Below are 57671 nucleotides of genomic sequence, written 5' to 3'. Positions count from 1 at the left end.
AGACGTCCTCGACGGTCGCGGTGGCGGGCAGGACGTGCACCTCTATGCCGCGCTCGGCCATCCGGTGCGGGGTCATGCCCTTGATGCCGAGGTCGAGCGCGGCCACGGTGAACCGCTTGGCGCCGATGGCGGGGACGACGTACGCCTGCTCGGTGGCGACCTCGGCCGACAGGTCGGCGCCGGTCATCTCGGGTGCCTGGCGGACCCGGGCGAGCAGGGTGTCGTCGTCGGCGAGCGCGCCGCCGGAGAAGATGCCGACCCGCATCGCCCCGCGCTCGCGCAGGTGCCGGGTCAGGGCGCGGGTGTCGACGCCGCTGATGCCGACGACGCCCTGTGCGGTGAGTTCGTCGTCCAGGGAGCGGCGGGAGCGCCAGTTGGACGGGACGCGCGCGGGGTCGCGTACGACGTAGCCCGCGACCCAGATGCGGGAGGATTCGGGGTCCTCGTCGTTGATCCCGGTGTTGCCGATGTGCGGGGCGGTCATGACGACCACCTGGCGGTGGTAGGAGGGATCGGTCAGCGTCTCCTGGTAGCCGGTCATGCCGGTGGAGAAGACCGCCTCGCCGAAGGTCTCCCCCACCGCGCCGTAGGCGCGGCCGCGGAAGGAGCGGCCGTCCTCCAGGACGAGTACGGCGGGTACGGTGGCCGCCCGGGTGGAGGTCGTCATTGTGCGCCTTCCTTCTCGTGGTGCCTGGTGCCCGGCCTGGTGTCGGTGAAGACGACGACGCTGTCGCCACTGAGCCGGTTGATCTGCTCGACCCACGCGGGGTGCCCGGCCGCGTGGTCGGAGCGGAAGCCGGAGTCGATGAGGGTGCCGCCGTGCTCCCAGGTGACGACCAGCAGGCCGCCCTCGGTGAGCACCTTGCCCGCGATGCCCTTGTCGAGCCGGGCGCCGCGCAGGGCGGCGGCGGGCACGAAGAAGCCGGGGGCGCCGGCGCGGTCCACGTCGAGGCCCTGCTCGGTGAGGGTGAGCACGGCCCTGCTGCGTACGCCGAGGCCGTGGGCGACGATCCGGTCCAGCCACTGCCCGGCGGTGGTGCTGCCGTGGTAGCGGCCGTCCGTCTCCAGCAGGGGTTCGCCGGCGTCCTCGGGGGCCTGCGGGAGGGCGGGCAGGCCGCCCTGGAGGGTGCGGCGCCACTGCCAGCCCTGCCGCATCAGCCAGTAGACCAGGCCGATGACCAGGATCAGGCCGACGATCCAGCCGATCCTGTCGGTCCAGTCGGTGACCTTCGCCGAGTGCTTCTCGCCGCCCTGTGCGGTGGCGAGCGCGGCTGCGAGCTGCGTCAGAGGTGTCATGTGAGCTTCCCGTCCATGACCGTCGCGTGGCCCCGCAGGAAGGTGGCGACGACGCGGCCCGGCAGCTCGCGGCCCGCGTAGGGGGTGTTGCGGCTGCGGGAGGCGAAGCCCGCGGGATTGACGACCCCACGGTATGCGGGATCGACCAGCACCAGGTTCGCGGGCTCGCCGGCGGCGACCGGGCGGCCGTGTCCTGCGAGCCGGCCGATGGCTGCGGGGCGGGCCGACATGCGGTCGGCGACGCCCGCCCAGTCCAGCAGGCCGGTGTCGACCATGGTGTGCTGGACCACGGACAGCGCGGTCTCCAGGCCGACCATGCCCATGGCCGCGGCGGCCCACTCGCAGTCCTTGTCCTCGTGCGGGTGCGGGGCGTGGTCGGTGGCGACGCAGTCGATGGTGCCGTCGGCGAGCCCCTCGCGCAGCGCCATGACGTCGGCCTCGGTGCGCAGCGGCGGGTTGACCTTGTAGACCGGGTTGTACGAGCGGACCAGCTCGTCGGTCAGCAGCAGGTGGTGCGGGGTGACCTCGGCGGTGACGTCCCAGCCCTTGGACTTGGCCCAGCGGACGATCTCGACCGAGCCGGCGGTGGACAGGTGGCAGATGTGCACCCGGGAGCCGACGTGCGCGGCGAGCAGGACGTCGCGGGCGATGACCGACTCCTCGGCGACCGCGGGCCAGCCGGTCAGGCCCAGCTCGCCGGAGACGGTGCCCTCGTTCATCTGGGCGCCCTCGGTGAGCCGCGGCTCCTGGGCGTGCTGGGCGACGACGCCGCCGAAGGCCTTCACGTATTCCAGCGCCCTGCGCATGATGACGGCGTCGTCCACGCACTTGCCGTCGTCGGAGAAGACCCGCACCCGGGCGGCGGAGTCGGCCATCGCGCCGAGTTCGGCGAGCTGCTTGCCCTCCAGGCCGACGGTGACGGCGCCGACCGGCTGGACGTCGCAGTAGCCGGACTCCTTGCCGAGCCGCCAGACCTGCTCGACGACACCTGCGGTGTCGGCGACGGGGAACGTGTTGGCCATGGCGTGCACGGCGGTGTAGCCGCCGACCGCGGCGGCGCGGGTGCCGGTCAGTACGGTCTCGGAGTCCTCCCGGCCGGGCTCGCGCAGGTGGGTGTGCAGGTCGACCAGGCCGGGCAGCAGGATGTGGCCCGCGGCCTCCACGACGGTGGCGCCGTCCGCGTCGAGGCCGGTGCCCACCGCGGCGACGGTCCCGCCGCTGAGCAGTACGTCCTGGGGGGCGCCGCCGAGGATCTTGGCCCCGCGGATCAGGGTGTCGCTCATGGTTACTTGCTCTCCTCGGTGCGGGCGCTGTCGGAACGGTCGGTGCTGATGGCCGGCTCGGAGCCGCCGAGCAGCAGGTAGAGCACCGCCATCCGGGTGCTGACGCCGTTGGCGACCTGTTCGACCGCGGTGCAGCGCGGCGAGTCGGCGACCTCGGCGGTGATCTCCATGCCGCGGTTCATCGGCCCGGGATGCATGACGACGGCGTGCTCGGGCAGCGCCGCCATCCGCTGCCCGTCCAGGCCGTAGCGGCGGGCGTACTCGCGCTCGGTGGGGAAGTAGGCGGCGTTCATCCGCTCGCTCTGGACCCGCAGCATCATCACCGCGTCGGACTTGGCGAGCACCGCGTCGAGGTCGTACGACACCTCGCAGGGCCACTGCTCGACGCCGATCGGCAGCAGGGTGGGCGGGGCCACCAGGGTGACCCTGGCCCCCAGCGTGGTCAGCAGCAGGACGTTGGAGCGGGCGACCCGGCTGTGCAGGATGTCGCCGACGACGGTGACCCTGCGGCCCTCCAGGTCGCGGCCGACGCCGGACAGGTGGCGGCGCATGGTGAAGGCGTCCAGCAGTGCCTGGGTGGGGTGCTCGTGGGTGCCGTCGCCCGCGTTGACGACCGATGCGTTGATCCAGCCGGAGGTCGCCAGCCGGTGCGGGGCGCCGGAGGAGTGGTGCCGGATGACGACGGCGTCGGCGCCCATCGCCTCCAGGGTCAGCGCGGTGTCCTTGAGGGATTCGCCCTTGGACACCGAGGAGCCCTTGGCGGAGAAGTTGATCACATCGGCCGACAGCCGCTTGGCGGCGGCCTCGAAGGAGATGCGCGTCCGCGTCGAGTCCTCGAAGAACAGGTTGACGACGGTACGGCCGCGCAGGGTGGGCAGTTTCTTGATCGGCCGGTCGGCGACGCGGGCCATCTCCTCCGCGGTGTCGAGGATCAGCAGGGCGTCGTCGCGGGTGAGGTCGGCGGCCGAGATCAGGTGGCGCTTCATCGGGGTCTCCGGGGGTGCTGGGGCCTGGCCTGGCGGTGGGCGGCTACGGGGGCGGCGAGCGGGCGCGCGGCAGCGCAGGACCCCGTGACGGGTCCTGGTGCGGGGGCGCTACTCGTCCGCGGCCGCGCCGTGGCCGTTGCGCGCGCCGGGCTCCCGCTGGCCGAGCAGGACGCTGTCGCGCCCGTCGTGCTCGGTGAGCAGGACCCTGACGGTCTCGCGCTGCGAGGTCGGCAGGTTCTTGCCGACGTAGTCGGCCCTGATCGGCAGCTCGCGGTGCCCGCGGTCGACCAGGACGGCGAGCTGCACCGCGCGGGGGCGGCCGATGTCGTTGAGCGCGTCCAGGGCGGCGCGGATGGTGCGGCCCGAGAACAGCACGTCGTCCACCAGGATGACGAGCCGGCCGTCGACGCCGTCGCCGGGGATGTCGGTGGTCGCCAGCGCCCGCGGCGGGTGCAGCCGCAGGTCGTCGCGGTACATGGTGGTGTCGAGCGAGCCGACGGCGGCCTCGCGGCCGGTGATCTCGGCGAGTTTGGCGGCCAGCCTGCGGGCCAGGAACACCCCTCGGGTGGGGACGCCGAGCAGCACCACGTCGTCGGCGCCCTTGGCGCGCTCGACGATCTCGTGGGCGATACGGGTCAGGACGCGGGCCATGTCGGGCGCTTCGAGGACCGGGCGGTCCTGCGGTCCTGCGGTCGTGCGGTCTTCGACCATCGGTCGGGGACCTCCTTCCCCGCCTCACGGGACGGGCGTTAAAGGACGTCAGGGGTACGTCATCACGATATCAGGTGACGCAGACCTCCCAGGTCAGAGACCGGTCGGACCTGTTCGGCTTGACGAGCGTGGATTACGCTGCGTAACCTCACAGTGAGTCACCGAGTTTCCGTCCGGGGAGCCATATGTCCAGCGATTACGCCAAACAGCTCGGAGCCAAGCTCCGCGCCATCCGCACGCAGCAGGGCCTTTCTCTGCACGGTGTCGAGGAGAAGTCCCAGGGCCGCTGGAAGGCAGTGGTCGTGGGGTCGTACGAGCGCGGCGACCGTGCCGTGACCGTGCAGCGCCTCGCCGAGCTCGCCGATTTCTACGGCGTGCCCGTGCAGGAGCTGCTGCCGGGTACGACTCCCGGCGGGGCCGCAGAGCCGCCGCCGAAGCTCGTGCTCGACCTTGAGCGCCTCTCCCAGGTCCCGCCGGAGAAGGCCGGGCCGCTGCAGCGTTACGCGGCCACCATTCAGAGCCAGCGCGGCGACTACAACGGGAAGGTGCTGTCGATCCGGCAGGACGATCTCCGTACGCTCGCCGTGATCTACGACCAGTCGCCGTCGGTCCTCACCGAGCAGCTCATCGGGTGGGGCGTGCTCGACGCCGACGCCAGGCGGGCGGTTCAGCACGACGAGGGCTGACGCCCGGCTTTGACCCGCATACCTGCAGAAACGTCCCGCCGCCCGGGGCGGTGGCCCCGCTCACCCCGGGCCACCGCCCCGGGCAGTCCGTTTCCGCGGCCTCCCTCCGGGGGGTGTGGCGTGCGTGCCACTTGCGGTGGCGGTTCGCCTGACCCGCCGTCGCGGCTGGGCGCGCGGTCCCCCGCGCCCCTGGGTGACGGACCGCTTGCGATGCGTGCCGTCGTGGGCCTCACCGCGCTTGCGGGTGGCGCCGGTGAGGTAGGGGATCCGCTCGGTGACGGTGGTCTTGCCCGCGGCCACATGGGCGAGGACGCCGAGGTCGCGGACGGCGGCGAGCGGGTCGGCGGTCTGGCGGTCGTGGGTGCTGCGCACGGCCCTGGGCCTTTCGGGTGATCAGGGAAAAGGGCGGGCGCGATTCCACGGGAGCACCGGGCCCGCCGTACCGGCGGTGGGCCGGCGGATCAGAGCCTGGAGTGCGTCACGGGGTCCGGGGCCGGCGCGCAGCCGGCGCCGGAGGCGCGAAGACACCAGGATCACCTTGTGCCGTGACGGGGGGGGGACGACAACAGCGGTGCGCTCGCGCACGGCCGGCTCCCCTCACTCGTCAACGCGCGCGCCGCAGCAGGCTGGTGGCGCGCGATTCCACGGGCGACGGTAGCGGGCGCGAGGCAGCCGCGGCACCCGGCTTTCCGCGGGCTGCGCTCCACTCGACGTGGAGCCGGACCCGGGCGGACCCCAGCTCGACGCAGACCCGGACCCCGGCGGAGTATCAGCCGGCGTAGAGCCGGGAGATGACCTCGGGCAGCAGACGCTCCGTCAGGGGCGCGGGCAGCGCCTGGAGCACGGCGAGCACCGGCGCCATCCGCTGCGGGAGCGCGCCGTCGGCGCCGACGCCCGCGACCTCAAGCGCGAGCGCGACCTCGGCCGGGCCGAGAGTGGCGGGGTCGAGGGCGGCGGCGATCTCCACGATGCCGGGGTCGACGGTGACAGGCCCGAGGGCGCGGGCCCGGTCCGTGGCGGCGGCGAGTTCGGCCAGCAGTTCCGCGATACGGGCCGGGTCGGCGACGGCCGCGGTCACGGTCAGGTGCAGATTCGCCGGGGAGCCGGCGAACGCGGGCTGCGGCTGGAGGTACCAGCCGCGCAGCCGCATCTCGTCGGCGACGACGAAGGGATCGAGGTCCGGGTCGTCGGCGGCGACGGCGACCAGCGAGGCGTCCGGGTCGCCGAGCACCCGCAGCCCGTCGATCCCCCCGATGCCGTCTGCCAGCAGCCGGGTCGCCTCGTGCACCCGGCGGGCCAGCTCGACGTATCCGGCGGTGCCGACCTTGTGCAGTACCGCCCAGGCCGCGGCGAGCGGCCCGGCGGACTTGGTGCCCTGGAGCGTCGCGTTGACCACCGGGTAGCCGGGCCAGGAGGCGTGCGCGAACCAGCCGTGCCTGCGCAGGTCCGCGTCCCGGAAGAGCAGGACGGAGGCGCCCTTGGGCGTGTAGCCGTATTTGTGCAGGTCGACCGAGAGCGAGCTGACGCCGGGCACGCCCAGGTCGAAGGGCGGCGGCGGTGCGATGCCGCCGGCGAGCGCGCGGTGCCCGAGATACCAGCCGCCGATGCAGGCGTCGACATGGCACAGCACGCCCCGCTCGGCCGCCGCCGCGGCGACGTCCTGCACCGGGTCGACCACGCCGTGCGCGTACGAGGGCGCGGAGGCCACCACCAGGGCGGTGCGCGGGGTGAGGGCGGCGGCGACGTCCTGCGGCCGTACCCGGAAGGTGGCGGGGTCGACGGGGACGGTGACGGCGGTGAGGCCGAAGAGGGCGGCGGCCTTGTGGAAGGCGGCGTGCGCGGTCTGCGGCAGCACGATCTCGGGTGCGGTGACCCCGCGGGTCCTGGCCGCGTGCTCGCGGGCGGTCAGCACGGCGAGCAGGCAGCTCTCGGTGCCGCCGCTGGTGAAGGTGCCCGCGGTGCCGGGGCCGCCGCCGAGCAGCTGCGCGGTCCGCCGGACGATGTCGTTCTCCAGCGTGACGACGCTGGGGAAGGCGGTCATGTCCAGGCCGTTGACGCCGGCGAAGGCGGTGTGCGCGCGGGCCGCCAGATCATCGAGCCCGGCGAGCCCCGAGTCGTAGACGTACGCCATGGTCCGGCCGCCGCGCACCGGCAGGTCGGCTGCCCGCAGGCCCGCCAGGCGGGCCAGGATCGTGTCGTCGTCGCCGGGTCCGGCCGCTTCGTCCATGCGGCGGAATCTAGGCCACAGCCCGCCGCACACACCAGGCCCGAAGCAGAATATTGTTCAACTTCTGCTGTCGGGCCTGGTCGCAGGCGGTACGGCCGGCCGGCCCCTAGCGCGGCAGGGTCGGCTTCAGCTCCATCAGCCGGCCGAGCAGTCCGTTGACGAAGGACGGGGATTCGTCGGTGGAGAATTCCTTGGCCAGCTCCACCGCCTCGTCCAGCACCACCGGATCCGGGACGCCGTCCTCCCAGATCAGCTCGTACGCGCCGAGCCGCAGCACGTTGCGGTCCACGACCGGCATCCGGTCCAGCGTCCAGCCCACCGCGTGCGTGGAGAGCAGGTCGTCGATCGGCCCGGCGTGTGCCGTGTACCCCTCGACCAGCTGCATCGTGTACTCGGTGACCGGCGGCTGCCGGTCGTCGGTCCGGGCGAGCCGGATCCAGTCCGCCATGACGGTGACCGGGTCTGCACCCCGCTGGTCCGCCTCGAAGAGGATCTGGAAGGCACGCTTGCGGGCCTTGTTCCGGGCAGCCACGGTTAGCTGTTCACCCGGCCGAGGTAGTCGCCGGTGCGGGTGTCGACCTTCACCTTTTCACCTGTGGTGATGAACAGCGGGACGCCGATCTCGTAGCCGGTCTCCAGCCGCGCCGGCTTGGAGCCGCCGGTGGAGCGGTCGCCCTGCACACCGGGCTCGGTGTACTCGATGACCAGCTCGACGGAGGCGGGCAGCTCGATGTACAGCGGCGCGCCCTCGTACATCGCGACGACGGCCTCGAAGCCTTCGAGCAGGTAGTTGGCGGCGTCGCCGACGACCTCGGGGGTGACCGTGATCTGGTCGAAGGTCTCGGTGTCCATGAAGACGAAGTCGGTGCCGTCCTTGTAGGAGAACTGCATGCCGCGCTTGTCGACGTTGGCGGTCTCGACCTTCACACCCGCGTTGAAGGTCTTGTCGACGACCTTCCCGGAGAGCACGTGCTTCAGCTTGGTGCGCACGAAGGCGGGGCCCTTGCCGGGCTTGACGTGCTGGAACTCGACTACGGTCCAGAGCTGGCCGCTGTCGAGCTTGAGCACGAGGCCGTTCTTGAGGTCGTTCGTGGTGGCCACGGTTGCGGAATCTCCTGAAAGTGCTGCTTCGGGGACCGCGGAGACCCGCGCCCGTCACAGGGCGAGGAGTTCCTTGGTCGTGATGGTGAGTAGCTCGGGTCCGCCGTCCGCCAGGGGGCGTACGACGAGTGTGTCGTCGATGCGGACACCGCCGCGGCCCGGAAGGTGGACCCCCGGTTCGACGGTGACCGGCACGCAAGCGTCCAGTTTACCCATGGCCGCAGGGGACAACTGAGGGTCCTCGTCGATTTCCAGGCCGACACCGTGGCCCGACCACTGCGCCACCCCGTCCGCGTGCCCCGCCGCGACCAGCGGCTGGCGGGTCGCCCGGTCGACGTCCCGGCAGGCCACACCGGGTGCCAGCGCCTCACGGCCGGCCCGCTGGGCGTTGAAGACCAGGTCGTACAGGTCGATCTGCCAGCCGGCCGGAGCCGTACCGATCACGAAGGTACGGCCCACCTCGCAGCGGTAGCCGCGGTAGCACGCGCCGAGGCGGACGGTCAGGAAGTCGCCCTCCTCGACGCGGCGGTCGGTCGGCACATGGCGGGCGGTGCCGGAGTGCGGGCCGGTGCCCACGGAGGTCGGGAAGGCCGCGCTGTCGGCGCCGTGGTCGACGAGCCGCCGTTCCAGTTCGAGTGCCAGGTGCCGCTCGGTGCGGCCGACCAGGATCGACTCCAGCAGCTCGCCGAGCGCCTGGTCGGCGATCTCCGCGGCGATCCGCAGGGCGGCGATCTCGTGCTCGTCCTTGACCAGGCGCAACTGCTCGACGGCGCCGCCGAGGTCGGAGAGCGCGAGAGCGTCCGCCACCGAGCCTATGGCACGGTGCCGCGCCACGGTGAGGTGGTGCTCCTCGACGGCGAGGGACTCCGCGTGCTGCTCCCACGCGAGGGTGGCCGCGGCCACCGCGGCGTCGCCGTCGGGCGACGGGAGTACGGTCGAGCGCAGGTCGTCCGGCCGGCCGCCGCCCTCGTCGTCCGGGGGCGGTCGCAGGTGCACGAGGATGTCCTCGGACCCCGGGCCGACCAGCAGCGCGGAGCCGGGCGGCGCGCAGCCGGCCAGATACCGTACGTTCGCCGGTCGCGTCACCAGCGCGGCACCGAGCCCTTCCGCCGCACACCGCTCACGCAGCCGGTCCCTGCGGGTCGCATGCACCTCCGCCATGCCGCGAGCTTATGGCGCCCGCCTGTGGCCCGCCCCTTTTCGCCCGCCGAAGGGGTCGTTCCCCGGCCACCGGCGCGGCGGGCCGCCCGGTCACCAGACCGGGGGCCCCTGGAGGCTGCGGGCGACCACCCGGTCGAGGGCCGCGGCGGCGGCGGCGACGTCCAGCTGGGAGTTGTCGATGATGGGCAGCCCCGAGCCGTACCAGCCGGCCATCCGGCCGTGGATACGGGCGACCTCCTCGTCGGACAGCCGCCGGTTGCCGCTGCGCTCGGCGTTGCGGGTCAGGACGATGTCCAGGCCGGGCAGCAGGACCACCGGGAGCAGCCCGGGGCCGACGTGGCGCTTCCAGCCGCCGAGGCCGACCGCGGGGCGGTCGGGGAAGACGGCGTCGTCGATGATGCAGGACACTCCGTTGGCCAGGAAGTTGCGGGCGGCGAAGCCGCAGGTGCGGCGGGCCAGCCGGTACTGCGCCTCGGAGTGCTCGTTCCACCCGGCCTGCGGGTCGGCGAAGCCCGCGCGTACCCATTCGCGTACGTCATCGAGGCTGATGTGCGCGGTCGCGGCGCTGCGGCTGTCCGCCCAGTGCCGGGCGATGGTCGTCTTGCCCGCGCCCGCCGCGCCGATCAGCAGGACGGCGACCGGGCCGGGGGCGCCGCCGCCGGCGCCGTCCGGCGCCGGCAGATGGACCGGCGCCGCGGCGGGCAGCGGGAAGTGCCCGGTGACGCTTGTGACGGGCGGCGTCGGCCCCCCGCCGGGCTGCGGCGCCCCCACAGCGTGCTGCATGTCGGCGGACTCCATCTCGTGCGGGGTGCGCTGCCGCGCGGGTTGAGGGAACGGTACCGTTCCCGTGCGTTCTTTGGTGAACGCCCGGGAATCTCCCGGGTGCCCTTTCGCTCACCGTCGTGCGGTGAGTACGCCCACCGACCGGGGCGCGGGCCTCACCGGGCCGGCGGGGGGTTGCCGTCGCAGCCGGACCAGCGGGCGGTGGGTGGTCGCTCGTGCCGTTCCCCGCGCCCTTGTGGGGCACCCCCGTGCCGACGGGGTGCCGCGGAACCCCCGCGGCCGGGGAAGGGGCAGGTCCTCGGTGTGCGGACAGCGCGGCAGCGTCGTGGCTGGGCGCGCGGTTCCTCGCGCCGCGCGGGGGCACCGGGCAGTTCGCGGCTGCAGAGAGGGGGTGCTTCCTCAGGCAGTCGGGGGGTCTGCCAGGGATTGGAGGGCCAGGCGGTAGGAGGCGAGGCCGAAGCCGGCGATCGTGCCGGAGGCGACCGCCGCGATGACCGAGGTGTGGCGGAAGGCCTCCCTGGCGTAGGGGTTCGAGATGTGGACCTCGATCAGCGGCGCCGTGCGCTGCGCCGCCGCGTCCCGCAGACCGTAGGAGTAGTGGGTGAAGGCACCCGGGTTGAGGACGACGGGAACGCGGCCGTCGGCCGCTTCGTGGAGCCAGCCGATCAGCTCGCCCTCGTCGTTGGTCTCGCGGACCTCGACGTCGAAGCCGAGGTCCGCGCCGACCTTGCGGCACTCCTCGACGAGCCCCGCGTAGGACGTGGAGCCGTAGACGTCGGGCTCGCGCGAGCCGAGCCGGCCGAGGTTGGGGCCGTTGAGTACCAGCACCGGGCGGGTCACGCGGATACCTCCCCGTAGGCGGCGAGCAGGACGGCCGGGTCGGGGCCCTCCAGGACGGTGGGCTTGCCGAGGCCGTCGAGCACGATGAAGCGCAGCAGGTCGCCGCGGGACTTCTTGTCGACCTTCATGGTCTCCAGCAGCCGGGGCCACTGGTCGCCGCGGTAGGTGAGCGGCAGGCCGACCGCGCCGAGGACGGCGCGGTGCCGGTCGGCGGTGGCGTCGTCGAGGCGGCCCGCGAGCCGGCCCAGCTCCGCGGCGAAGACCATGCCGACGGAGACGGCGGCACCGTGCCGCCAGTTGTAGCGCTCGTTCTTCTCGATGGCGTGCGCCAGCGTGTGGCCGTAGTTGAGGATCTCGCGCAGCCCGGACTCCCTGAGGTCGGTGGAGACGACCTCGGCCTTGACGCGGACGGCGCGTTCGACGAGTTCGGCGGTGTGCGCGTACTGCGGGCTGCGGGCGGCCTGCGGGTCGGCCTCGATCAGGTCGAGGATCGCCGGGTCGGCGATGAAGCCGGCCTTGATGATCTCGGCGAGCCCGCTGACGTAGTCGTTGGTGGCGAGCGTGTCGAGTGCGGCGAGGTCGCAGAGCACTCCGGCGGGCGGGTGGAAGGCGCCGACCAGGTTCTTGCCCTCGGCGGTGTTGATGCCGGTCTTGCCGCCGACGGCCGCGTCGACCATGCCGAGCACGGTGGTGGGTACCGCGATCCAGCGCACTCCGCGCAGCCAGGTCGCGGCGACGAAGCCGGCCAGGTCGGTGGTGGCGCCGCCGCCGACGCCGACGATGACGTCGGTGCGGGTGAAGCCGGTCTGCCCGAGCGCCTTCCAGCAGTAGGCGGCGACCTCGGCGGTCTTGGCCTCTTCCGCGTTGGGCAGCTGGATGGCGATGGCCTCGTAGCCCTGCTCCGCGAGGTCCTCGCGTACCGCCTCGCCGGTGCCGGCCAGCGCCTCGGGGTGCAGGACGGCGACGCGCTTGGCCTTCGGGCCGATCAACCCGGGCAGTTCGCCGAGCAGTTGGTGGCCGATCAGTACGTCGTAGGCGGCCGTGCCCGCGCTGCCGGCGACGGTGATGCGGACGGGGGGCGCGGTCAGGGGACGGTTCTCGCTCATGCGTCCTTCAGCTGGAGTGCGTCGAGGACGGCTTCGGCCACGTCCTCGGGGGTGCTGTCGTCGGTGCCGACGACGGCCCTGGCGGCCTCGGTGTAGAGCGGGCGGCGCGTGTCCATCAGTTCGCGCCAGCTCTGCCGCGGGTTGACCGCGAGCAGCGGGCGGGGCGCGTCGAGGCCGACCCGGTGGACGGCGGCGTGCAGGCCGACGTCCAGGAAGATCACCGGCAGTCCGGCGAGCAGCGTCCTGGTGGCCTCGTCCATGATCGCGCCGCCGCCGAGCGACAGCACTCCGCTGTGGCCGGCCAGCGCGTCGCGCACGGCGGCGCGTTCCAGCTCGCGGAAGTGGGGTTCGCCCTGGTCGATGAAGATGTCCGGGATGGGCTTGCCCGCGGTGGCCTCGATGTCGGCGTCGGTGTCGCGGTAGCCGACGCCGAGCCGGTCGGCGAGGATCCGGCCGACGGTGCTCTTGCCCGCCCCGGGCGGCCCGACGAGGACGACCGCGGGGGGACCTGCCGGTGTGTCCGCCGGCGCGGTCACCGGACGGCCAGGTTGTCGAGGTAGCCGCGGACGCTGCGCCGGGTCTGCGCGACGGAGTCGCCGCCGAACTTCTCGGCGACCGCGTCGGCGAGCACCAGGGCGACCATGGCCTCGGCGACGATTCCGGCGGCGGGCACCGCGCAGACGTCGGAGCGCTGGTGGTGGGCCTGCGAGGGCTCGCCGGTGACGACGTCGATGGTGGCCAGCGCGCGCGGGACGGTGGCGATGGGCTTCATCGCGGCGCGGACCCTGAGCAGTTCGCCGGTGCTCATGCCGCCCTCGGTGCCGCCGGAGCGCCCCGTGGCGCGGCGGACGCCGCCGGGTCCCGGCAGGATCTCGTCGTGCGCCTGGGAGCCGGGGACCCGGGCGAGGCCGAAGCCGTCGCCGACCTCGACGCCCTTGATCGCCTGGATGCCCATCAGGGCGCCGGCGAGCCGGGAGTCGAGCCTGCGGTCCCAGTGGACGTGCGAGCCGAGGCCGACCGGCACCCCGTAGGCGAGCACTTCGACGACGCCGCCGAGGGTGTCGCCGTCCTTGTGGGCCTGGTCGATCTCGGCGACCATCGCCTCGCTGGCGGCGGCGTCGAGGCAGCGCACCGGGTCGGCGTCGAGCCTGGCCTCGTCGCCGGGCACCGGCACGACGCCGTAGGGGGCCTTGGCACCGGCCAGTTCCACCACGTGGGAGACGATCTCGATGCCCGCGGTCTCCTTGAGGTAGGAGCGGGCGACGGCGCCGAGCGCGACCCTGGCCGCGGTCTCGCGGGCGCTGGCGCGCTCCAGCACCGGGCGGGCCTCGTCGAGGTCGTACTTCTGCATGCCGGCCAGGTCGGCGTGGCCGGGCCGGGGCCGGGTCAGCGGCGCGTTGCGGGCGAGTCCCGCGAGGATCCCGGGGTCGACCGGGTCGGCGGCCATGACCTGTTCCCACTTGGGCCACTCGGTGTTGCCGACCATCACGGCCACCGGACTGCCCATGGTCAGGCCGTGGCGTACACCGCCGATGAAGGTCACCTCGTCGCGCTCGAACTTCATCCGCGCGCCGCGTCCGTAGCCGAGCCGGCGCCGGGCGAGCGCGTCGGCCACCAGCTCGGTGGTGACGGGCACCCCGGAGGGCAGGCCCTCCAGCGTCGCGACGAGTGCGGGGCCGTGCGATTCCCCCGCGGTCAGCCAGCGCAATCTGCTCAACGGTGCTCCCTCGACAACGGCCTGCCGTTTTTCCCGCCTCGATTCTCCCACGTTTCACCGTGCCGCCAGGACCCGCGTCCAGGGTGCGGGACGCGGCGGGAGACACGGCAGGGGAGGCGGTGCGGCGCCGGGCCGGGGTCAGTGCGCGCCGAGTACCGCCTCGCCCGCCGCGCGCATCGCGTCCAGCGGTACGCCGCCGTGCCCGGTGTGCTGTTCGACCTGGAGCACGGCCTGGTGGACCAGCAGGTCGAGGCCGCCGAGCACCGGCCCGCCGCGCGCGGCCCAGGCGGCGGCCAGCGCGGTGGGCCACGGGTGGTAGAGCACGTCGAAGAGCGCGCCGGGCCGCTCGGGTACGGCGCCGGCGAGGTGGTCGGCGGCGCCCGCCGGGGTGGTGGCGACGACCAGCGGTTCGGCCAGCGCCCGCTCCGCGTCGGCCCAGTCGGCGGTGCGTACGGTCACACCGAGGCGCGTCCCCCACTGCCGCATCTCGGCGGCGCGCGCCGGGCCGCGTACGTACGCCGTCACCTCGCCGGTGCAGATCCGGGCGAGCGCGGCCAGCGCCGAGGAGGCGGTGGCGCCCGCACCCAGGACGGCGGCGGACGGCACCGAGGTGATGCCGCGCTCGCGCAGCGCGGCGAGCAGGCCGGGGATGTCGGTGTTGTCGCCGCCGAGCCGGCCGTCCTTGCCCAGGACGACGGTGTTGACGGCCTCCACGGAGGCCGCGGTGTCGCTGATGGTGTCGAGCAGCGGGATCACGGCCCGCTTGAGCGGCATGGTCAGCGACAGGCCCGCCCACTCGGCCGGGTCGAGGCCCGCGACGAAGCCGGGCAGCGCGGCCTCGTCGACCTCGAAGCGGTCGTAGTGCCAGCCGTCCAGGCCCATCGCGGCGTACGCGGCCCGGTGCAGGACCGGGGACAGCGAATGCGCGATGGGCGAGCCGAGCACGGCGGCGCGGCGGGTGCCCGGGGTCGGTGCTGTGGTGTCCACTGACGTCTTTCCTGCCGCGGGGCCTACTGGGTCTTGATCTTGTTGAACTCGTCCAGAGTCTCGGTGAACTGGGTGGTCTTGCCGTCCAGCGAGATGAAGAAATACCACGGCCCGGAGTCGGGATCCATCGCGGCCTTGAGGGCGTTGATGCCGGGGTTGCCGATCGGTCCGGGGGTCAGGCCCTTGTTCCGGTACGTGTTGTAAGGGTCCCTGAGCGAGTAGACATCCTTGATGGCGATCTTCGTGTCGCTGGAGTTCTTGATGTAGTTGTACGTGGAGTCGAACTGCAGCAGCTGGTTGGTGCCCTGCTTGTTGCTGGGCAGCAGCCGGTCGTAGATGACCTTGGCCATCTTGCGGAAGTCGTCGTCGGTCTTGCCCTCGGCCTGCACCAGGCTGGCGACGGTGAGCAGTTGGTAGGGGCTGCTCAGTCCCTGCTTCCTGGCTTCGGCCGCGAGGTCGTACTGCGCGTACTGCTGCTTGGCCATGCCGACCATCTGCTTGAGCAGGTCCTCGGGCTTCATGCCCTTGGCCACGCTGTAGCGGGACGGGAAGAGGAAGCCCTCCAGCGGGTCCTTGACGTTCGCGCTGGTGTCGGCCCAGTCGGGCAGGCCGAGGTTCTTCGCCTGGGCGTGGGCGATGCCCTCTGTGGTGCCGGGCTTGATGTCGAGCCGTTTGTCGATGGCGGCGTAGATCTGCTTGTCGCGCATGCCCTCGGCGATGATCATGGCGTTCTGCGATGTCGGGTCGAGCATCATGGTCACGGCCGCGGCGGCCGACATGTTCTTGTTGAGCGCGTAGACACCGGCCTGGATGGACTGGCCCTTGGGGTTGTTGCGGGCCGCGGCGGTGAAGGCGTCGACGCTCTTGACCACTCCGGCGTTCTTGAGCAGATTGCCCATGGTGGTCAGGGTCGAGCCCTTGGGGACCTCGACCAGTACGCTGCCGCTGCCGTTGCCCGAGTAGTCGGGGGCCGGGCCGAAGTGGTCCTGGTAGACGCCGTAGCCGAAGTAGGCACCGCCGGCCAGGCCGCCGCCGAGCACCAGCAGCACCACCATGCAGGCGCAGCCGCTGCGGCGCTTCTTGCCGCCCTTGGGCTGGTTCCGGCCGGCCCGCCGGCCGCCGCTCTCGCCGGCCGGGGCCGGTGTGTCCTCGTCATCGTCGTCGCGGCCGGCGAAGAAGGCGTGCTCGCGCGGGTCGTCCTCGCCGTCCGGGTCCCACTCGCCGGTGTTGGCCGGGGCGGTGCGCAGCGGCCGGGCGCCGGGCTCCTGCGGGTGCCCGCCCGGTCCCGGCTGCTGGGGCCGCGCCTGGCCGGGCGCCGGCTGGCCCTGCTGCTGGCCGGGCTGGCCCGGCTGGCCGCTCTGCGGCTGCTGGAGGCCGGGGACCGGCTGCTGGGGCTGCTGGCCGTACTGCTGCGGCTGCTGGGGTTGCTGCGGGTAGCCGCCCTGGCCGTAGTAGCCGGGCTGCTGCTGGCCGCCGTAGGGGTCCTGGGGCTGCTGGCCGCCGTACGGATCGTGGTTGCCGTAGCCGCCGGCCGGATGCGACCCGGTGTCGTACGTCCCGTGCGAGCCGGTGTCGTAGCCGTCGTAGCCGCCCTGCTGCGGGTACTGCTGCTGCGACTGCTGCGGGTACTGGCCGGCGTCCTGCTGCATCGGGTACGGCTGCTGCTGATACTGCTGCGGCTGCTGGTGCGGGTACTGGCCGGTGCTGTGCTGCGGGTACTGCTGCTGATGCTGACCTGTGGCGTACGGGTCCTGCTGCCACTCGCCCCCCTGGTCCTGCTGCGGAGGCTGCTGCGGCTGCTGGTAGCCCTGGCCCCCGTCGTACGCATCGCCGAACAGCGGGTCGTCCGGGTGCCACGGTTCGGAGCCGGAGCCCCGGCCATAGTCAGTCATCGGTCCCCTTGGTACGCGGTCGGCAGCGGGACTGCCGACCTTGCGAAACGGGCGGCGCCAGAAGGCGCCGCCGTGTCGCGCGGAACGTTACCGTATCGCGATCAGATAAAGGATTGGACGCTCTCCCCCGGAGCTTTGCCTGACACTCGTTCGGTCTCCAGCGCGCTCTGCAGAATGATGACGGCCGCCGCCTGATCGACTACGGAGCGTCCCTTCTTCGCCTTCACGCCCGACGCCCGCAGCCCCTGAGCGGCCGTCACGGTGGTCATCCGCTCGTCCACCAGCCGCACCGGCACCGGAGTGATGATTTTCGCCACACTCAGCGCGAAGGCCCGCACCTTGGCGGCGGCCGGACCTTCGCCGCCGTTGAGCGAGCGCGGCAGTCCGACGACGACCTCGATCGGCTCGTACTCGGCGACGATCTCCGCGAGCCTGCGCAGGGCCGCGGGGACGTCCCGGCCGGGCACCGTCTCGACAGGCGTCGCGAGGATGCCGTCGGGGTCGCAGGAGGCGACCCCGATCCTGGCGTCCCCGACGTCGACGCCGAGCCGCCGGCCGCGCCGTATCGCGGGCCTCGCGGGCTCGGCGTCGCCGCCGGCGAAGGCTTCCGGCACCGTCACGCCTTCTCCGCGACGAGCCGCTGCACGGCCTCGACGGCATCCTGGACGGCGGCCGGGTTCTGCCCGCCGCCCTGGGCGACGTCGTCCTTGCCGCCACCGCCGCCGCCGAGCGCCTTGGCGGCGGTACGGACCAGCTCACCGGCCTTGACGCCGCGCTCGCGGGCGCCCTCGTTGGTGGCGACCACGGTCAGCGGGCGGCCGTTGGCCACCGTGAACAGCGCGACGACGGCCGGACGGCCGCCGGTGATGCGCTGCCGTACGTCGAGCACCAGCCGGCGCAGGTCGTCGGCACCGGTGCCCTCCGGCACCGAGCCGGTGACCAGGGCGAGGCCCTTGACGTCCTGGGCGGTGGCGGCCAGGCCCGCGGCGGCCTGGAGCACCTTCTCGGCGCGGAAGCGCTCGATCTCCTTCTCGGCGTCCTTGAGCTTGGCGAGCATGCCGGAGATCTTGTCGGGCAGTTCCTCGGGGCGGCCCTTGACCAGCTCGGTCAGCTGGGCCACGACGGTGTGCTCGCGGGCCAGGAAGTTGTAGGCGTCCACACCGACCAGGGCCTCGACCCGGCGCACGCCCGAGCCGATCGAGGACTCGCCGAGCAGCTTGACCAGGCCGAGCTGGGCGGTGTTGTGCACATGGGTGCCGCCGCACAGCTCCTTGGAGAAGTCGCCGATGGTGACCACCCGGACGTGCTCGCCGTACTTCTCGCCGAACTCGGCGATGGCGCCCTGCCGTTTGGCCTCGGCGATCGGCAGCACCTCGGCGGTGACGTCGAGTTCGCGGGCCAGCACCTCGTTGATCTTCTGCTCGACGTCGGTCAGCACGGTGCCGGGGACGGCGGCCGGCGAGCCGAAGTCGAAGCGGAAGCGGCCGGGAGAATTCTCCGAGCCGGCCTGGGCGGCGGTCGGGCCCAGGGCGTCGCGCAGCGCCTGGTGGGTGAGGTGGGTGGCGCTGTGGGCGCGGGCGATGGCGCGGCGGCGGACCAGGTCGATCTGGGCGAGGGCGGTGGCGCCCAGGGTGATCTCGCCGACCTGGACGACGCCCTTGTGCACGCTGACGCCGGGCACCGGCTGCTGGACGTCGCGGACCTCGACGACGGCGCCGCCCTCGACGCGGATGCGGCCGGTGTCGGCGAGCTGGCCGCCGCCCTCGGCGTAGAACGGGGTGCGGTCCAGGACGACCTCGACCTCGTCGCCCTCGGTGGCGGCCGGCGCGGGCAGGCCGTCGACGAGCAGGCCGACGACGGTGGCCTCGTTGTGGTTCTCGGTGTAGCCGGTGAACTGGGTGCTGCCCGAGCGGTCGGCGACCTCGCGGTAGGCCGACAGGTCGGCGTGCCCGGTCTTCTTGGCGCGGGCGTCGGCCTTGGCCCGGTCGCGCTGTTCCTTCATCAGCCGCCGGAAGCCGTCCTCGTCCACGGAAAGGCCCTGCTCGGAGGCCATTTCCAGGGTGAGGTCGATCGGGAAGCCCCAGGTGTCGTGCAGCAGGAAGGCCTGGTCGCCGGACAGCACCCGGCCGCCGGCGGCCTTGGTCTCGGTGACGGCGGTGTCGAGGATGTTGGTGCCGGACCTGAGCGTCTTGAGGAAGGCGGCCTCCTCGGCGAGGGCGACGGTCTCGATCCGCTTGCGGTCGGTGAGCAGTTCCGGGTACTGCTCGCCCATCGACTTGAGCACCACGTCGATCAGGTCGGCGGCCACCGGGTCGTGGGCGCCGAGCAGCCGCATGTTGCGGATGGCGCGGCGCATGATGCGGCGCAGCACATAGCCGCGGCCCTCGTTGCCGGGGGTGACACCGTCGCCGATCAGCATCATCGAGGTGCGCATGTGGTCGGCGACCACCCGCAGTGCCACATCGGTGTCCTGCGACTGCCCGTAGCGGACGCCGGTCAGCTCGGTGGCCTTGTCGATCACGACCTGCAAGGTGTCGGTCTCGTACATGTTCTGCACGCCTTGCAGGATCATCGCGAGGCGTTCGAGGCCGAGGCCGGTGTCGATGTTCTTGGCGGGCAGGTCGCCGAGGATCGGGAAGTCCTCCTTGCCCTCGCCGGCGCCGCGCTCGTACTGCATGAAGACCAGGTTCCAGATCTCCACGTAGCGCTCGTCGTTGACGGCGGGGCCGCCCTCGGCGCCGAACTCGGGGCCGCGGTCGTAGTTGATCTCGGAGCAGGGGCCGCAGGGGCCGGGGACGCCCATGGACCAGTAGTTGGGGCCCATGCCGAGCCGCTGGATGCGCTCGGCGGGCACGCCGATCACGTCGCGCCAGATCCGCTCGGCCTCGTCGTCCTGCTCGTAGACGGTGATCCAGAGCTTCTCCGGCTCCAGGCCGTAACCGCCCTGGTCCTGGGGCGTGGTGAGCAGCTCCCAGGCATAGCTGATGGCGCCTTCCTTGAAGTAGTCGCCGAAGGAGAAGTTGCCGCACATCTGGAAGAACGTGCCGTGCCTGGTGGTCTTGCCGACCTCTTCGATGTCCGGGGTGCGGACGCACTTCTGGACGCTGGTGGCACGGGCGAAGGGCGGCTTGACCTCGCCGAGGAAATACGGCTTGAAGGGGACCATGCCCGCCGGGACCAGCAGCAGCGTGGGGTCGTCGGCGATGAGGGACGCCGACGGCACAACGGTGTGTCCGCGCTCCTCGAAGAAGCGCAGCCAGCGGCGGCGGATTTCTGCCGACTCCATCAGTGATCGTCCTTCCGGTCGTACCTGTTGTACGCGATGCCCCGGCGCGGCGCCGGGAGGTCGGTGTCCAGTTCGAGCGGGCCGCGGCGGCGGGCGTCGTCCCCGCCGGTCAGCCCCAGGGCGTCGTGCAGTTCCACTTCACGCTGCGCCATGCCCGTCTTGACGTCGTGGGCGAACGTACGCAGCCGCGCGCCGGTCTCCAGCGCGCGGTCGGCCGCGACCGCCGCCAGGCTGTCCGGGCGGAGCCGGCGCAGCGCGCGGTTGACCTTGGTGGTGGCCCACACTCCGGTGGCGGCACCGGTCAGGAACCAGAACAGACGGCGGAACATGGGGCCTCAGTCCTTCGAGCGGTTGCGGCGGCGGCCGCGCCGGGTGCCGGGCAGCACCGTGCCGGCGCCGCCGGCCTGCAGGCCGACCGCGCGCCGCACCCCGTAGCCGAAGGCCGCGACCTTCACCAGGGGGCCGCCGAAGGTGCTGGCGACGGTCGAGGACAGCGCGGAGGCGTTGGCGGTCACCTCGGCCACGTCCGCGGTGATCGTGTCGACCCGGTCCAGCTGGGTGTGCGCGGAGCGCAGCGCGTCGGTGGCCTCGCCGAGCAGCGGTACGGCCTGCTCGGTGATGCCGGCGACCAGTTCCGTGGTGCGCCGCAGGGTGCTGGACAGCCGCGCGAGCGCGACGGCCAGGAACGACACGAGGATCGCCCAGAACACCGCCACCACGAGGCCGGCCACGCCGGCCACTTCTCCACCGGACACCTTGCCGCGCTCCCTCTCGTCACCAGGCCGATTGACTCCCGAGCCTATCGCGCCGCGGGCTTTCCCCCGTACCGCATTCCCCCGGGGCGCCGCGCGCCCCGCCCTCCTGGTCCGTCCCGCGCCTTCCCCTCCACGCAGGGGGCAACCCACCAGGGGCGCGGGGAACTGCGCGAGCACCCCCGCCGGGGGAAGGTCCGGGCACGGCCAGCGGGGGCGGGGCGGTACCGGCCCGGCGGGGGCGAGCGCGGCCGACCCGCTGTACGTAGCGCGAGCGTTCAAGTACGCTCCGTGCACCATGGAGACTGCGGGCAACCTCCCGTCCGAGCTGACCCGGTTTGTCGGCAGGGCGCCGGAACTCGACCGGTTGACGCGGATGGTGGCCGACGCACGGCTGACCACGGTCACCGGGCCGGGCGGGGTCGGCAAGACCCGGCTCGCGCTGCGTGCCGCCCGGCAGTTGCAGGACCGTTTCCGCGACGGCGTCTGGCTCGTGGAGCTGACCGGCCTGCCCGGCGCGGAATTGGTGGACCACACGGCCGCGGAGGCGCTGCGGCTGCCCGACCACACCGTCAGGGCGCCGCGCGACGCGCTGGCCGAGCATCTGGCCGACCGCGAACTGCTCCTGGTGCTCGACGGCTTCGACCGGCTGGCCGAGCCGTGCGCGGGCTTGGTCGCCGAACTGCTGCGCCGGGCGCCGGGGCTGCGGGTGCTGGCGGCGGGCCGGCGGGCGCTGGGCATCACCGGTGAGCGGCTGCTGCCGCTCGACCCGCTGCCCGCCGATTCCGAGGCGGTGCAGCTGTTCAGCGAGCGGGCCGCCGCTGTGCTGCCCGGCTTCGCCGTGACGGCGGCCAATTCCGCGGCGGTGACCGAGCTGTGCGCCCGGCTCGACGGTCTGCCGCTGGCCCTCGAACTGGCCGCGGTACGGCTGCGCGCGCTCTCGGTGGAGCAGGTGCTCGAACGCCTCGACGACCGTTTCCGGCTGCTGACCGGCGGTGACCCGAGCGCGCCGGCGCGGCACCGGGCGCTGCGCACCGCGATCGGCTGGAGCCATGAGCTGTGCAGCCCGGCCGAACGGCTGCTGTGGGCGCGGCTGTCGGTGTTCGCCGGGCGTTTCGACCTGGAGGCGGTCGAGTACGTGTGCGCGGGCGGCGGCATCGCCGGGGACGAGGTCGTGGAGGCGCTCGCCGCCCTGGTCGCCCAGTCGGTGCTGAGCCGGCAGGAGGACGGCGCGGGCGGCGACGGCGGTCCGGCCCGCTACCGGATGCTGGACAGCGTCCGCGAGTACGGCGCCGGGTGGCTGGCCGCGCTGGGCGACGAGGCGCGGGTCAGGCGCAGGCACCGCGACTGGTATCTGGGGCTCGCCACATGGTGCGAGCTGGACTGGTTCAGCCCGCGGCAGGCGGAGGTCGCCGCGCGGGTGGCGGCGGACCTGCCGAATCTGCGGCTGGCGCTGGAGTTCAGCCTGGACGGGCTGCCGGGCGAGCCGCCGGAGGAGCCGGCGGTCGGCCAGTACCTGGCGGCCGCCTTGTGGTTCTGCTGGGTGGGCTGCGGGCGGCTCGCGGAGGGCAGGTACTGGCTGGGCCGGGCGCTCGACCTGCCGGCTGAGCCGTCGGAGGCCCGCGCGAAGGTGATGTGGGTCTACGGCTACGTGGCGGTGCTCCAGGGCGATTCGGCGGCGGCGCTCGCGGTGCTCCAGGACTGCCGGGACGAGGCGCGCGCGACGGGCAACGCGGTGGCGGAGGCGTACGCGCTGCACCGGCTCGGCTGCCTGGCGCTGGTCTCCGACGACATGCCGCGGGCCGAGCGGTTCATCGACGACGCGCTGGCGCGCTACCGCGGGATCGGCGAGCTGAACAGCAATGTGCTGATGGCGCAGGTCGAGTTGGCGATGTCGGTGGCCTTCCAGGGCGATGTGGAGCAGGCGGTGCGGCTGGCCGAGGAGGTCACGGACATCTGCCGGGACCACGGTGAGCGCTGGACGCTGGCGTACGCGCTGTACGTACGGGGCTACGCGGCCTGGCTGGCCGGTGAGCCGGAGCGGGCCAGGCGGCTGACCGAGGAGTCGCTCGCCATCGACCACGCCTTCGACGACCTGGTGGGGGCGGTGCTGGCGCTCGAACTGCTGGCGCTGATCACCGAGGGCGAGGGCGCGCCGTACGAGGCGGCGGTCCTCCAGGGCGCGGCGGGGCGGCTGTGGGAGTCGGTGGGGCTGCGGCTGTTCGGCTCGCGGTATTTCAACGCGCCGCACACGGTGTGCGAGCAGCGGGTGCGTGCCGCGCTCGGCGAGGCGGCCTACGCGGCGGCGCTGGGCGAGGGCGGCCGGCTGGGCCTGGACGCGGCGGCGCGGCGGGCGCTGGACCGGCCGCGCGGCCCGGTGCGAGGGGAGCAGCGCGGCGGTTCGCGGGCGCCGGCGCCGCGGACGCACAAGCCCGCCGCCTCTCCTGAGGCGGCGGGCTGAGGTGCGGCGCGCGGGGGTCAGCGGGCGTAGTACTCCACGACCAGCTGCTCGTCGCAGATCACCGGGATCTCCTTGCGGTTCGGGTCGCGGTCCAGCCGGAAGGCCAGCGCCTGCAGGTTGACCTGGAGGTAGCGCGGGGACTCGCCGTCGCCGGCCCAGCCGCCCTCGCGGGCCACCAGGAACGGGGTCTTCTCGCGGGAGCGCTCGCGGACCTGGACGACGTCGTCGGGGCGGACCCGGAAGGACGGCTTGTCGACCTTGCGTCCGTTGACCTCGATGTGGCCGTGCACGACCATCTGCCGGGACTGGTAGATGGTGCGGGCCAGGCCCGAGCGCAGCACGAGGGCGTCGAGGCGGCGCTCCAGCTCGATGATCAGCGCTTCGCCCGTCCGCAGGCCGGAGGACTTCTTGGCCTGGTCGTAGGCGCGCCGCATCTGCCGCTCGCTGATGTCGTACTGCGCACGCAGCCGCTGCTTCTCCAGCAGGCGGGTCTTGTAGTCGCTGTTCTGCTTGCGACCACGGCCGTGCTCACCCGGCGGGTAGGGGCGTGCCTCGAAGTACTTGACCGCCTTCGGGGTGAGCGCGATGCCCAGCGCCCTGGACTTCTTGACCTTGGGACGCGACTGATTCACGTGCGTCGAACCTCCGTGTAAATTAGGTAAGGCTTACCTTAACTGAGGAGTGCGCATGATTCGACCCGGGAACCCCGTACCCGACGTGTCCGACCCGCAGAAGCAGTCGGAGCGGTCGCCGCACGGTCAGCCGCGTCCCGACGCGGAAGACGCGCCCCGGCAGCCCTCGGCCGCGGAACGCGCACGCACTCTGGTCGAGGGTAACTCGTCCCCCGCGCTGGTCATTCCCGGTCTCACCCCGGCGCCGGCCACCCCGCTGGTGCCGCTGCGGCACTCCGCGGGACCCACCGGCGACATCTTCCTGCTGTTCCCGCGGGATTCCCCCGCGGTCCGCGCGGTGCGCGCGGCGGCCGGTGACGAGGCGGCGGCTGTGCTGGAAATCACTGACGTGGCCCCGGTCGCGGTACGGCACCGGATCCGCGGCAGGGCGCGGGTCGCCGGCTGGCTGACCGCCGTTCCCGGCGCGTCCTTCGAGCCGGGGGCGGAACTGCTGCGCCTGGAGGTCGGCGAGATCTCACTCGACGACCTGTGGGGCGCCGGCCTGGTCGACCCCGACGAGTTCGCGGACGCCGCCGCCGATCCGCTGGCGGTCCACGAGGCGGACATCCTCCAGCACCTCGCCGCCGCGCACGCCGACGAGGTAGCCGCGCTGTGCACCCTGGTCTCCGGTGCGGGCCGCTGCACGACCGGCGCGGTGCCGGTGGCGCTGGACCGCTTCGGGCTGCGGGTGCGCTTCCACTCCGAGGACGGCGCCTTCGACGCGCGCTTCGACTTCCGCGCCCCGGTGCGGGGCCTCCAGGACGCGCAGCAGGCGATGCGCGAGCTGTTCGCGGCGGCCCGCGAGGACTGAGTCGGCGCCGCTATTCGCCCTTGCCGGCCAGCCGCTCGCGCACCCACTCCAGGACGTCGGCGTACCGCCCCTCGGCGCCGTAACGGGTCGGTTCGTAGTAGCGGCGGCCGGCCAGCTCCTGCGGAAGATACTGCTGGGCGGCGACCGCGCCGGGCACGTCGTGCGGATAGACGTACCCCTGGGCGTGGCCGAGCTTGGCCGCGCCCTTGTAGTGCCCGTCACGCAGATGCGCCGGCACCGGTCCCGCCTTGCCGGCGCGCACGTCGGCGAGCGCGGCGCCGATGGCGGTGGTCGCGGCATTGGACTTCGGGGCCAGCGCCAGGGCGATCGTGACGTGCGAGAGGGTCAGCGACGCCTCGGGGAAACCGATCATCGCCACCGCCTGGGCCGCGGCGACCGCGGTCGGCAGGGCGGTGGGGTCGGCGAGCCCGATGTCCTCGCTGGCCGAGATCATCAGCCGGCGGGCGATGAAGCGGGGGTCCTCGCCCGCGTCGATCATCCGGGCCAGATAGTGCAGCGCCGCGTCCACGTCGGAGCCGCGGATGGACTTGATCAGGGCGCTGGCCACGTCGTAGTGCTGGTCGCCGTCCCGGTCGTAGGTGACCGCGGCCCGGTCGACGGCCTCCTCCAGGGTGGCCAGCGTGATGATGTCCTCGTCCTTGGCCAGCGCCGAGCCCGCACCCGCCTCCAGCGCGGTCAGCGCGCGGCGGGCGTCGCCGCCGGCGATCCGCAGCAGATGCTCCTCGGCGTCCTGCGGCAGGCTCACCGCGCCCGCGAGGCCCTGCTCGGCACTCAGCGCGCGGTGCAGCACCCCGCGCAGGTCGTCGTCGGTGAGCGGTTCGAGGGTCAGCAGCAGGGAGCGGGACAGCAGCGGGGAGATCACCGAGAAGTACGGGTTCTCGGTGGTGGCCGCGATCAGGGTGACCCAGCGGTTCTCCACCGCGGGCAGCAGCGAGTCCTGCTGCGCCTTGCTGAAGCGGTGGATCTCGTCGAGGAAGAGCACGGTCTCGCGCTGGAAGCCGCCGGACTGGCGCTTGGCGCTCTCGATGACCGTACGGACCTCCTTGACGCCCGCGGTGATCGCGGACAGCTCCACGAAGCGCTTGTTGGTGGCCTTGCTGACCACGTACGCCAGTGTCGTCTTGCCGGTGCCGGGCGGGCCCCACAGAATCACCGACGAGGGACCGGCGGGGCCGCCGCCGCTCTCCGCCACCAGCCGCCGCAGCGGCGATCCGGGCCGCAGCAGGTGCTGCTGCCCGACGACCTCGTCCAGGACGCGCGGGCGCATGCGTACGGCGAGGGGGCTGGCCCCGGGGTCGCGCTCCCGGCGTTCCTCTGCGGCGGCGGTGAAAAGATCTGGCTCCACGCCTTGCAGCGTAGGTCACCGGTCGGACAGTCGCGCCTCCCGCCGGCGGGAGCGGTCACCGCGGGGCGTCAGATGACGGTCTTCCAGTAGTACCAGAAGTGCACCAGGATCAGCATCGCGATCACGCCGTACCAGAGCACCGGCACGACCCAGTGGAATTCCAGCACCAGGGCGCGGGCCTTGGCCGGGACCTTGATCAGGCCGTGTTTGATGTTGTGCACCGCCGTGTACCAGAACGTGGCGATGGTGACGATCCAGGCCAGGCAGCACCACAGGCAGATCGCGTTGATGTTGTAGATCGTCTGGTACTGGAGCCAGGAGATGAAGCACACACCGAACAGGCCGCCGGCCTGCAGGCCGTACCAGAACCACGGCTTGTAGCGGGCGCCGGCGAACATACCCATGGCCAGCGTCATCAGCACCGGGAAAGCCGCCAGGCCGATGATCGGGTTCTGGAAGCCGAAGACGTGTGCCTGCGAGCTCTCCATCACGCTGCCGCACGAGATGATCGGGTTCAGACTGCACCCCGGGGTGTACGTCCGGCCCTCGACTTTCGCCTGCAGCAGCTTGAACTTGTCATCGGTGATGACGAAGGAGGCGACAAGACCCAGAACGCCGCTGATCAGCAGGAGCCATGTGAAGGGCTTGCCCGCTGCGATGCCGTCGGCCGGGCGTGGTTCGCTCTCGCCGTCCGTTCGCGTCTCGTCCAGGGCGGAAGTCGTCATGATGGCCGATCTCTAGGTCCGTGGGGGCGGGCACCCCTCATTGTGCACCAGGGCGGTCAGGAGGGAATAAGCGTGCGCCGCCTGTGATACACGGACGAGCGGTTTACGCCGGCCTGTCCTTGACGGCCGCCGCTCTCCGGCCGTGCGCCGCCTCGGCTGCGGCCGACTGCCCGCGTGGCCGAGCACGCTGGGCCGCGCACGGCTCGTACAGACGATCGCCGACCGGGGGGCGTGGCGGCACGTTGACGCCGGGCCCGGGCCCGGCGGCCGGACGGTGTCGGTTACAGGCCTCGTCGTGGAGCCGCCGGGGGCGGGTCCGCCGGACCGCGGGCCGCTTCGCCCAGGTAGGGGTTGGTGGCGCGCTCGCGGCCGATGGTGGTCTGCGGGCCGTGGCCCGACAGCACCACGGTGGAGTCGTCGAGCGGCAGGCACACGCGGACCAGCGACGCGTACAGCTCGGTCAGGGAGCCGCCGGGCATGTCGGTGCGTCCGACGGAGCCGGCGAACAGCAGGTCGCCGGAGAACAGCACGGACGGGATGTCCGCGGCCTCGGGCAGCCGGAAGGTCACCGACCCCTTGGTGTGGCCGGGCGCGTGCGCGACGCCGAACTCCAGGCCGGCGAGCGTGAGGCTGCTGCCGTCGCTCAGTTCCCGCAGATCGTCGGGCTCGCCGATGGTCAGTTCGCCCAGCAGCGGCTGGCCGATGCTGCGGCCGAGCGCCTTCTCCGGGTCGCCGAACATGTAGCGGTCCGCCGGGTGGATCCAGGCGGGCACGTCATGCGCGCCGCACACCGGGACCACCGAGGCGACATGGTCGATGTGGCCGTGGCTGAGGATGACGGCGACCGGCTTGAGGCGGTACTTGGCGAGCGTGTCCTCGACACCCTGGGTCGCGAGGTGGCCCGGGTCGATGATCACGCACTCCTCGCCCGCGGCGGGGGCGACCACATAACAGTTGGTCCCCCAGGCCCCGGCGGGGAACCCGGCAATGAGCACGTTCGTCCTTCTGTCGTCCGTCGGCGGTCCCGGCAGTTCACGAGCCTACCGGCGGGCACATCGCGGTCGCGAACACGTATCGGGCGCGCATCGGCGTGTTTGCGGACTGGACTGGACCCGCTGCAGGACGCGAAGATCTGCGCACACACCCGTGTCCGCGGCACACGACCGCTGACACACAGTAAACGCACAGCTCACACGGCCTGCGGCACAATACGCCACGGGGCGAAGGACAACACCCCCGTACCAGACGCATCACACGGCAGACGACACGAGCGACCGGGAGACGGCGAAGTGGTCACCAAGGATCAGCGGCGGCGGCAGCTCGCCCGGGAGAAGTTCGAGCGGCAGCAGGCGCGCCGGGTGGATCACCACCGCAAGTCGCGCCGCCGCAACGCGGTGATCGCCGCGGTGATCGCGGTGGTGGTCGCCGCGGGCGGCACCGCGTGGGCGGCCGGCGCCTTCGACGGCAGCTCGAAGAAGAAGGACGACGCGGCGGGCGCCACCCCCAGCGCCACGCCCTCGGGGACGGCCGCGCCGACCAAGGTGCCCGACCCGTGCGCGAAGCCCGAGGCGGGCAACCCCGGTACGGCGACGTGGAAGAAAGCGCCCGCGATGGCGATCGACAAGAGCGCGAAGTACACCTTCACGCTCAAGACGACCTGCGGCGACATCCCGATCGCGCTGGACGCGGCGAAGGCGCCCGCGACGGTGAACTCGTTCAAGTTCCTCGCGGACAAAGGTTTCTTCGACCACACGCGCTGCCACCGGCTGACCACCAAAGGCATTTACGTGCTCCAGTGCGGCGACCCGACCGCGAAGGGCAGCGGCGGCCCCGGCTACACGATCCCGGACGAGAATCTGACGGCCTTCGGCAAGGCGGACGCCACCAGCGGCAGCGTCGTCTACCCGGCGGGCACCGTCGCGATGGCCAACAGCGGCCCGAACACCGGCGGCAGCCAGTTCTTCCTGGTCTACAAGGACAGTCCGCTGCAGCCCAACTACACTCCGTTCGGCACGATGAGCGCCGACGGCCTCAAGGCGCTGGACAAGATCGCCGGCGCGGGTGACAACAGCGGCGGCCAGGGCGACGGCGCACCGAACGCCACCGCCGTGATCAACAAGGCGACCGTCAGCAAATCCTGAATCCCCCCGCATCGGATGCGGACAGCCGGGGCGATGGTCGCCTATGTTGGCGTTGGACCGGTCAGTGCGCACAGCCCGGCCGGAGAGACACTGTGGAAGATGCCCGTCAGCCGCCAGCCGGCAGGGCGTCACGTGGAGGAGGCGCTGTGAGCAGCGACCCGTGGGGCCGCGTCGATGAGACGGGGACCGTGTACGTGCGTACGGCCGACGGGGAGAAGGAGGTCGGTTCGTGGCAGGCGGGCTCCCCCGCGGAGGCGCTCGCCTACTTCGAGCGCAAGTACGAGGGTCTCGTCGTGGAGATCGGCCTCCTGGAACGGCGGGTGCGGACCACCGACCTCGCGCCGAAGGACGCGCTGGCCGCGATCGAGCACCTGCGGACCTCGGTGACCGAGGCGCACGCGGTGGGCGACCTCGCGGCGCTCGGCGTCCGGCTGGACGCGCTGGTCGCCCTGGTGGACTCGCGGCGCGAGGAGCGCCGGGCGGCCAAGGCCAAGCAGGGCGAGGAGGCCAAGGCCGCCAAGGAGCAACTGGTCACCGAGGCCGAGCAGTTGGCCGAGAGCGAGCAGTGGCGCACCGCGGGTGAGCGGCTGCGGGCGCTGGTGGACACCTGGAAGGGCCTGCCGCGGCTCGACCGCAAGGCCGACGACGAGCTGTGGCACCGTTTCAGCCATGCCCGTTCGGTGTTCTCCAAGCGCCGCAAAGCGCACTTCGCCTCGCTCGACGCGCAGCGCGAGGAGGCCAGGCGGACCAAGGAGAAGCTGGTCACCGAGGCGCAGGCGCTGTCGGGCTCCACGGACTGGGGGCCGACCGCGGCCCGCTACCGGGAGCTGATGACGGACTGGAAGGCGGCGGGGCGCGCACAGCGCGAGGCCGAGGACGACCTGTGGAACCGGTTCCGCGGCGCCCAGGACGTCTTCTTCGCCGCCCGCGCCGAGGTGTTCGCCGAGCGGGACGGTGAGCAGCGGGACAATCTCGCGGCCAAGGAGCAGCTGGTCGTGGAGGCCGAGAAGCTGCTGCCGGTGACCGACCTGAAGGCGGCGCGGGCCGCCTTCCGCACCATCAACGAGCGCTGGGAGGCCATCGGCCATGTGCCGCGGGACTCCCGGCCGCGCATCGAGGGCCGGATGCACACGGTGGAGCGGGCGCTGGCGGACTCCGAGGAGGCCGAGTGGCGGCGCACCAACCCGGAGGTCCGGGCCAGGGCCGCGGGGCTGACCGGCCAGCTCCAGGCGGCCGTGGACAAGCTGCGCGACCAGGTCGACGCGGCGCGCTCCGCGGGCAACACCGCCAGGGCCGACAAGCTCGCGGCCGAGCTTGAGGGCCGCCAGGCGCTGCTGGACCAGGCGCTCAAGGGTCTGCAGGAATTCGGCGGCTAGACCCGCGTGAGCGAAAGGCCCCGGCACGCTGCTCGTGCCGGGGCCTTTCGCCGTGTACGGCCGGCGACCGCCGTTCGGCGTGCCGGTCGCGGCTGCCGTCCGCCGTCTGCGGGCGGCGGCTCAGCGCTGGCGGCCCGAGGTGACCCGGTAGACGTCGTAGACGCCCTCGACGCCGCGGACGGCCTTGAGGACATGGCCCAGGTGCTTGGGGTCGCCCATCTCGAAGGTGAAGCGGGAGGTGGCGACCCGGTCGCGGGAGGTCTGGACGGCCGCGGACAGGATGTTGACGTGCTGGTCGGACAGGACCCGGGTGACGTCCGACAGCAGCCGGGAGCGGTCCAGGGCCTCGACCTGGATGGCGACCAGGAAGACCGAGGACTGGGTGGGCGCCCACTCCACGTCGATGATCCGCTCGGGCTGCTGGGACAGCGAGTCCACGTTGACGCAGTCGGCCCGGTGCACCGACACGCCGTTGCCCCGGGTGACGAAGCCGATGATGGGGTCGCCGGGGACCGGGGTGCAGCAGCGGGAGAGCTTGACCCACACATCGCTGGCGCCCTTGACCACGACCCCAGGGTCGGCATTGGCCCGGCGCTTGCTGCGGCCCGGTGACGGGGCGGTGATCTCCTCGACGTCCTCGGTCGCGCCCTCCTCGCCGCCGAGCGCGTCCACCAGTTTCTGCACCACGGACTGCGCGGTGATGTGGCCCTCGCCGATCGCCGCGTACAGGGCGGAGATGTCGGGGTAGCGCATCTCGTGCGCCAGGGTGACCAGCGAGTCGCCGGTCAGCACCCGCTGGATCGGCAGGTTCTGCTTGCGCATGGCGCGCGCGATGGCGTCCTTGCCGTGCTCGACGGCCTCCTCGCGGCGCTCCTTGGAGAACCAGGCGCGGATCTTGTTGCGCGCCCGCGGCGACTTGACGAAGCCGAGCCAGTCGCGGGACGGCCCGGCGCCGGCCGCCTTGGAGGTGAAGACCTCGACCAGGTCGCCGTTGTCCAGGGTGGACTCCAGCGGTACGAGCCGGCCGTTGACCCGGGCGCCTATCGTGCGGTGGCCGACCTCGGTGTGCACAGCGTAGGCGAAGTCGACCGGGGTGGCGCCGGCCGGCAGCGCTATGACGTCGCCCTTGGGCGTGAAGACGAAGACCTCGCTCTGCGACAGGTCGAAGCGCAGCGACTCCAGGAATTCGCCCGGGTCCTCGGTCTCCTTCTGCCAGTCCAGCAGCTGGCGCAGCCACGCCATGTCGTTGACCGCGTCGTCCTTCTTGTCGGAGCGCGGGCTGTCGGTGCGCACCTTGGAGGCCCCGGCGACGGCCTCCTGCTTGTACTTCCAGTGCGCGGCGATGCCGTACTCGGCGCGCCGGTGCATGTCGAAGGTGCGGATCTGCAATTCCACGGGCTTGCCGCTGGGGCCGATGACCGTGGTGTGCAGCGACTGGTACATGTTGAACTTCGGCATCGCGATGTAGTCCTTGAACCGGCCGGGGACCGGATTCCATCGCGCGTGGATCGTGCCGAGTGCCGCGTAGCAGTCCCTTACCGTGTCGACCAGCACCCGGATGCCGACCAGGTCGTAGATCTCCGCGAAGTCCCGGCCGCGGACGATCATCTTCTGGTAGACGCTGTAGTAGTGCTTGGGGCGGCCGGTGACGGTGGCCTTGATCCTGGCGGCCCGCAGGTCCTGCTGGACCTGGTCGGTGACGACGGCCAGATACTCGTCCCGCTTGGGGGCGCGCTCGGCGACCAGCCGGACGATCTCGTCGTACATCTTGGGGTAGAGGATGGCGAAGGCCAGGTCCTCCAGCTCCCACTTGATGGTGTTCATGCCCAGCCGGTGGGCCAGCGGGGCGTAGATCTCCAGGGTCTCGCGGGCCTTCTTCTCCTGCTTGTCCCGCTTGAGGTAGCGCATCGTGCGCATGTTGTGCAGCCGGTCGGCGAGCTTGATGACCAGGACCCGCGGGTCCTTGGCCATGGCGACGACCATCTTGCGGACCGTCTCGGCCTGCGCGGCCTCGCCGAACTTGACCTTGTCGAGCTTGGTAACGCCGTCCACCAGCAGCGCGACCTGGTCGCCGAAGTCCCTGCGCAGCTGGTCGAGGCCGTACTCGGTGTCCTCGACGGTGTCGTGCAGCAGTCCGGCCATCAGGGTGGCAGGGTCCATGCCCAGCTCGGCCAGGATGGTGGTGACGGCCAGCGGGTGGGTGATGTACGGGTCGCCGCTCTTGCGCTTCTGGCCGCGGTGCCAGCGCTCGGCGACCTGGTAGGCGCTCTCGATCTGCCGCAGCTGTGCGCTGTCGCCCTTGGGGTCGTTGCCCCTGACGACCCGCAGCAGCGGTTCGAGCACCGGGTTGTACGGGCTGGAGCGCTGCACGCCGAGCCTGGCCAGCCGGGCGCGGACCCGGCTGGAGGACGCACCGGGCCGGGTCGGCGCGACGCTGCCCGGGGTCCGCACCGGCCGGACGCCGGGCGCGGCGCCCTGCGGCGCGTCCTGCTCAGCGGCGTCCTGCTCGGGCGCGTCCGTGCCGCGTGCGGCCGGTTCGGTACCGCTCGCTGCGTCGAGTGGCTGGGCCTGGTCTGGCAAGTGCACTCCTCACGCGGGGTAGAACACCCATGGTAACGACCTGGGCCGACACCCGGGCGGGCGGAGCCCCCGGCCGCCGCCGGACGCCCCCGGCAGCCCCTGCGCGGGGCCGCGGCGGCCCGTACGGCACTGTACGGGCGCGTGGCGGCCCCGCGGGGGCTCCGGGGCGTGCGTGTCAGATCGTGACCAGCGCGTCCAGCGGGGTGTCGCCCAGGGCCGGGAGCAGCCGCTGCCGGCCGCCGAGGAAGGCCAGCTCCAGCAGGACCGCCACGCCGACGACGGTGGCGCCGGTGCGGCGGACCAGATCCAGGCTGGCCTGCGCGGTGCCGCCGGTGGCCAGCACGTCGTCGATCAGCAGCACCCGGTCGCCGGGCGCGAAGGCGTCGGTGTGCACCTCGATCTCGGCGGTGCCGTACTCCAGCTGGTACGCCTGCCCGTGGGTCTCGCCCGGCAGCTTGCCGGCCTTGCGCACCGGGACGAAGCCCAGGCCCGCGCGGACGGCGGCCGGCGCGGCCAGGATGAAGCCGCGCGCTTCGAGACCGACGACCTTGGTGGCGCCGCGCTCGGTGCACAGCGCGGCCAGCGCGTCGACCAGGGCGCCGAAGGCCACCGGGTCGGCCAGCAGGGGCGTGATGTCCTTGAACATCACGCCGGGCTCCGGGTAGTCCGGTACGTCCCTGATGTGGGCGAGCAGCAGTTCGCGCAGCTCGGCGGACGCGGTCTCCGTGGTGGTCATCGCGCTTGTCTTCCTCGGCTTCCTGATGGATGTCTCCCCCGGCATTGTCACCCGCACGGCACGCGAAGGCCGCCCGGTCGTGCGGACCCGGGCGGCCTGTGCGTACCGTTCCTGCGTCTTTCCCGCGGATCAGCGCCGCTTGCCCGAGGGGCGGTTGCGGCCTCGGGTGCCACGGCTGCCCGACGGGGTGCGCGGGCTGCGCGTGGCGCCCTGCGAGCGGGGGGCGACCACGCCGGCCGCCGCGGACGCGGTGGCCTCCTCGTCGTCGTCCTCCGGGTGGTCGGCCTCGTCGTCGTACTCGTCGAGGTCGCGCGGGTCCTCGCCGCGGGCCTCGGCCTCTTTCGCCTTCTGCGCGTCGGACGCGCGCTTGGCCAGCACCCGCTTGTGCAGCGCGCGCATCTGCGGCTCGCGCTCCTTGAGGTCCGCCACGATCGGGGTCGCGATGAAGATCGAGGAGTACGCGCCGGCGGTGAGGCCGACGAACAGCGCGAGCGCGATGTCGTTGAGCACGCCGGCGCCGAGCAGGCCGCCGCCGATGAACAGCAGCGCGGCGACCGGCAGCAGCGCCACGACGGTGGTGTTGATCGACCGCACCAGGGTGCCGTTGAGGCTGCGGTTGGCGGCCTCGCTGTAGGTGCGCTGGTTCTGCTTGGTGATGCCCCTGGTGGCTTCCTTGAGACCGTCGAAGACGACGACGGTGTCGTACAGGGAGTAACCGAGGATGGTGAGCAGGCCGATCACCGTACCGGGGGTGACCTCGAAGCCGACGATCGCGTAGACCCCGGTGGTGATGGTGATGTCGTGCAGCAGCGCGACGAGCGCCGCCGCCGCCATCCGCCACTCGAAGGCGATGGCCAGGTAGACCACCACCAGGACCAGGAAGATGATCAGCCCCTGGAGGGCCTTGCGGGAGATCTCCTTGCCCCAGCTCGGGCCGACGATCTCCGCGTCGATCTTCGACGGGGTGATCTTGAGGTCCTCGCCGATCTTCTGCTGGACGTCCTTGGAGGTCGCCGTGGAGATGTCGCTGACCTGGATGCGCAGGCCGCCGTTGCCCAGCTTCTGGATCGTGGCGTGGTGGCCCGCGGTGTCGCCGGCGATCCTGTCCTGCGCCTGGGACGACGAGATCGACGTCTTGGGCGTGGTGAAGACCGCGCCGCCGGAGAACTCGATGCCCAGCTTGAGGCCGTTCACCACAAGCCCGACGACCGCGGCGACCGTGATCAGGATGGACACGCCGTACCAGAGCCGGCGCTTGCCCACGAAGTCGTAGCTGACCTCGCCCCTGTGCAGCCGGTGACCGAGAGTGCTGATCTTGGACATCAGGCTTCCTTCGTCTCGGAGCTGTGGGTGCGGCGGACACGGCGCAGCGGCGCTTTGACCCCGAGGCTCTTCGGGTCCAGGCCGGACCACCGGTGGCCGTCGGCGAAGAACGCGCGGCGGGCGAGGATCGTCATCAGCGGCTTGGTGAACAAGAACACCACGGCGACGTCGAGCAGCGTGGTCAGGCCGAGGGTGAAGGCGAAGCCTCGGACCTTGCCGACGGTCACGACGTAGAGGACGGCGGCGGCCAGGAAGGACACGAAGTCCGACACCAGGATGGTGCGCCGGGCCCGCGGCCAGCCGCGGGCGACGGCGGGCTGGAGAGACCGGCCCTCGCGCAACTCGTCCCTTATGCGTTCGAAGAACACGATGAAGGAGTCGGCGGTGATACCGATGGCCACGATCGCACCGGCGACCGCCGGCAGGTTCAGCGCGAAGCCGATGGCACGGCCGAGCAGGCACATGATCGTGTACGTGAGCGCGGCCGACGTCAGGAGGCTCAGGATCGCCACGAAGCTCAGGCCGCGGTAGTAGGCGAACATGTAGAGCACGACGAGCGCCAGGCCGACGGCGCCGGCGATCAGGCCGCCGCGCAGCTGCTCACCGCCGAGGGCGGCCGAGACCGTGGTGATGTCGGAGGGCTCGAAGGCCAGCGGCAGCGAGCCGTACTTGAGCACGTTGGCCAGGTCCTCGGCGTCGTTCTGCTTGAACGAGCCGGAGATCTGGGCGCTGCCGCCGGGCAGTGCCTGGGCGACCGAGGGGGCCGACTTGACCTCGCCGTCCAGGTCGATGGCGAAGCGGTTGTTCGGGTCGGTCTGCTTGGACAGGTCGCCCGTGACGGAGGTGAACTGGCTGGCCCCCTTGGAGTCGAAGGTCAGGTTCACCACCCAGCCGTTGCCCTGCTGGGTGTCGAAGGCGGCGTTGGCGCCGGAGATGCGCTTGCCGTCGATGAGGGACGCGCCGAGCACGTACTTCGACCACTGGCCGCCCTCCTCACCGCAGGCGACGACCTTCTGGGTCGGCTTGGCACCCTCGGTGACCGCCTGCCGCTGCTTGGCGTCGGAGCAGTCGAGGGCGGTGAACTTCGCCTGGAGGTCGGCCGGGACCGACAGGTCGCCGCTGCCGGTGGCGGTGCCCGGGTCGGTGGTCCCCGGGTCGGTGGCCGGCGGGCTGGTGGGCAGCGGGGTGGGCGCCTTGTTCACACCGGAGGTCAGCGCGCCGGTGACGGCGCGGCCCTGGGAGCCGGTGCTGGCCGAGGGGGAGCCGCTCGCCTTCGGGGTCGCGGTACTGCCGGCGGAGGACGACGGCGAGGGAGTGGCGCTGCCGGACGGGGCCGGGGTGGCCGGCGACGGGACACCGCTGGCGACCGCGAGCACCTGGCGGAAGTACAGCTGGGCCGTGGTGCCGACCTGGTCCTCGGCCTGCTTGGCGTCGGTGCCCTTCGGGATGTTGACGATGATGTTCTTCGATCCCTCGGTCTGCACCTCCGCCTCGGAGACGCCAAGACCGTTGACACGGTTGCCGATGATGCTCACCGCGGTGTTCATGTTGGCCTTGTTCACCGCACTGCCCTGGTTGGGCTTGGCGGTCAGCGTGATGCTGGTGCCGCCCGCCAGGTCGATGCCCAACCGGGGTGTGGTGTCGCCGGAGAGAAAGATGCCTCCGGTCATCGCCACCAGGGCGATGAGGATCACGGCCAGCGCGCGCTCGGGGTAGCCCTGACTCCCCGAGGACGACCTGCGGCCCTTCTTGGCTGCTGCCACCTTCTTGTTTCTCCCTGTCCTACGCACCGGAGCCTGCGCGCTCACGGGTGGTGACGAGTGTTGCGCGAACCGGACCCTTACTTGGTGGAGTCGGAGCCGCCCAGCCCCGACTCGTCCTCGGTCTTCTTCAGCTCCACACGGTCCTCACCCGAGTCCTGTGCGTGACCTTCGCCCGTCGCCGCGGTCTCCCCGGTAACCGCGTCGGCGTTCTCGTGCCCCTCGGCCGCGCCGTCCGCGGACCCGGCGTCCGTGCCGTCCTCGTGCTCGGGGTCCTCCGGCTCGATGCCGTGCACGATCCGGTTGAACTCGTCCTCGCTGAGCACGGCGGAGATGGCGCCCTTGGTGAAGTGCGCGTGCACGCCGTCCGTGAGCTCCAGCAGGACCGTCTCCTCGTTGACCTCCTTCACCACGGCGTACATGCCGCCGATGGTGCGGATGCCGGAGCCCGGCTCCATCTTGTTGCGCATCTCCAGGGCCTGGCGCTGCTTGTTCTTGGCCGACCTGGTCATGAGCAGCATGCCGCCGATGAGGATGATGAAGATGAAGATCAGGGGATTCACGGTCTGGACGTTCCTTCGCACGGCCAGCGGGACTGGCCTGGGTTTCGGGATATGAGTGCCGATCCGGAGGAAGGGCGTCGGCGGAGTCTAAGCGCTGCTTCGCCGCTGGAACAACGCCAAGCATGGCACTCAGGTTCCTGAACCGACGAGTACGCCGGTGTCACGAACCGAACAGCCCGGTCTGTCCCGGTCCCGCCCCCGCCCCCGCTCCCCCGGCGTGCTGCGGGGGTACGAGGCCCAGGTGCGTCCATGCCGCGCCGGTGGCCACCCTGCCCCGCGGGGTGCGGGCCAGCAGCCCCTCCCGTACCAGGAAGGGCTCGGCGACCTCTTCCACGGTCTCACGCTCCTCGCCGACCGCGACGGCGAGCGTGGACAGGCCGACCGGGCCGCCGCCGAAAAGCTTCAGCAGGGCGTGCAGCACCGCGCGGTCCAGCCGGTCCAGGCCGCGGGCGTCGACCTCGTAGACCTCAAGGGCCTTGGCCGCGGTCTCCCTGGTGACCAGCCCGTCCGCCCTGACCTGCGCGTAGTCCCGGACCCTGCGCAGCAGCCGGTTGGCGATCCGCGGGGTGCCGCGGGAGCGGCCGGCGATCTCGGCGGCGCCCGCTGTGTCGATCTGCACATCCAGCAGGCCGGCCGAGCGATGAATCACCCTTTCCAGTTCGGCCGGGGCGTAGAACTCCATGTGCCCGGTGAAGCCGAAGCGGTCCCGCAGCGGCGGCGGCAGCAGTCCCGCCCTGGTGGTGGCGCCGACCAGGGTGAAGGGCGGCAGCTCCAGCGGGATCGCGGTGGCGCCCGGGCCCTTGCCGACGATCACGTCGACCCGGAAGTCCTCCATGGCCATGTACAGCATTTCCTCGGCCGGGCGGGACATCCGGTGGATCTCGTCGAGGAAGAGCACCTCGCCCTCGGCGAGCGAGGAAAGGATCGCGGCCAGGTCGCCCGCGTGCTGGATGGCGGGGCCCGAGGTGATCCTTATGGGGGCGCCCATCTCGGCGGCGATGATCATCGACAGGGTCGTCTTGCCCAGGCCCGGTGCGCCGGAGAGCAGGACGTGGTCGGCGGTGCCGCCGCGCTTGCGGGCGGCCTCCAGGACGAGGCCGAGCTGCTCGCGGACCCTCTCCTGGCCGACGAATTCGCCGAGGTCCTTGGGCCGCAGCGCAGCCTCGACGGCCTGGTCCTCGCTGTCCGCCGCGCCGCCGACCAGGCGGTCGGGTGCGGCTTCTGCGGCGTCGTCCCAGTTCATGGATGGTCTCTCGGGTCAGAGCGGTGGCGGTCGGTGGCGGCTCGGGCCGTGGCGGCGGCCGGGGTCAGCGGGTGCGGTTGAGCGACTGCAGGGCGCTGCGCAGCAGGGCGCCGACATTCGGCTCGGCCGCCGCCTCGGCCTGCGGGGTGACGGCGGCGACGGCCTCGTCCGCCTCCCGGGTGGCATAGCCCAGGCCCAGCAGCGCCGCGTGCAGCTGTTCGCGCCAGGACGCGGCGGCCGGGGTGCCGGCCGCACCGCCGCCGGTGCCCAGCGGTGCGCCGAGCCGGTCCTTCAATTCCAGCAGCAGCCGCTGCGCGCCCTTCTTGCCGATACCGGGCACCGCGGTCAGCGCCTTCTCGTCGCCCGCGGCGACCGCGGTCCGCAGCGCGTCGGGCGCGTGCACGGCCAGCATCGTCTGGGCGAGCCGGGGGCCGACCCCGCTCACGGTCTGCAGCAGCTCGAAGACCTGCCGCTCGTCGTCGTCGGAGAAGCCGTAGAGGGTGAGCGAGTCCTCCCTGACCACCAGCGAGGTGGCCAGCCGGGCGGGCCGGCCGATCCGCAGCGCGGCCAGGGTGTTCGGCGCGCACTGCACGGCCATGCCGATGCCGCCGACCTCGATGACGGCGGTGTCGGGGGCGAGTGCGGCGACCTGGCCGCTGACGAAGGCGATCACGTGGCGGACTCCCGGTTGCTTGCGGCGGCGGTGCGGGCGGCCCGGGCGGCGGTGGCCCGGGCCGCGGTGGCGGCGGAAGGCGCGGTACGGGCCGCGGCCACGGCTGCGGCGGCGCGGCCCGCGGCGGACTGCGCGGCGACGGCCTGCCGCAGCCGGTCGGTGGCCGGGCCGCGCCAGATGTGGCAGATGGCCAGCGCCAGGGCGTCGGCGGCGTCCGCGGGCCTGGGCGGCGCGTCCAGCCGCAGCAGCCGGGTGACCATGGCGCCGACCTGCGCCTTGTCGGCCCGGCCGCTGCCGGTGACGGCGGCCTTGACCTCGCTGGGGGTGTGCAGGTGGACCGGCAGTCCGCGGCGGGCGGCGCACAGGATGGCGACGGCGCTGGCCTGTGCGGTGCCCATCACGGTGCGCACATTGTGCTGGCTGAAGACCCGCTCCACGGCGACCACCTCGGGCCGGTGCTCGTCGAGCCAGGCCTCGATGCCCTGCTCGATCAGCACCAGCCGGTCGCCGATCGGCGCGTCGGCCGGGGTCCGCACGACGCCGACGCCGGCCATCGTCAGCGGGCGGCCGGCGGTGCCGTCCACCACGCCGATACCGCACCGGGTCAGACCCGGGTCCACGCCGAGCACCCGCACCGCTCCCCCTCCGCTCGCACCGCTCCCGCACTGCCGTCCGGTCTCACCTGGAGATTAGCCGGTCGCACCGACAACGAGGGCGGGCGCGACGGGGGATGTCCCGCCGGCCCGCCCTCGTACGGCGAGTTGACCGACCGTCAGGCGTCGACCTTCTCCATGACCTCGTCGGAGACGTCGAAGTTGGCGAAGACGTTCTGCACGTCGTCGCTGTCCTCCAGCGCGTCGATCAGTTTGAAGATCTTGCGGGCGCCGTCCTCGTCGAGCTCCACCTGCATGGTGGGCAGGAAGTTGGCGTCCGCCGAGTCGTAGTCGATGCCGGCTTCCTGGAGGGCCTTGCGGACCGGCACCAGGTCGGTGGCCTCGCTGATCACCTCGAAGGACTCGCCGAGGTCGTTGACCTCCTCGGCGCCGGCGTCCAGGACCGCGCCGAGCACGTCGTCCTCGCCCAGCCCGCCCTTGGGGACGATCACCACACCCTTGCGGTTGAACAGGTACGACACCGAGCCGGGGTCGGCCATCGAGCCGCCGTTGCGGGTCATGGCGACGCGGACGTCGGAGGCGGCGCGGTTGCGGTTGTCGGTCAGACACTCGATGAGGACCGCGACCCCGTTGGGGCCGTAGCCCTCGTACATGATCGTCTGGTAGTCGGCGCCGCCCGCCTCAAGGCCGGCACCGCGCTTGACCGCGCTGTCGATGTTCTTGTTGGGGACCGAGCTCTTCTTCGCCTTCTGGATGGCGTCGAAGAGCGTCGGATTGCCGTCGGGGTCGGCGCCACCGGTCCTGGCCGCGACCTCGATGTTCTTGATCAGCTTCGCGAAGAGCTTGCCGCGCTTGGCATCGATCACGGCCTTCTTGTGCTTCGTCGTAGCCCATTTAGAGTGGCCGGACATCCGACAGTCTCCTTCGCGTCACCCATTGCTGTTCTTCGTCGCGCGGTCGATCCTACCGGGATCCGGTCAGGCAGCGGCGCGCACGGCGGCCACGAAGAGTTCATGCACCCGGTGGTCGCCGGTCAGCTCCGGGTGGAATGACGTGGCCATGGCGTTGCCCTGCCGGACCGCGACGATGTGGCCGCCGTACTCGGCGAGCACCTGCGCCTGCGCGCCGACCGACTCGACCCAGGGCGCTCTGATGAAGACGCCCTCGACCGGGCCGCCCTCGACGCCCGCCACCTCGACGCCCGCCTCGAAGGACTCGTTCTGCCGCCCGAAGGCGTTGCGGCGGACGATCATGTCGATACCGCCGAAGGTCTCCTGGCCCGACCTGGGGTCGAGGATCTTGTCGGCGAGCATGATCAGCCCGGCGCAGCTGCCGTAGACCGGCAGGCCTGCGCGGATCGCGGCCCGCAGCGGCTCCATCACCCCGAAGAGCACGGCCAGTTTGGAGATGGTGGTGGACTCGCCGCCCGGTATGACCAGGCCGTCGATCCCCGCCAGCTCCTCGGGGCGGCGGACCGGGCTGGCCGCGGCGTCCGCCGCGGCCAGCGCCGTGAGGTGTTCGCGTACGTCGCCCTGGAGGGCGAGCACGCCGATGGTGGGACGGGGCATCGGTGCTTACCAGCCGCGGTTGGCGTAGTGCTCGGACTCGGGGAGGGTGTCGATGTTGATGCCGACCATGGCCTCGCCGAGGTTGCGGGAGGCGTCCGCGATGACCTTGGGGTCGTCGAAGAAGGTGGTGGCGCGGACTATGGCCGCGGCGCGCTTGGCCGGGTCGCCGGACTTGAAGATGCCGGAGCCGACGAAGACGCCCTCGGCACCGAGCTGACGCATCAGGGCCGCGTCCGCGGGAGTGGCGACACCGCCGGCCGAGAACAGTACGACGGGCAGCTTGCCCAGCTCGGCGACCTCCCTGACCAGCTCGTAAGGGGCGCGCAGGTCCTTGGCCGCCGCGTACAGCTCGTTGTTGTCCAGGCCCTTGAGGCGGGCGATCTCGCCCTTGATCTGCCGCAGGTGGCGGACCGCCTCCACCACGTTGCCGGTGCCGGCCTCGCCCTTGGAGCGGATCATGGCCGCGCCCTCGGCGATCCGGCGCAGCGCCTCACCGAGGTTCGTGGCGCCGCAGACGAAGGGGGTGGTGAAGGCCCACTTGTCGGAGTGGTTGACCTCGTCGGCCGGGGTCAGCACCTCGGACTCGTCGATGTAGTCCACGCCCAGCGCCTGGAGCACCTGGGCCTCGACCACGTGGCCGATCCTGGACTTGGCCATCACCGGGATGGACACGGCGGCGATGATGCCGTCGATCATGTCGGGGTCGGACATCCGGGCCACGCCGCCGTCCTTGCGGATGTCGGCGGGCACCCGCTCCAGCGCCATGACCGCGACGGCTCCGGCGTCCTCGGCGATCCTGGCCTGCTCGGGTGTGACGACGTCCATGATCACACCGCCCTTGAGCTGCTCGGCCATGCCGCGCTTGACGCGCGCGGTGCCGGTCTCGGGGCTGCTTGCGGTGGACGGTGTGGTGGACACGGTGACCTCACTCGCTGGTGAACGGCGGTTGTCGCCCCGGCTTACCACCAGGGCCAATGCCATCTTCCGGCCACGGGGGGCGGCGGAAAAGGGCCAATTCGCCGCGGGTGGCTCCCGTCGGCACCCGTACCGTAGCCCCGGCCGCACCGTCGCGCGTACCGGTCGGCGTACTGCTCACCGGGCGCCCGCGCCCTCCGTGGTCAGCGGCGGAGGCGGCTCGTCGTCCATCTCGAAGGCCGGCGGGAAGGGCGCGTGCCCGGCGAGGCGCAGCCAGCGCACCAGCCGGTGCTCGCGGACGGCGCGGGCGGCGCGGACCGCGTCGTTGTGGAAGCGCCGCGCCATCGGCACCTTGCGCACCGCCTGGGTCAGCTCGCCGATCGCCGCGGTCCCGCCAGGCGCCCCGCGCACCTCGCCGACCGCCTCCAGGTCGGGGAAGACGGCGCGCAGCGCCTGGCTCAGTTCGCTCTCGGCCACTTCCCGCTGGTCGGGCTCGGCCTGCCTGGCGGCGTGCGCGGACTCGTACAGCACGATGGACGCCGCCGGGTCGAGCACCCCGGCGGTCGCCAGCTCCTGCGCGACCGAGGCCCGCCGCAGCAGCTGGGCGTCCAGGGCGGCGCGGGCCGCGTCGATACGGGCGTGCAGCCGGTCCAGGCGCCCCGCAGTCCAGCTCAGGTACAGGCCGACGGCGACGAGCGCCACCGCGATCCAGATGATGGTGGTGGTCACGGGCGGCAAGGCTACCTGCGTGCGGGGCCGAAGAAGCCGCGCAGCCTGGTGCGTTCGTCGGTGGCGACATGGGCGGCGCCGTCGGCGACGGTCTCGTAGACCGACAGGATGTCCGCGCCGACCGACGACCAGTCGAAGCGCCGTACGTGCGCGCGGCCCCGGCCGCTGAGCGCGGTGCGGCGCTCCGGGTCGGCGAGCAGCCGCAGGGCGGCGGTCGCCAGCGCGCCGGCGTCCTCGTTGGCGAACAGCTCCCCCGCCTCGCCCTGCGCGAGCACCTGCGCGAAGGCGTCGAGGTCGCTGGCCAGCACGGGCGCTCCGGCCGACATCGCCTCGACCAGGATGATGCCGAAGGACTCGCCGCCGGTGTTGGGCGCCACGTACAGGTCGACGCTGCGCAGCAGCCGCGCCTTGTCCTCGTCGCTGACCATGCCGAGGAATTCGACCCGGCCGCGCATCGGCTCGGGCAGCGGGGCGACGGCTTCCTCCGCGTCGCCGCGGCCGGCGACCAGCAGCCGGGTCTGCGGGCGCTCGGCGAGGATCGCCGGCAGCGCGCGCATCAGCACCGGCAGGCCCTTGCGGGGCTCGTCGATCCGGCCCATGAAGCCGATGGTGTCGCCCTGCCACTCCTTGCGCGGCTCGGCGCGGGCGAAGAAGCCGACGTCGACGCCGTTGGGGATGACGACCGCGTCGCCGCCCAGGTGCTCGACCAGGGTGCGCCTGGCGTACTCGCTGACCGCGATGCGCGCCCTGATCTTCTCCAGCGCGGGCTGCAGGATCGGGTACGCGGCGATCATCGCCCGCGAGCGCGGGTTGGAGGTGTGGAAGGTGGCCACGATCGGCCCCTGCGCGGCCCAGCAGGCGAGCAGCCCGAGCGAGGGGGAGGTCGGCTCGTGGATGTGGACGACGTCGAAGGCGCCGTCGTGCAGCCAGCGCCTGACCCGGGCGGCGGACAGGAAGCCGAAGTTCAGCCGGGCCACCGAGCCGTTGTAGGGCACCGGGACCGCGCGGCCGGCCGAGACGACGTAGGGCGGCAGCGGGGTCTCGTCGTCGGCGGGCGCCAGTACGGAGACGTGGTGGCCGAGCGCGACCAGGTGCTCGGCGAGGTCCCTGATGTGGAACTGGACCCCGCCGGGGACGTCCCAGGAGTACGGGCAGACGATCCCGATCCTCACGCTGTCCCCGTTCCGGTGCGGTCGGCCGCCGCGGGCGGCGGACTGTCGGCCGCCCGGGGAGCCAGGTCGGCCAGCCAGAGCCGCTGCAGCATGTGCCAGTCCTGCGGGTGCTCGGCGATCCCGGAGGCGTACGCGTCGGCGAGCGCCTGCGTCATCACGGCGGTGCGCTCGGCGCGGTTCCCGCTGTCGGGCACCGCGACCGGCGGGTGCACCCGGCCCTGCATCACGGGTGAGTCGTCGTACCACAGGGTGACCGGCAGCAGCAGTGCGCCGGTCTGCTGGGCGAGCAGCGCGGGTCCGGCCGGCATCCGGGTCTTCTCGCCGAAGAAGTCGACCTCGACGCCGGACGCGGACAGGTCGCGGTCGGCGACCAGGCAGACCAGGCCGCCGTCGCGCAGCCGGCGGGCCAGGGTGCCGAACGCGCTGCCCCCGGTGTGCGGCAGCACCTCCATGCCGAGGCCTTCGCGGTAGGCGACGAAGCGGTCGTAGAGCGACTCGGGCTTGAGGCGCTCGGCGACGGTGGCGAAGGGCGTCTCCAGCTTGGTGGTGACCCAGACGCCCGCCAGGTCCCAGTTGGCCATGTGCGGCAGCGCGAGGACGACCCCGTTGCCCGCCGCGAGGCCGCCGGTCAGGTAGTGCACGTCGGCGGGTTCGAAGCCGGCCCTGACCCGGTCCCTGCTCCAGGCCGGCAGCCGGAAGGACTCCATCCAGTACCGCAGGTAGGAGCGCATGCCGGCCCTGGACAGCTCGCGCAGCCGCGCCTGGTCGGCGTCCGGCACCACCCGGGCCAGATTGGACTCCAGCCGCTGCACCCCCTTGCCGCGCCGCCGCCAGGCCGCGTCGGCGACGGTGCGGCCCAGTGCGCGGGCCGCGGGTTCCGGCAGCGTCTTGACCGCGCCCCAGCCCGCTCCGTACAGGCTGTCGATCAGGCGCTCCTTCACACGCCGCTCCTCTGCTCGGCCAGTGCCGCGTCCGCCTCCGCGGACTCCCGGCGCACGGTCACCACCCGCTGGATCAGGGTGACCAGGCTGCCCGCGGCGACCGCCCACAGCGCGATCGGCAGCAGGTACTGGATGCCGGGCACGCCGAATTTGTGCAGCCCGGAGAAGCCGCACAGCACCAGCGTGACGACCAGCCGTTCGGCGCGCTCGACCAGGCCGTTGACGTTGACGGGCAGGCCGATGGCCTCGCCGCGGGCCTTGGTGTACGACACGACCTGGCCGCTGGCCAGGCAGAAGATGGCCACCGCGCACAGCGCGAGGTTGTCGCCCCTGCCCGCGTACCACATGGCCAGGCCGCCGAAGATGCCCGCGTCGGCGACCCGGTCGAGGGTGGAGTCCAGGAAGGCGCCCCAGCGGCTGGAGACGCCGGCCTGCCGGGCCATGTTGCCGTCGACGAGGTCGGAGAACACGAACAGGGTGATGACGACGGTGCCCCAGAAGAACTCGCCCCTGGGGTAGAAGACCAGCGCACCTGCCATCACTCCCGCGGTGCCGATCAGGGTCACCGTGTCGGGACTGACCCCCTTGCGCAGGAGAAATGAGGCGAACGGCGTGAGAACACGCGTGAAGAACGCACGCGCGTACTTGTTCAGCATGGCCTTCCCGACGGGTCGGAGGATGTGATCGCGGCGGCCCCGAGACCGCCGCCGGATGGCCCATCGTAGCCAGCCGCCGCGCGGCCGGAGCGCCAGGCACCGCCGGGGCCGCCGCCGCCGGTCGAACAGCGGGCCGCGCCGACCGGCCATGTCACCACGTATGGACGCGACCTGGCGGTCACGGGAGGGTCGGAAGACCGCGGGCGCCGTCGAGGCCGCCTCGCCTGTACGCGGTCTCCCGGGACGCCTTCGCGGGCCTTCCGCCGGGCCGGCGCGGGGGCCTCCGGCAAGGCCTGTGCGAAGGCTGGGCGGGACCTGGGGGGGGGGGGGCCCCCCCCCGGGGGCCCCCACATTTACCGACCAAAGGCGGCTCCACGCACCTTGCGNCCCCCCCCCCCCCCCCCCCCCCCCCCCCCCCCCCCCCCCCCCCCCCCCCCCACGGGGGTATGCACATTGACGGACGATCGGCGGCTCACGGCACCTGCGGGCCGCTGCGCCGCTAATCTGGTGACTGCTCCGAACGTGTGATGCGTGCTCCGGCGGGGAATGGGCCGGTCGGAGCCGCGTGGTGGCGGGCGTAACGGCGGACTGGGGGCTTCGGTGACGGACGGGTTCGATTTCAGCCCGGGGGCGCAGGTCCCGCTGACGGGCACCGACGGCGAGACCGGCGCCACGCAGGCGCTGGCGTCCGCGGCCTACCGCGACTCGCCGGTCGCCGCGCTGATAGCCATCAACGAGGCGGCCTCGGCCAAGCCGCCGAGGCTCTCGCTCTTCGAGCCCAACCTCGGCGAGGCCTTCGCCCGCGCCGTACAGGTCCGCATGCTCGGCGGTGCCCGCAATCAGCTCGTGCAGTCCTTCGGCGTGGAGCCGCAGACCGTCGTCGAGCACTGCCTGGCCGCCAACCGCATCCGGCAGGAGCGCGACACCAAGCTGACCGTGCTCATGGGCGCGTTCGGGGTGCTCTTCCTGCCCGGTGTGCTGCTCTGGCTCGGCGCCTTCCAGCTGCGCAGGTCGCTGGCCAGCCTCAAGGCGAGCGGCAACCGCTACGGCGCCCTGGGCGGCGCCGTCATCGCCGTCATGGTCGTACTGGCCGCGCTGTTCGCGATCAAGCCGCCTTTCTCCGGCTTCTGGCAGCAGTATTTCCGGGTGATGATGATCGCCCCGGTCATCGGCTGGTTCTGGGCCAAGCGGATCTGCGAGCACACCGCGAAGGACCTGCGCGACCGCTGGGGCGGCCTGGTCGCCGGGTCCGGGGTCGGCGCCAAGATCCCCGAGGCGGTCCCCCGCAACCCCAACCAGGTGCGTGCCGAGACCCTGCGGCAGTCGCTGGTGAAGCTCTCGGCGGAGCAGCGCAGCAATGTCGTCTTCTACGCGGGCCCCAAGGGCATATTGGGCATGGGCAGCCGCTGGGGCGCCTGGCACATGGCCGAGGAGCTGATCCCCGCGGAGGGTGTCACCGACATCAACCCCTTCCGCAGCTGGGACGTGATCCGGGCGATCCACGACCGGCTGCGCATGCTGGAGCGCACCCCGCTGCACACCGGCGGCTTCACCAAGCCGTCGATACGGCACTGGGTGGTGGTCCCCGTGGGTGAGGGCGCCGGCAGCATCTCCCGCCCGACAGGACCCGAGGTCGACGGCTTCACCGTCAAGGACTTCGAGGTCCAGCGGATCTGCAACACCCAGCAGTTCGGCAAGGGCAACCGGCACTACCTGGGCATCCAGTTCACCCTGTGGGAGGGCAACCTCGTCATCACGCTGATGGTGACCGTGACGGTGCTCGCCCACACCCTGCGGGTGGACGTCACCGCGCACGCGCTCGGCCCGGTGAACTCGCTGTTCACCTCGGGGCCGCCCGGCAAGTCCAAGACGGTCAGCAAGTCGGTCAAGTTCTGGGAGACCAGGACCGTCCAGCTGCCGCTGATCGACTCGGGCGAGGTGGTCAGGCTCGCCGCCCGGGCGCCGCTGACCTGGTTCCCCTCCGTCCTCGACCACCTCGGCGGCACCCTGTCGCTGCCCGAGCCGTTCGGGCTGCGCCACACCTGGGTGGACAAGCCGTGGCCGCACCGCTTCATGGCCGACGACGCGCTGCGTACGGCGACGCCGGTGCTGCGGGCGGTGCACGCCGCCGCGATCCAGGTCATGGCGGAGAACGGCGTGGACACCTCGCACTTCAGCAGCCGCTCGATGGCGCTCAGCGGCCAGGTCCAGAGCGCGGAGCCCAAGAAGGCCGACGCGTACGACGCCTAGACGCTGGCGGCTCCGCCGTCGCCGGCCGGGGGTTCCCGGCCGGCCGCGGCGCGGCGGTCAGTGCGGCCAGGCGTCCGCGAGCATCTTGCGGGTGTCGGCGAGCAGTTGCGGCAGCACTTTGGTGGCGCCGACGACCGGCATGAAGTTCACGTCGCCGCCCCAGCGCGGCACCACGTGCTGGTGCAGGTGGGCGGCGATCCCGGCGCCGGCCGCCCCGCCCTGGTTCATCCCGATGTTGAAGCCCTGCGCCCCCGAGGCGGCCCGCAGCGCGGTCATCGCCCGCTTGGTCAGCTCGGCCAGCTCCACGGTCTCCGCCGGGTCCAGCTCGGTGTAGTCCGCGACATGGCGGTACGGGACCACCATCAGATGCCCGCTGTTGTACGGGTAGAGGTTCAGCACCGCGTAGACGTGCGCGCCGCGGCTGATGACGAGCCCGTCCTCGTCCGACTCGGCCGGGATCTCGCAGAAGGGGCACCCGTCACCGGCGCCGGGACCTGTGGGCTTGTTCTCGCCCTGTATGTACGCCATGCGGTGCGGGGTCCACAGCCGCTGGAAGGCGTCCGGTACCCCCGCTCCCTGCCCGTGTTCCGGCTCACTCGTCATGCGGATCAGCATAGGACTTCGACCGCCCGGAGCGTGTCGCCGGGCCTGCCGCCGGGGGCGTACCGAGATCCTGGCCGGATGGACGACGACGGAGGCCGGCTGACCCGGTGGGAGAACCGCAGCGAGATCCCGCTGTTCCTGATGTCGCTGCTCTACCTCGGCGCCTACGCGGCGCATGTGCTGACCCCCGGGCTGCCCTCGGCCTGGCACGCGGTGCTGCTGGGCCTGCTGGGCTTCGCCTGGGCCGTCTTCCTGGTGGACTACCTGCACCGGCTGCGGCTGGCCGGCCGCCGTTTCGGCCCCCGCTATGTGCGCGACCACCTGCTCGACACCGTCGTCCTGCTGCTGCCGCTGCTGCGCCCGCTGCGCGTGGTGCACCTCTACGAGGTCCTCCAGCGCCGCCGCGAGGAACCGCGGCTGAGCCTGTACGCCCGGGTGATCGCGTACGCGGGCATGACGGCGGTGCTGATCGGCTTCTCCGGGGCGCTCGCGGTCTACCAGCAGGAGCGGTACGCCCCCGGGGCGACCATCCGCACCTTCGGCGACGCCACCTGGTGGACCTGCGAGACGCTCACCACGGTCGGCTACGGCGATGTCACCCCGGTCACCCCGCTCGGCCGGGTCATCGCGGCCTTCCTGATGGTGATGGGCCTGGCCCTGCTGGGCGCGGTGACCGGCTCCTTCTCCTCCTGGCTCTACCAGGTGTTCGCCCGCGAGGGCGAGCTGCCCCCGGGCCGCTGAGGCACGGGGGCAGCTGTCGGGCCGGCGGTCAGACCTGGACCCGGCGCTCCACGACGTCGACCAGCTTGGCCAGCGCCTGGTCGCGCGGGACGCCGTTCTCCTGCGAGCCGTCGCGGTAGCGGAAGGAGACCGTGCCGTTGGTCATGTCCTCGTCGCCGACGATGATCATGAACGGCACCTTCAGCTTCTGGTGCGTGCGGATCTTCTTCTGCATCCGGTCCGAGGACGCGTCCACCTCGACCCGCAGCCCGCGGCGCTTGGCCTCACCGGCGAATTCCCGCAGATACGGCACATGCGCGTCGCCGATGGGGATGCCGACCGCCTGCACCGGGGCGAGCCAGGCGGGGAAGGCGCCCGCGTAGTGCTCCAGCAGCACCGCGAAGAACCGCTCGATCGAGCCGAACAGCGCCCGGTGGATCATGACGGGGCGCTGCCGGGAGCCGTCCGGAGCGGTGTACTGCAGGTCGAAGCGCTCGGGCAGGTTGAAGTCGAGCTGCACGGTCGACATCTGCCAGCTGCGGCCGATCGCGTCCCGGGTCTGGACGGAGATCTTCGGCCCGTAGAAGGCGGCGCCGCCCGGGTCGGGGACCAGCGGCAGGCCCTGCTTCTCGGCCACCCGGCGCAGGGTCTCGGTGGCCTCCTCCCACGCCTCGTCCGAGCCGACGTACTTCTCCGGGTCCTTGGTGGACAGCTCCAGGTAGAAGTCGGTGAGCCCGTAGTCCCGCAGCAGGTTGAGCACGAAGGTCAGCGTCGAGTCCAGCTCGTCGGCCATCTGCTCCTTGGTGCAGTAGATGTGAGCGTCGTCCTGGGTGAAGCCGCGCGCGCGGGTCAGGCCGTGCACGACGCCGGACTTCTCGTAGCGGTAGACGGTGCCGAACTCGAAGAGCCGCAGCGGCAGTTCGCGGTAGGAACGGCCGCGCGCGTCGAAGATCAGGTTGTGCATCGGGCAGTTCATGGGCTTGAGGTAGTAGTCCGTGCCCTCGTCCAGCTGCATGGGCGGGTACATGCCGTCGGCGTACCAGTCCAGGTGCCCGGAGATCTCGAACAGCGTGCCCTTGGTGGCGTGCGGGGTGTAGACGAACTCGTACCCCTCCTCCTCGTGCCGGCGGCGCGAGTAGTCCTCCATGACCCGGCGGATGATGCCGCCCCTGGGGTGGAAGACGGCCAGGCCCGAGCCGATCTGCTCGGGGATGGAGAAGAGGTCCAGCTCGGAGCCGAGCTTGCGGTGGTCGCGCTTGGCGGCCTCCTCCAGGAAGTCCAGATGCGCCTTGAGCTCTTCCTTGGTGGGCCACGCGGTGCCGTAGATCCGCTGGAGCATCGGGTTCTTCTCGCTGCCCCGCCAGTAGGCGGCGGCATTGCGCATCAGCTTGAACGCCGGGATGTTGCGGGTGGTCGGCAGGTGCGGGCCGCGGCAGAGGTCCTTCCAGCACAGCTCGCCGGACTTCGCGTCCAGGTTGTCGTAGATGGTCAGCTCGCCTGCGCCCACCTCGACGTCGGCGCCGTCCTCGCTGGTGGCCGAGGAGCCCTTGAGGCCGATCAGCTCCAGTTTGTACGGCTCGGCGGCCAGTTCGTCGCGGGCCTGCTCGTCGGTGACGACCCGGCGCGAGAAGCGCTGGCCGCGCTTCTGGATCTCCTGCATCTTCCGCTCGATGGCCTTGAGGTCGTCGGGGTGGAAGGGCTTGTCGACGTCGAAGTCGTAGTAGAAGCCGTCCTTGACCGGCGGCCCGATGCCCAGCTTGGCCTCGGGGAACAGCTCCTGCACGGCCTGCGCCATGACGTGCGCGGTGGAGTGCCGCAGGATGTTCAGCCCGTCCTCGCTGGTGATGTCGACCGGCTCGATCTCGTCGCCGTCCGCCACCGCGGCGGCCAGGTCCCTGAGGTCGCCGCCGATCCGGGCGGCGACCACCGAGCGCTCCCCCTGGAACAGCTCGGCCGCGGTCGTGCCCGTCGTGACCGTCCGCTCTTCCGGTTCGGCGGAATCGCGTTTGATGATCACACGGAGGTCTGACACCGGTCTGCTCCTGACTGAGGCCGTACGGGGCTGTGCGGCGAGCGGTCGCCGCACGGTGAATCGTACCGAGCCGGGAGGTCCGCCCGCGAAGGCCGTGGCGGAGCCTGTGGACAACTCGGCGATTCCGGCGGCCCGGAGCCCCGGGCCGCCGCTGCGGCGCCCCCGGTCTCCTCAGGCAGGCACCGCGGGCGGCCGCCCCGCCGCGCTCCGCGTCACCGGCTCCTGGGCGCCGGGACGCGGTGGGCGAAGTCCCAGGTCAGCAGCAGTACGGCGATGTCGTCCAGGTGGCGGCCCGCGTCGAGGTCGCGGGTGACGCTGGTCAGATGGTCGATGAGGTCCTGGCCGTGCGCGGAGGGAGCCGCCCCGATGACCGAGATCAGTCCGTCCGTGCCGAGCCGGTCGGGACCGCTGCCCGCGTGCCCCTCGGTCAGGCCGTCGGTGTGCAGCAGCAGCGCGCCCGCCGCGGGGAGCTTGACCGGTGTGGTGTGCCAGTCCTCGGTGCCCGGCAGCAGGCCGAGCGCGATGCCGGGCCGGGAGTCCACCGGGGTCGCGGTCCCGGCCTCGACCAGCAGGGGCGTCTCGTGGCCCGCGAGGGTGATGTCGGCCCGGCCCGCGGCGGGATCGATGGAGAGCGTCGCGACGGTGGCGAACATCGCCGAGTAGGTGCGCTCGGCGACCAGGATCCGCTCCATGAGGGCGAGCAGCTCGCCGTTCCGGTGGCCGCCGAGGATCAGGGTGCGCCAGGCGATGCGCAGGCACACCCCGATCGCGGCCTCGTCCGGCCCGTGGCCGCTGACGTCCCCTATGACGGCGTGGACCGTGCCGTCCGCGGTCTCCACGACGTCGAGGAAGTCCCCGGCCAGCAGCGCCCCGGCGCGGCCGGGCAGATAGCAGGACGTCGGGACGACCGGTGAGCCCGCGGTGAGCATCGGCACCGGCAGCAGTCCCCGCTCCAGGCGCCGGTTCTCCTGCGCCCGCTGCTGGTTGACCCGCAGCTGCGCGGCGGTCTGCTCGGCCTGCTTGCGGTGGACGGCGTAGCGGACCGCGCGGTCCAGGAGTTCGCCGTTGACCGATCCCTTGACCAGGTAGTCCTGCGCGCCCGAGGCCACGGCCTCGGGTCCCGCGTGGTCCTCGGCAAGTCCGGTCAGCACGATGACGGCGGCCGGCGGGCACGCGGCCTGCATCCGGCGTACCGCGCCGAGGCCCATGGCGTCGGGCAGGTGCAGGTCGAGCAGGACGCAGTCGGGTGTCCTGCGGGCCGCTTCGGCCATGCCGTCGGCGAGATTCTGCACCCAGTGCAGATCGACCGCCAGCGTGGTGTCGGCGAGATACTCCTCGACCAGCAGCGCGTCCCCGGCGTCGTCCTCGATGAGCAGGATCCGGAGTCGGGTATCGCCCGGCGCGTACGCCGGATCGAATTCTGCCTGCTTCACCGCTGGGTCTCCTCGGCCACGGCGGCGACCGCGGCTGGCGCCGAACCTGGCAGTGTGAAGGTGATACGAGTTCCGGGGCTGTGTTCGGGATCGATCCCGATGGTCCCGCCGTGGAATTCGACGATCTTCTTACAGAGTGCCAGGCCGATGCCGTTGCCGGGGTAGCTCTCCCGGGTGTGCAGCCGCTGGAAGATGACGAAGACCTGCTCGGCGAACTCGGGCGAGATGCCGATGCCGTTGTCGACCACCGCGAAGTGCCACAGGCCGTCGTCCTCGTCGTAGCCGGCGGTCAGCCGGACCTGCGGCGTGCGGTCCGGGCTGCGGAATTTGATCGCGTTGGACAGCAGGTTCTGGAAGAGCATCCCCAGCTGGGTGGGGTCGCCGGTGACCTCGGGCAGCGGGTCGTGGCTCAGCTCTGTGCCGGAGTCCTCCGCCGCCATGCTCAGGACGTCGGCGGTGCGTTTGAACAGCGCCTCCAGGTCCACCGAGGACGACTCGGTGTGCAGCCGCCCGACCCGGGAGAAGGCCAGCAGGTCGTTGATGAGGGTCTGCATCCGGTTGGCGCCGTCGACCGCGAAGCCGATGTACTGCCCGGCGCGGTCGTCGAGCTGCTCGGCGTAGCGGCGCTGGAGCAGCTGGCAGAAGCTGGCGACCTTGCGCAGCGGTTCCTGGAGGTCGTGCGAGGCCACGTAGGCGAACTGCTCCAGCTCGGCGTTCGACCGGCGCAGATCGGTGGCCTGCTCGTCGAGCTGGAGCCGGGCCCTGTCGGTGAACTCCAGTTCGTGCACCAGCCGGCCGCGCATCGACTCCACGTCGGCGGCGAGCTGCCGCAGGTCGGCCGGGCCCATGGGGTCGACCGGGTGGTCGAACCGTCCGGCGGCGACCAGGCGCACGTCGCTCGACAGGTGTTCGAGGGGCCGGGTGACGCCCCGGCGCAGTCCGGCGAAGACCGCGGCGGTCAGCGCCAGGATCACGCCGGCGATCAGCACGAAGATCCAGTTGCGCAGGACCCCGGTGGAGCGCAGGTCGGCGCGGGAGTGGTCGCGGTGGCGCTGGAGGGTCTGCTGGAGGTGCGCGGAGGCCTCGCGGACGCTGTCGAAGTCGCGTTTGCCCTCGTCGGCGCGCTGCGCGGCCAGGGCGACCGGGGCGCCGGACGGTGCGGTGGCCACCGGGCGGCCCACCCGCTGCTGCCACTGCTCCATGCGCCGGTCGAGTTCGTCCAGGTCGGCGACGGCGGCACGGTTGCCGCCGATCAGGGCGCGCAGCTGTCCGGTGTACTTGCGCTGATTGTCGGCACCGGTGTGGTACGGGCTGAGGAAGATCGACTGGCCGGCCAGCCCGTAGCCCCGTACACCGGTCTCCTGATCGGTCAGCGCGCCTTCCAGCCGTACCGCGGCGACGAGCGCCGGGGTGTCGACATCGATCACCCGGCCGGACAGGGTCGAGGAGCGGGCCAGCACCCAGCCGCCCGCCGCGCCGAGCGCCAGCAGCACCACCAGGGCCGCGGCCACACCGGTCGACAGCCAGCGCCGCGTCGTCCAGCCCGCCATCGGCGTCCTCCCCTCATTTCCGGGGGTCTGCCCTCGTGTCCTGCCTGCCATCGCCATCACACCCCCTCACGCACGTGCCCCCTGCCAAACGGCGGGACGACCCCGGCGTTTCTCACCGCGGCCCGCTTCGGCCGCGCCATCGTACCCGCAGGACAACACTGGTTGTCAGGCGCACAGGCGACTGCATATAGTCCAGTGGTGTCCGGCAAGCCTCCCACTCTCCACAGCGGCCACGACCAGCTCAGTTCGCTCGCCGAGCAGGCGGTGGACGATCTTGCGCGGTGGCTTGCCACCGAGGCTCTGCACGACCGGCAGACCCCCCATCCAGGCTCAGGACAGGGTACGCCGCCCCGCGGCGGGAGCCCGTCGGACGAACGCGCCGCGGAGGCGCTCGCCCGGCTCCAGGCGCTGTCCTACATCCTGCGTGCGGTTGAGAGCCGCGCCACACACGCCGCCTCCGCCGCCGCCCTCGGCGGCGCCACCTATCCCGATCTCGGGCGGGCCTGGGGCATCACGCGCCAGGGCGCCCGCCGACGCTGGCCAGGACTGGTCTTCACCGCACGACCGCCCTCCCGTCCGATCCCCGCCCAGAGCAACAGGAGCACCACAGTGAACGCCCTTGTACCCCACCGCGCTTACCACGTGCTCCTCGTCGAGGACGACCCCGCCGACGCGCTGCTGATCGAGGAGGCCCTGACCGACCGCGGTATCGCCCGCGCCATCGGGCGGGCCGACGACGGCGTCGAGGCGCTGGAGTACCTGCGCTCCCCGGCCAACCCGCGGCCCGACCTGATCGTGCTCGACCTGAACATGCCGCGGATGAACGGCCGTGAGCTGCTCGCCGTCCTCAAGGAGGACGACGACCTGTGCACCATCCCCGTTGTGGTGCTCACCACCTCGGCCACCCCGGCCGACGTGAGCGCGGCCTACCAGCGGCACGCCAACGCGTACGTGACCAAGCCGGTCAATCTGGACGACTTCCTGCAGTCGGTCCGCAGCATCGACCAGTTCTTCCTGGAGACGGCGACCATTCCGCAGCAGGAGTAAGTCCTCGCCGCCGCCCCCGGCATGCCCGGCAGATCTCCGGGCAGGCCGCCAGGTGAAGGCAGCGCAGGCCGTCCGGCGGCCCGCGGCCTGCACGGCGGGAAGGGGGAACGCATGACGACGGTGTCAGGGCGTACGGAGGGGTCGGCGGGCGGGTCGCCGGAAGGCGCCCCCAGGCTGCGCCGGGACATGGGCAGGGTCAGCCTGCTCTTTGCCGGTGTCGGCTCGATCATCGGTTCCGGCTGGCTTTTCGGCGCCCTCAACGCGGCGAAGGTGGCCGGTCCCGCGTCGATCTTCTCCTGGGCGATCGCGGCGGTCATGATCCTGCTGATCGGCCTGTGCTTCGCCGAACTCGGCACGATGTTCCCGGTCTCGGGCGGTGTGGTGCGCTTCCCGCACCTGTCCTTCGGCTCCTTCGCCAGCTACACCATGGGGTGGATCACCTGGGTCGCCGCGGCCACCGTGGCACCCATCGAGGTGGAGGGCGCGCTCCAGTACGCGACCCGGTGGGCGCACTTCACCGACCACCACGCGTCGGGGGCGTACACGCTGACCGGCCTGGGGTACGCGGTCGCGGTCGTGGCCATGGCCTTCTTCGTGGCGCTGAACTACTTCGGCATCCGCTGGTTCGCGCGGGTCAACAATGTGCTGGTGTGGTGGAAGCTGGGGATCATCCTGCTGGTGATCGCGGCCTTCCTGATCACCGCCTTCCACGGCCACAACTTCACCGCGTCCCAGTACGGCGGATTCGCGCCCGGCGGCGCCAAGGGCGTCTTCACCGCCATCTCGACGGCCGGCATCACCTTCTCCTTCCTCGGCTTCCGGCAGGCGGTGGAGCTGGCGGGCGAGACGGACAACCCGCGGCGCAATGTGCCGTTCGCGATCATCGGCTCCGTGCTGCTGACCGCCGTGATCTACATCATGCTGGAGGTCGCCTTCCTGGGCTCGGTGCCCGGGCACGACCTGGCGTCCTCGGGCGGCTGGCTGAACCTGGAGTTCGCCGACGACTTCGGCCCGCTCGCGGCCATCGCCAGCGCCATCGGCCTCGGATGGCTGGCGTATCTGCTGTACGCCGACGCGGTGATCTCCCCGGCCGACACCGGCCTGATCTACACGACGGTCACAGCCCGTATCTCGTACGCCATGGCCCGCAACGGCAACGCGCCCCAGGTCCTGGCGAGCACCACCAGGCGGGGGGCGCCGCTGGTCAGCCTGGTGGTGACGTTCGTGCTCGGCCTGGTGGTCTTCCTGCCCTTCCCCAGCTGGCAGCAGCTTGTCGGCTTCATCACGTCCGCGACGGTGCTGTCCTTCGGCTCGGGGCCGCTGGTGCTGGCCGCGATGCGCCGCCAGATACCCGACCACGAGCGGCCCTTCAAGGTGCCCGGCGGCGACCTGATCCCCTTCCTGGGGCTGTACTCCGCGAACCTGATCGTCTACTGGGCCGGCTGGAACACCAACTGGAAGCTGTTCGCGACCATAGGCATCGGCTTCGTGCTGCTCGTGGTCCTGGAGCTGGCCGCCCGGGGCACGAGCCCGCAGCTGGACTGGAAGGCGGGCGCGACCTGGACGCTGCCCTGGCTCGGCGGCCTGGCCCTGACCAGCTGGGCCGGCGACTACGACGGCGGGCGCGGCTGGATCGGCCTCGGCTGGGGCTTCGTGGTCAATCTCGCGCTGGCCGCGGCCGTCTACCTGCTGGCCCTGCGGTGCCGGCTGCCGGAACACCGGGTGCGCGACCACATCGAGCAGGCCACGGCCGAGGCGAGCAACGAGGCGGTCTGACCCCGGTGCGGCGGTCGGCGGACGGGCGTTCACCGGTTGTCATTTCCCCGCCCATTGATAGGAGTTCGACCGGACGCCGTCCGCGACCACCCAATAGGCCCCGTGGGCGTCCATCGGGAAGGCGCCGAATTCGCAGGTCCCGTCGTCCTTGACGGAGACGGATTTCTGGCCCGCGGGACCGCCGGAGGCGCTGGTGTCGGTGTACACGGAGACCGTCACCTCCGCGCCCGGCGCGAAACCGGCCAGCTTGATGTTCAGCTCATTGCCGTGCCCCCGGTCGATGGCCACGCTCCTGGAATCCGGCCGCTCCGGGGCCGCCGGTGCGGGAACGGCCTGACGCGGCGGGGCAGGCGAAGGAGCGGGGGTCCGTGCCGGGGGCGGCGCAACGGAAGTCCGGTCCGGCGGCGGGGGCAGTACGACGC

Annotated in this window: 53 protein-coding genes and 1 pseudogene (1 of these 54 running past the window's edge); 9 read left to right on the top strand and 45 right to left on the bottom strand. The window is 72.2% G+C overall.

Annotation, left to right across the window (positions count from 1 at the left end):
• The 5 genes from carA to pyrR all read right to left on the bottom strand — a co-directional run.
• On the bottom strand, positions 1–667 hold the 5' portion of the coding sequence (carA, locus tag V7E46_RS04735; protein ID WP_333767221.1) for a glutamine-hydrolyzing carbamoyl-phosphate synthase small subunit. The gene continues 467 nt to the left of window position 1, outside the view; only the first 667 of its 1134 coding nucleotides appear in the window; it begins with the start codon at positions 665–667; the stop codon falls past the left edge of the window.
• The gene (locus tag V7E46_RS04730; protein ID WP_333767220.1) at positions 664–1296 is read right to left on the bottom strand and encodes a PH-like domain-containing protein; all 633 of its coding nucleotides are present in this window, start codon (positions 1294–1296) and stop codon (positions 664–666) included. Before V7E46_RS04730 ends, carA begins: the two co-directional genes overlap by 4 nt.
• Complete coding sequence (locus V7E46_RS04725) at positions 1293–2579, bottom strand: dihydroorotase (RefSeq protein WP_329180777.1); 1287 nt, start codon at positions 2577–2579, stop codon at positions 1293–1295. The genes V7E46_RS04730 and V7E46_RS04725 overlap by 4 nt, the downstream gene beginning before the upstream one ends.
• A gap of 2 nt (positions 2580–2581) precedes the next feature.
• On the bottom strand, positions 2582–3565 hold the full coding sequence (locus V7E46_RS04720; protein WP_333767219.1) for an aspartate carbamoyltransferase catalytic subunit: 984 nt from the start codon (positions 3563–3565) through the stop codon (positions 2582–2584).
• 108 nt (positions 3566–3673) lie between these two features.
• The gene (gene pyrR, locus V7E46_RS04715) at positions 3674–4276 is read right to left on the bottom strand and encodes a bifunctional pyr operon transcriptional regulator/uracil phosphoribosyltransferase PyrR (protein WP_333767218.1); all 603 of its coding nucleotides are present in this window, start codon (positions 4274–4276) and stop codon (positions 3674–3676) included.
• Between the two features lie 185 nt (positions 4277–4461).
• Here pyrR and bldD point away from each other — a divergent pair, with 185 nt between their 5' ends.
• On the top strand, positions 4462–4962 hold the full coding sequence (bldD, locus tag V7E46_RS04710; protein ID WP_329180771.1) for a transcriptional regulator BldD: 501 nt from the start codon (positions 4462–4464) through the stop codon (positions 4960–4962).
• A 213-nt stretch (positions 4963–5175) separates the two neighbouring features.
• On the opposite strand, the pseudogene V7E46_RS04705 reads toward bldD, so the two are convergent.
• From V7E46_RS04705 to V7E46_RS04630, 16 genes and pseudogenes are all read right to left on the bottom strand, one after another.
• Positions 5176–5334: pseudogene (locus V7E46_RS04705) on the bottom strand (GTP-binding protein); the annotation flags it as partial.
• Between the two features lie 397 nt (positions 5335–5731).
• Positions 5732–7189, bottom strand: coding sequence for a pyridoxal phosphate-dependent decarboxylase family protein (locus tag V7E46_RS04700; RefSeq protein ID WP_333767217.1), 1458 nt, complete (start codon positions 7187–7189; stop codon positions 5732–5734).
• A 106-nt stretch (positions 7190–7295) separates the two neighbouring features.
• Positions 7296–7721: a transcription antitermination factor NusB gene (gene nusB / locus V7E46_RS04695; RefSeq protein WP_329180763.1), complete on the bottom strand. Its 426-nt coding sequence runs from the start codon at positions 7719–7721 to the stop codon at positions 7296–7298.
• A 2-nt stretch (positions 7722–7723) separates the two neighbouring features.
• Positions 7724–8290, bottom strand: a complete 567-nt coding sequence (efp, locus tag V7E46_RS04690) for an elongation factor P (protein ID WP_329180761.1) — start codon at positions 8288–8290, stop codon at positions 7724–7726.
• A 54-nt stretch (positions 8291–8344) separates the two neighbouring features.
• Positions 8345–9451, bottom strand: a complete 1107-nt coding sequence (locus tag V7E46_RS04685; RefSeq protein WP_333767216.1) for an aminopeptidase P family protein — start codon at positions 9449–9451, stop codon at positions 8345–8347.
• Positions 9452–9541: 90 nt separating this feature from the next.
• Positions 9542–10234: an AAA family ATPase gene (locus tag V7E46_RS04680; protein WP_333767215.1), complete on the bottom strand. Its 693-nt coding sequence runs from the start codon at positions 10232–10234 to the stop codon at positions 9542–9544.
• A gap of 399 nt (positions 10235–10633) precedes the next feature.
• Positions 10634–11074 (bottom strand): type II 3-dehydroquinate dehydratase, encoded by a 441-nt coding sequence (gene aroQ, locus V7E46_RS04675; RefSeq protein WP_333767214.1) that lies wholly within the window; start codon positions 11072–11074, stop codon positions 10634–10636.
• A complete protein-coding gene (aroB, locus tag V7E46_RS04670) occupies positions 11071–12180 on the bottom strand; it encodes a 3-dehydroquinate synthase (RefSeq protein ID WP_329180751.1) in 1110 nt (369 codons plus the stop codon). Before aroB ends, aroQ begins: the two co-directional genes overlap by 4 nt.
• A complete protein-coding gene (locus V7E46_RS04665; protein WP_329180750.1) occupies positions 12177–12716 on the bottom strand; it encodes a shikimate kinase in 540 nt (179 codons plus the stop codon). Before V7E46_RS04665 ends, aroB begins: the two co-directional genes overlap by 4 nt.
• Positions 12713–13897 (bottom strand): chorismate synthase, encoded by a 1185-nt coding sequence (aroC, locus tag V7E46_RS04660; protein WP_333767213.1) that lies wholly within the window; start codon positions 13895–13897, stop codon positions 12713–12715. Before aroC ends, V7E46_RS04665 begins: the two co-directional genes overlap by 4 nt.
• A 138-nt stretch (positions 13898–14035) precedes the next feature.
• Positions 14036–14884 carry a shikimate dehydrogenase gene (locus tag V7E46_RS04655; RefSeq protein WP_333767212.1) on the bottom strand — a complete coding sequence of 283 codons (849 nt, stop codon included), beginning with the start codon at positions 14882–14884 and terminating at the stop codon, positions 14036–14038.
• A gap of 23 nt (positions 14885–14907) precedes the next feature.
• Positions 14908–16776 carry an endolytic transglycosylase MltG gene (gene mltG, locus V7E46_RS04650; protein WP_333767210.1) on the bottom strand — a complete coding sequence of 623 codons (1869 nt, stop codon included), beginning with the start codon at positions 16774–16776 and terminating at the stop codon, positions 14908–14910.
• 101 nt (positions 16777–16877) lie between these two features.
• Positions 16878–17396, bottom strand: a complete 519-nt coding sequence (gene ruvX / locus V7E46_RS04645; RefSeq protein WP_333767209.1) for a Holliday junction resolvase RuvX — start codon at positions 17394–17396, stop codon at positions 16878–16880.
• Positions 17393–20062: an alanine--tRNA ligase gene (gene alaS, locus V7E46_RS04640; RefSeq protein WP_333767208.1), complete on the bottom strand. Its 2670-nt coding sequence runs from the start codon at positions 20060–20062 to the stop codon at positions 17393–17395. Before alaS ends, ruvX begins: the two co-directional genes overlap by 4 nt.
• The gene (locus V7E46_RS04635; protein ID WP_333767207.1) at positions 20062–20391 is read right to left on the bottom strand and encodes a DUF6167 family protein; all 330 of its coding nucleotides are present in this window, start codon (positions 20389–20391) and stop codon (positions 20062–20064) included. The genes alaS and V7E46_RS04635 overlap by 1 nt, the downstream gene beginning before the upstream one ends.
• A gap of 6 nt (positions 20392–20397) precedes the next feature.
• On the bottom strand, positions 20398–20817 hold the full coding sequence (locus V7E46_RS04630; protein WP_329180736.1) for a DUF948 domain-containing protein: 420 nt from the start codon (positions 20815–20817) through the stop codon (positions 20398–20400).
• A gap of 295 nt (positions 20818–21112) precedes the next feature.
• Between V7E46_RS04630 and V7E46_RS04625 the strand changes: the two genes are divergently transcribed.
• Positions 21113–23275, top strand: coding sequence for an ATP-binding protein (locus V7E46_RS04625; protein WP_333767206.1), 2163 nt, complete (start codon positions 21113–21115; stop codon positions 23273–23275).
• Between the two features lie 17 nt (positions 23276–23292).
• Here V7E46_RS04625 and rpsD read toward each other — a convergent pair whose 3' ends face one another.
• A complete protein-coding gene (rpsD, locus tag V7E46_RS04620; protein ID WP_329180732.1) occupies positions 23293–23907 on the bottom strand; it encodes a 30S ribosomal protein S4 in 615 nt (204 codons plus the stop codon).
• A gap of 55 nt (positions 23908–23962) precedes the next feature.
• Between rpsD and V7E46_RS04615 the strand changes: the two genes are divergently transcribed.
• Positions 23963–24757, top strand: coding sequence for a DUF2470 domain-containing protein (locus V7E46_RS04615; RefSeq protein WP_333767205.1), 795 nt, complete (start codon positions 23963–23965; stop codon positions 24755–24757).
• A gap of 10 nt (positions 24758–24767) precedes the next feature.
• Here V7E46_RS04615 and V7E46_RS04610 read toward each other — a convergent pair whose 3' ends face one another.
• The 3 genes from V7E46_RS04610 to V7E46_RS04600 all read right to left on the bottom strand — a co-directional run bounded on the left by V7E46_RS04610 (position 24768) and on the right by V7E46_RS04600 (position 27843).
• On the bottom strand, positions 24768–26123 hold the full coding sequence (locus V7E46_RS04610) for a replication-associated recombination protein A (RefSeq protein WP_333767204.1): 1356 nt from the start codon (positions 26121–26123) through the stop codon (positions 24768–24770).
• A 68-nt stretch (positions 26124–26191) separates the two neighbouring features.
• A complete protein-coding gene (locus V7E46_RS04605) occupies positions 26192–26848 on the bottom strand; it encodes a vitamin K epoxide reductase family protein (protein ID WP_333767203.1) in 657 nt (218 codons plus the stop codon).
• 281 nt (positions 26849–27129) lie between these two features.
• Entirely contained in the window at positions 27130–27843 is a 714-nt protein-coding gene (locus V7E46_RS04600) for an MBL fold metallo-hydrolase (protein ID WP_333767202.1), read from the bottom strand.
• Positions 27844–28137: 294 nt separating this feature from the next.
• Between V7E46_RS04600 and V7E46_RS04595 the strand changes: the two genes are divergently transcribed.
• Positions 28138–28989, top strand: a complete 852-nt coding sequence (locus tag V7E46_RS04595; RefSeq protein WP_333767201.1) for a peptidylprolyl isomerase — start codon at positions 28138–28140, stop codon at positions 28987–28989.
• Between the two features lie 146 nt (positions 28990–29135).
• Complete coding sequence (locus tag V7E46_RS04590; protein WP_333767200.1) at positions 29136–30365, top strand: DUF349 domain-containing protein; 1230 nt, start codon at positions 29136–29138, stop codon at positions 30363–30365.
• A 120-nt stretch (positions 30366–30485) separates the two neighbouring features.
• On the opposite strand, the gene V7E46_RS04585 is transcribed toward V7E46_RS04590, so the two are convergent.
• The 15 genes from V7E46_RS04585 to pgsA form a co-directional block, all read right to left on the bottom strand.
• Entirely contained in the window at positions 30486–32816 is a 2331-nt protein-coding gene (locus V7E46_RS04585) for a RelA/SpoT family protein (protein ID WP_333767227.1), read from the bottom strand.
• A 304-nt stretch (positions 32817–33120) separates the two neighbouring features.
• A complete protein-coding gene (locus V7E46_RS04580; protein ID WP_333767199.1) occupies positions 33121–33681 on the bottom strand; it encodes an adenine phosphoribosyltransferase in 561 nt (186 codons plus the stop codon).
• Between the two features lie 129 nt (positions 33682–33810).
• Positions 33811–35004 carry a protein translocase subunit SecF gene (gene secF, locus V7E46_RS04575; RefSeq protein WP_333767198.1) on the bottom strand — a complete coding sequence of 398 codons (1194 nt, stop codon included), beginning with the start codon at positions 35002–35004 and terminating at the stop codon, positions 33811–33813.
• On the bottom strand, positions 35004–36767 hold the full coding sequence (secD, locus tag V7E46_RS04570; RefSeq protein WP_333767197.1) for a protein translocase subunit SecD: 1764 nt from the start codon (positions 36765–36767) through the stop codon (positions 35004–35006). Before secD ends, secF begins: the two co-directional genes overlap by 1 nt.
• Before the next feature lie 77 nt (positions 36768–36844).
• Positions 36845–37327 carry a preprotein translocase subunit YajC gene (gene yajC, locus V7E46_RS04565; protein WP_333767196.1) on the bottom strand — a complete coding sequence of 161 codons (483 nt, stop codon included), beginning with the start codon at positions 37325–37327 and terminating at the stop codon, positions 36845–36847.
• 160 nt (positions 37328–37487) lie between these two features.
• On the bottom strand, positions 37488–38570 hold the full coding sequence (gene ruvB, locus V7E46_RS04560; protein WP_329180713.1) for a Holliday junction branch migration DNA helicase RuvB: 1083 nt from the start codon (positions 38568–38570) through the stop codon (positions 37488–37490).
• A 64-nt stretch (positions 38571–38634) separates the two neighbouring features.
• Positions 38635–39243, bottom strand: a complete 609-nt coding sequence (gene ruvA / locus V7E46_RS04555) for a Holliday junction branch migration protein RuvA (protein WP_329180712.1) — start codon at positions 39241–39243, stop codon at positions 38635–38637.
• Positions 39240–39878, bottom strand: a complete 639-nt coding sequence (gene ruvC, locus V7E46_RS04550; RefSeq protein WP_333767195.1) for a crossover junction endodeoxyribonuclease RuvC — start codon at positions 39876–39878, stop codon at positions 39240–39242. The genes ruvA and ruvC overlap by 4 nt, the downstream gene beginning before the upstream one ends.
• A 137-nt stretch (positions 39879–40015) precedes the next feature.
• Positions 40016–40768 carry a YebC/PmpR family DNA-binding transcriptional regulator gene (locus tag V7E46_RS04545; RefSeq protein WP_259438807.1) on the bottom strand — a complete coding sequence of 251 codons (753 nt, stop codon included), beginning with the start codon at positions 40766–40768 and terminating at the stop codon, positions 40016–40018.
• Positions 40769–40834: 66 nt separating this feature from the next.
• Positions 40835–41425, bottom strand: a complete 591-nt coding sequence (gene pdxT, locus V7E46_RS04540) for a pyridoxal 5'-phosphate synthase glutaminase subunit PdxT (protein WP_333767194.1) — start codon at positions 41423–41425, stop codon at positions 40835–40837.
• Between the two features lie 6 nt (positions 41426–41431).
• Positions 41432–42343 (bottom strand): pyridoxal 5'-phosphate synthase lyase subunit PdxS, encoded by a 912-nt coding sequence (gene pdxS / locus V7E46_RS04535; protein WP_329180703.1) that lies wholly within the window; start codon positions 42341–42343, stop codon positions 41432–41434.
• A 174-nt stretch (positions 42344–42517) separates the two neighbouring features.
• The gene (locus V7E46_RS04530) at positions 42518–43078 is read right to left on the bottom strand and encodes a hypothetical protein (RefSeq protein WP_333767193.1); all 561 of its coding nucleotides are present in this window, start codon (positions 43076–43078) and stop codon (positions 42518–42520) included.
• Between the two features lie 2 nt (positions 43079–43080).
• Positions 43081–44241, bottom strand: coding sequence for a glycosyltransferase family 4 protein (locus V7E46_RS04525; protein WP_333767192.1), 1161 nt, complete (start codon positions 44239–44241; stop codon positions 43081–43083).
• Positions 44238–45182, bottom strand: coding sequence for a phosphatidylinositol mannoside acyltransferase (locus V7E46_RS04520; RefSeq protein ID WP_333767191.1), 945 nt, complete (start codon positions 45180–45182; stop codon positions 44238–44240). The genes V7E46_RS04525 and V7E46_RS04520 overlap by 4 nt, the downstream gene beginning before the upstream one ends.
• On the bottom strand, positions 45179–45838 hold the full coding sequence (gene pgsA, locus V7E46_RS04515; RefSeq protein ID WP_333767190.1) for a phosphatidylinositol phosphate synthase: 660 nt from the start codon (positions 45836–45838) through the stop codon (positions 45179–45181). The genes V7E46_RS04520 and pgsA overlap by 4 nt, the downstream gene beginning before the upstream one ends.
• A gap of 600 nt (positions 45839–46438) precedes the next feature.
• On the opposite strand from pgsA, the gene V7E46_RS04510 reads away from it, so the two are divergent.
• Positions 46439–48088, top strand: a complete 1650-nt coding sequence (locus tag V7E46_RS04510) for a hypothetical protein (RefSeq protein WP_333767189.1) — start codon at positions 46439–46441, stop codon at positions 48086–48088.
• 57 nt (positions 48089–48145) lie between these two features.
• Here V7E46_RS04510 and V7E46_RS04505 read toward each other — a convergent pair whose 3' ends face one another.
• On the bottom strand, positions 48146–48703 hold the full coding sequence (locus V7E46_RS04505) for an HIT family protein (protein ID WP_333767188.1): 558 nt from the start codon (positions 48701–48703) through the stop codon (positions 48146–48148).
• Positions 48704–48769: 66 nt separating this feature from the next.
• Between V7E46_RS04505 and V7E46_RS04500 the strand changes: the two genes are divergently transcribed.
• On the top strand, positions 48770–49432 hold the full coding sequence (locus tag V7E46_RS04500) for a potassium channel family protein (RefSeq protein ID WP_333767187.1): 663 nt from the start codon (positions 48770–48772) through the stop codon (positions 49430–49432).
• 28 nt (positions 49433–49460) lie between these two features.
• Here V7E46_RS04500 and thrS read toward each other — a convergent pair whose 3' ends face one another.
• The 3 genes from thrS to V7E46_RS04485 form a co-directional block, all read right to left on the bottom strand.
• Positions 49461–51443, bottom strand: coding sequence for a threonine--tRNA ligase (gene thrS / locus V7E46_RS04495; protein ID WP_333767186.1), 1983 nt, complete (start codon positions 51441–51443; stop codon positions 49461–49463).
• 212 nt (positions 51444–51655) lie between these two features.
• Positions 51656–52876, bottom strand: a complete 1221-nt coding sequence (locus V7E46_RS04490; protein ID WP_333767185.1) for a PP2C family protein-serine/threonine phosphatase — start codon at positions 52874–52876, stop codon at positions 51656–51658.
• Entirely contained in the window at positions 52873–54426 is a 1554-nt protein-coding gene (locus V7E46_RS04485; protein ID WP_333767184.1) for a sensor histidine kinase, read from the bottom strand. Before V7E46_RS04485 ends, V7E46_RS04490 begins: the two co-directional genes overlap by 4 nt.
• 198 nt (positions 54427–54624) lie before the next feature.
• Between V7E46_RS04485 and V7E46_RS04480 the strand changes: the two genes are divergently transcribed.
• Both V7E46_RS04480 and V7E46_RS04475 read left to right on the top strand, forming a co-directional pair.
• Positions 54625–55473, top strand: a complete 849-nt coding sequence (locus V7E46_RS04480) for a response regulator (RefSeq protein ID WP_333767183.1) — start codon at positions 54625–54627, stop codon at positions 55471–55473.
• 111 nt (positions 55474–55584) lie between these two features.
• Positions 55585–57249, top strand: coding sequence for an APC family permease (locus V7E46_RS04475; protein WP_333767182.1), 1665 nt, complete (start codon positions 55585–55587; stop codon positions 57247–57249).
• 39 nt (positions 57250–57288) lie between these two features.
• On the opposite strand, the gene V7E46_RS04470 is transcribed toward V7E46_RS04475, so the two are convergent.
• Positions 57289–57537: a hypothetical protein gene (locus V7E46_RS04470; RefSeq protein WP_333767181.1), complete on the bottom strand. Its 249-nt coding sequence runs from the start codon at positions 57535–57537 to the stop codon at positions 57289–57291.
• Positions 57538–57671 lie beyond the last annotated feature (134 nt).

This window comes from Streptomyces sp. IBSBF 2435 (genome assembly GCF_036815005.1).
Taxonomy (GTDB): Bacteria; Actinomycetota; Actinomycetes; order Streptomycetales; family Streptomycetaceae; genus Actinacidiphila.
Note: the sequence above shows the minus strand (reverse complement) of the source record. Positions and strands in the feature narration are given on the sequence as shown.

Excerpts from the sequence above, each read along its gene's own strand:
- V7E46_RS04700 (WP_333767217.1), bottom strand. The coding sequence starts at position 7,189 with ATGGACGAAGCGGCCGGACCCGGCGACGACGACACGATCCTGGCCCGC.
- alaS (WP_333767208.1), bottom strand. The coding sequence starts at position 20,062 with ATGGAGTCGGCAGAAATCCGCCGCCGCTGGCTGCGCTTCTTCGAGGAG.
- V7E46_RS04680 (WP_333767215.1), bottom strand. The coding sequence starts at position 10,234 with ATGCAGCACGCTGTGGGGGCGCCGCAGCCCGGCGGGGGGCCGACGCCG.
- V7E46_RS04580 (WP_333767199.1), bottom strand. The coding sequence starts at position 33,681 with ATGACCACCACGGAGACCGCGTCCGCCGAGCTGCGCGAACTGCTGCTC.
- V7E46_RS04605 (WP_333767203.1), bottom strand. The coding sequence starts at position 26,848 with ATGACGACTTCCGCCCTGGACGAGACGCGAACGGACGGCGAGAGCGAA.
- mltG (WP_333767210.1), bottom strand. The coding sequence starts at position 16,776 with ATGACTGACTATGGCCGGGGCTCCGGCTCCGAACCGTGGCACCCGGAC.
- V7E46_RS04625 (WP_333767206.1), top strand. The coding sequence starts at position 21,113 with ATGGAGACTGCGGGCAACCTCCCGTCCGAGCTGACCCGGTTTGTCGGC.
- V7E46_RS04485 (WP_333767184.1), bottom strand. The coding sequence starts at position 54,426 with ATGGCGGGCTGGACGACGCGGCGCTGGCTGTCGACCGGTGTGGCCGCG.
- pyrR (WP_333767218.1), bottom strand. The coding sequence starts at position 4,276 with ATGGTCGAAGACCGCACGACCGCAGGACCGCAGGACCGCCCGGTCCTC.
- V7E46_RS04545 (WP_259438807.1), bottom strand. The coding sequence starts at position 40,768 with ATGTCCGGCCACTCTAAATGGGCTACGACGAAGCACAAGAAGGCCGTG.
- pgsA (WP_333767190.1), bottom strand. The coding sequence starts at position 45,838 with ATGCTGAACAAGTACGCGCGTGCGTTCTTCACGCGTGTTCTCACGCCG.
- V7E46_RS04500 (WP_333767187.1), top strand. The coding sequence starts at position 48,770 with ATGGACGACGACGGAGGCCGGCTGACCCGGTGGGAGAACCGCAGCGAG.
- pdxT (WP_333767194.1), bottom strand. The coding sequence starts at position 41,425 with ATGCCCCGTCCCACCATCGGCGTGCTCGCCCTCCAGGGCGACGTACGC.
- V7E46_RS04725 (WP_329180777.1), bottom strand. The coding sequence starts at position 2,579 with ATGAGCGACACCCTGATCCGCGGGGCCAAGATCCTCGGCGGCGCCCCC.
- secF (WP_333767198.1), bottom strand. The coding sequence starts at position 35,004 with ATGTCCAAGATCAGCACTCTCGGTCACCGGCTGCACAGGGGCGAGGTC.
- V7E46_RS04635 (WP_333767207.1), bottom strand. The coding sequence starts at position 20,391 with ATGTTCCGCCGTCTGTTCTGGTTCCTGACCGGTGCCGCCACCGGAGTG.
- V7E46_RS04475 (WP_333767182.1), top strand. The coding sequence starts at position 55,585 with ATGACGACGGTGTCAGGGCGTACGGAGGGGTCGGCGGGCGGGTCGCCG.
- V7E46_RS04615 (WP_333767205.1), top strand. The coding sequence starts at position 23,963 with ATGATTCGACCCGGGAACCCCGTACCCGACGTGTCCGACCCGCAGAAG.
- aroB (WP_329180751.1), bottom strand. The coding sequence starts at position 12,180 with ATGAGCGAGAACCGTCCCCTGACCGCGCCCCCCGTCCGCATCACCGTC.
- bldD (WP_329180771.1), top strand. The coding sequence starts at position 4,462 with ATGTCCAGCGATTACGCCAAACAGCTCGGAGCCAAGCTCCGCGCCATC.
- ruvB (WP_329180713.1), bottom strand. The coding sequence starts at position 38,570 with ATGAACTGGGACGACGCCGCAGAAGCCGCACCCGACCGCCTGGTCGGC.
- V7E46_RS04720 (WP_333767219.1), bottom strand. The coding sequence starts at position 3,565 with ATGAAGCGCCACCTGATCTCGGCCGCCGACCTCACCCGCGACGACGCC.
- V7E46_RS04685 (WP_333767216.1), bottom strand. The coding sequence starts at position 9,451 with ATGGCGGAGGTGCATGCGACCCGCAGGGACCGGCTGCGTGAGCGGTGT.
- V7E46_RS04730 (WP_333767220.1), bottom strand. The coding sequence starts at position 1,296 with ATGACACCTCTGACGCAGCTCGCAGCCGCGCTCGCCACCGCACAGGGC.
- V7E46_RS04505 (WP_333767188.1), bottom strand. The coding sequence starts at position 48,703 with ATGCTGATCCGCATGACGAGTGAGCCGGAACACGGGCAGGGAGCGGGG.